The 57,671-nt window shown below is 69.4% G+C and carries 50 protein-coding genes, 1 tRNA gene and 1 pseudogene (1 of these 52 only partly in view); 34 read left to right on the top strand and 18 right to left on the bottom strand.

Annotated elements, in window-relative coordinates; translation table 11 throughout:
* Positions 1-3,741 carry the 3' portion of a PAS domain-containing protein gene (locus NW895_RS31040; protein WP_289939776.1) on the top strand. 867 nt of this gene lie to the left of the window's left edge, so the window shows 3,741 of its 4,608 coding nt (coding positions 868-4,608); the start codon falls outside the window, past its left edge; its stop codon occupies positions 3,739-3,741.
* 39 nt (positions 3,742-3,780) lie between these two features.
* On the opposite strand, the gene NW895_RS31035 is transcribed toward NW895_RS31040, so the two are convergent.
* From NW895_RS31035 to NW895_RS31015, 5 genes are all read right to left on the bottom strand, one after another.
* The gene (locus NW895_RS31035; protein ID WP_289939775.1) at positions 3,781-5,457 is read right to left on the bottom strand and encodes a long-chain fatty acid--CoA ligase; all 1,677 of its coding nucleotides are present in this window, start codon (positions 5,455-5,457) and stop codon (positions 3,781-3,783) included.
* 125 nt (positions 5,458-5,582) lie between these two features.
* Entirely contained in the window at positions 5,583-6,143 is a 561-nt protein-coding gene (locus NW895_RS31030; protein ID WP_289939774.1) for a SigE family RNA polymerase sigma factor, read from the bottom strand.
* A 164-nt stretch (positions 6,144-6,307) separates the two neighbouring features.
* Positions 6,308-7,477 carry a lipid-transfer protein gene (locus tag NW895_RS31025; protein WP_289939773.1) on the bottom strand — a complete coding sequence of 390 codons (1,170 nt, stop codon included), beginning with the start codon at positions 7,475-7,477 and terminating at the stop codon, positions 6,308-6,310.
* Positions 7,474-7,869, bottom strand: coding sequence for a MaoC family dehydratase (locus NW895_RS31020; protein ID WP_289939771.1), 396 nt, complete (start codon positions 7,867-7,869; stop codon positions 7,474-7,476). Before NW895_RS31020 ends, NW895_RS31025 begins: the two co-directional genes overlap by 4 nt.
* A complete protein-coding gene (locus NW895_RS31015) occupies positions 7,869-8,765 on the bottom strand; it encodes an OB-fold domain-containing protein (protein ID WP_289939769.1) in 897 nt (298 codons plus the stop codon). The genes NW895_RS31020 and NW895_RS31015 overlap by 1 nt, the downstream gene beginning before the upstream one ends.
* A gap of 635 nt (positions 8,766-9,400) precedes the next feature.
* On the opposite strand from NW895_RS31015, the gene NW895_RS31010 reads away from it, so the two are divergent.
* From NW895_RS31010 to NW895_RS31000, 3 genes are all read left to right on the top strand, one after another.
* Positions 9,401-10,267 (top strand): bifunctional DNA primase/polymerase, encoded by an 867-nt coding sequence (locus NW895_RS31010; RefSeq protein ID WP_289939767.1) that lies wholly within the window; start codon positions 9,401-9,403, stop codon positions 10,265-10,267.
* A 155-nt stretch (positions 10,268-10,422) separates the two neighbouring features.
* Positions 10,423-10,854: a hypothetical protein gene (locus NW895_RS31005; RefSeq protein ID WP_289939765.1), complete on the top strand. Its 432-nt coding sequence runs from the start codon at positions 10,423-10,425 to the stop codon at positions 10,852-10,854.
* Between the two features lie 53 nt (positions 10,855-10,907).
* Positions 10,908-11,435, top strand: coding sequence for a DinB family protein (locus tag NW895_RS31000; RefSeq protein WP_289939763.1), 528 nt, complete (start codon positions 10,908-10,910; stop codon positions 11,433-11,435).
* 4 nt (positions 11,436-11,439) lie between these two features.
* Here NW895_RS31000 and NW895_RS30995 read toward each other — a convergent pair whose 3' ends face one another.
* Complete coding sequence (locus NW895_RS30995) at positions 11,440-12,264, bottom strand: DUF817 domain-containing protein (RefSeq protein WP_289939760.1); 825 nt, start codon at positions 12,262-12,264, stop codon at positions 11,440-11,442.
* A gap of 152 nt (positions 12,265-12,416) precedes the next feature.
* Between NW895_RS30995 and NW895_RS30990 the strand changes: the two genes are divergently transcribed.
* Together NW895_RS30990 and NW895_RS30985 are read left to right on the top strand one after the other, a co-directional pair.
* Positions 12,417-13,682 (top strand): glycosyltransferase family 4 protein, encoded by a 1,266-nt coding sequence (locus NW895_RS30990; RefSeq protein ID WP_289939759.1) that lies wholly within the window; start codon positions 12,417-12,419, stop codon positions 13,680-13,682.
* Positions 13,679-14,506, top strand: coding sequence for a hypothetical protein (locus NW895_RS30985; RefSeq protein ID WP_289939758.1), 828 nt, complete (start codon positions 13,679-13,681; stop codon positions 14,504-14,506). Before NW895_RS30990 ends, NW895_RS30985 begins: the two co-directional genes overlap by 4 nt.
* 352 nt (positions 14,507-14,858) lie before the next feature.
* On the opposite strand, the gene NW895_RS30980 is transcribed toward NW895_RS30985, so the two are convergent.
* A complete protein-coding gene (locus NW895_RS30980) occupies positions 14,859-15,698 on the bottom strand; it encodes a class I SAM-dependent methyltransferase (protein WP_289939757.1) in 840 nt (279 codons plus the stop codon).
* Between the two features lie 184 nt (positions 15,699-15,882).
* Here NW895_RS30980 and NW895_RS30975 point away from each other — a divergent pair, with 184 nt between their 5' ends.
* Complete coding sequence (locus tag NW895_RS30975; RefSeq protein ID WP_289939755.1) at positions 15,883-17,070, top strand: hypothetical protein; 1,188 nt, start codon at positions 15,883-15,885, stop codon at positions 17,068-17,070.
* Between the two features lie 31 nt (positions 17,071-17,101).
* On the opposite strand, the pseudogene NW895_RS41305 reads toward NW895_RS30975, so the two are convergent.
* Positions 17,102-17,515 (bottom strand): annotated as a pseudogene (locus NW895_RS41305) (hypothetical protein); the annotation flags it as partial.
* 689 nt (positions 17,516-18,204) lie between these two features.
* Here NW895_RS41305 and NW895_RS30970 point away from each other — a divergent pair.
* From NW895_RS30970 to NW895_RS30960, 3 genes are all read left to right on the top strand, one after another.
* On the top strand, positions 18,205-20,493 hold the full coding sequence (locus tag NW895_RS30970) for a hypothetical protein (RefSeq protein ID WP_289939753.1): 2,289 nt from the start codon (positions 18,205-18,207) through the stop codon (positions 20,491-20,493).
* A 428-nt stretch (positions 20,494-20,921) separates the two neighbouring features.
* Entirely contained in the window at positions 20,922-21,551 is a 630-nt protein-coding gene (locus NW895_RS30965; RefSeq protein WP_289939751.1) for a hypothetical protein, read from the top strand.
* 457 nt (positions 21,552-22,008) lie between these two features.
* Positions 22,009-22,542, top strand: a complete 534-nt coding sequence (locus NW895_RS30960) for an NUDIX hydrolase (RefSeq protein WP_289939749.1) — start codon at positions 22,009-22,011, stop codon at positions 22,540-22,542.
* Here NW895_RS30960 and NW895_RS30955 read toward each other — a convergent pair.
* On the bottom strand, positions 22,520-23,860 hold the full coding sequence (locus NW895_RS30955) for a hypothetical protein (protein WP_289939748.1): 1,341 nt from the start codon (positions 23,858-23,860) through the stop codon (positions 22,520-22,522). The genes NW895_RS30960 and NW895_RS30955 overlap by 23 nt on opposite strands.
* Positions 23,861-23,973: 113 nt before the next feature.
* Here NW895_RS30955 and NW895_RS30950 point away from each other — a divergent pair, with 113 nt between their 5' ends.
* From NW895_RS30950 to NW895_RS30940, 3 genes are all read left to right on the top strand, one after another.
* Positions 23,974-24,216, top strand: a complete 243-nt coding sequence (locus NW895_RS30950) for a hypothetical protein (protein ID WP_289939746.1) — start codon at positions 23,974-23,976, stop codon at positions 24,214-24,216.
* A 204-nt stretch (positions 24,217-24,420) separates the two neighbouring features.
* The gene (locus tag NW895_RS30945; protein ID WP_289939744.1) at positions 24,421-24,864 is read left to right on the top strand and encodes a hypothetical protein; all 444 of its coding nucleotides are present in this window, start codon (positions 24,421-24,423) and stop codon (positions 24,862-24,864) included.
* Positions 24,865-24,934: 70 nt separating this feature from the next.
* The gene (locus tag NW895_RS30940; protein WP_289939736.1) at positions 24,935-25,777 is read left to right on the top strand and encodes a protein kinase; all 843 of its coding nucleotides are present in this window, start codon (positions 24,935-24,937) and stop codon (positions 25,775-25,777) included.
* A gap of 892 nt (positions 25,778-26,669) precedes the next feature.
* Here NW895_RS30940 and NW895_RS30935 read toward each other — a convergent pair.
* Positions 26,670-27,155 carry a GntR family transcriptional regulator gene (locus tag NW895_RS30935; RefSeq protein WP_289939735.1) on the bottom strand — a complete coding sequence of 162 codons (486 nt, stop codon included), beginning with the start codon at positions 27,153-27,155 and terminating at the stop codon, positions 26,670-26,672.
* A gap of 170 nt (positions 27,156-27,325) precedes the next feature.
* Here NW895_RS30935 and NW895_RS30930 point away from each other — a divergent pair, with 170 nt between their 5' ends.
* From NW895_RS30930 to NW895_RS30890, 9 genes are all read left to right on the top strand, one after another.
* Positions 27,326-27,676, top strand: coding sequence for a hypothetical protein (locus NW895_RS30930; RefSeq protein ID WP_031104037.1), 351 nt, complete (start codon positions 27,326-27,328; stop codon positions 27,674-27,676).
* Positions 27,677-27,759: 83 nt separating this feature from the next.
* The gene (locus tag NW895_RS30925) at positions 27,760-27,885 is read left to right on the top strand and encodes a hypothetical protein (protein WP_289939734.1); all 126 of its coding nucleotides are present in this window, start codon (positions 27,760-27,762) and stop codon (positions 27,883-27,885) included.
* A 56-nt stretch (positions 27,886-27,941) separates the two neighbouring features.
* On the top strand, positions 27,942-29,303 hold the full coding sequence (locus NW895_RS30920; protein ID WP_289939918.1) for an FtsK/SpoIIIE domain-containing protein: 1,362 nt from the start codon (positions 27,942-27,944) through the stop codon (positions 29,301-29,303).
* A 45-nt stretch (positions 29,304-29,348) separates the two neighbouring features.
* A complete protein-coding gene (locus NW895_RS30915) occupies positions 29,349-30,071 on the top strand; it encodes a DUF2637 domain-containing protein (RefSeq protein WP_289939733.1) in 723 nt (240 codons plus the stop codon).
* Between the two features lie 147 nt (positions 30,072-30,218).
* A complete protein-coding gene (locus NW895_RS30910) occupies positions 30,219-31,676 on the top strand; it encodes a replication initiator (RefSeq protein ID WP_289939732.1) in 1,458 nt (485 codons plus the stop codon).
* On the top strand, positions 31,673-31,879 hold the full coding sequence (locus NW895_RS30905; RefSeq protein WP_289939731.1) for a helix-turn-helix domain-containing protein: 207 nt from the start codon (positions 31,673-31,675) through the stop codon (positions 31,877-31,879). Before NW895_RS30910 ends, NW895_RS30905 begins: the two co-directional genes overlap by 4 nt.
* Before the next feature lie 199 nt (positions 31,880-32,078).
* Entirely contained in the window at positions 32,079-33,266 is a 1,188-nt protein-coding gene (locus NW895_RS30900; protein ID WP_354670130.1) for a site-specific integrase, read from the top strand.
* Between the two features lie 440 nt (positions 33,267-33,706).
* Entirely contained in the window at positions 33,707-34,474 is a 768-nt protein-coding gene (locus tag NW895_RS30895) for a DnaB-like helicase N-terminal domain-containing protein (RefSeq protein WP_289939729.1), read from the top strand.
* Positions 34,475-35,252: 778 nt separating this feature from the next.
* Positions 35,253-35,507 carry a hypothetical protein gene (locus NW895_RS30890; protein WP_289939727.1) on the top strand — a complete coding sequence of 85 codons (255 nt, stop codon included), beginning with the start codon at positions 35,253-35,255 and terminating at the stop codon, positions 35,505-35,507.
* A gap of 332 nt (positions 35,508-35,839) precedes the next feature.
* Here the strand turns inward: NW895_RS30890 and NW895_RS30885 are convergent, their stop codons facing one another.
* The 3 genes from NW895_RS30885 to NW895_RS30875 all read right to left on the bottom strand — a co-directional run bounded on the left by NW895_RS30885 (position 35,840) and on the right by NW895_RS30875 (position 38,652).
* Positions 35,840-35,995, bottom strand: a complete 156-nt coding sequence (locus NW895_RS30885) for a hypothetical protein (RefSeq protein ID WP_289939725.1) — start codon at positions 35,993-35,995, stop codon at positions 35,840-35,842.
* Positions 35,996-37,023: 1,028 nt separating this feature from the next.
* Positions 37,024-37,110: transfer RNA gene (locus tag NW895_RS30880), tRNA-Ser, on the bottom strand.
* A gap of 63 nt (positions 37,111-37,173) precedes the next feature.
* Positions 37,174-38,652 carry a trypsin-like peptidase domain-containing protein gene (locus NW895_RS30875; protein WP_289939723.1) on the bottom strand — a complete coding sequence of 493 codons (1,479 nt, stop codon included), beginning with the start codon at positions 38,650-38,652 and terminating at the stop codon, positions 37,174-37,176.
* 275 nt (positions 38,653-38,927) lie between these two features.
* Between NW895_RS30875 and NW895_RS30870 the strand changes: the two genes are divergently transcribed.
* The 3 genes from NW895_RS30870 to NW895_RS30860 all read left to right on the top strand — a co-directional run bounded on the left by NW895_RS30870 (position 38,928) and on the right by NW895_RS30860 (position 41,674).
* Complete coding sequence (locus tag NW895_RS30870) at positions 38,928-39,755, top strand: glycerophosphodiester phosphodiesterase (protein WP_289939721.1); 828 nt, start codon at positions 38,928-38,930, stop codon at positions 39,753-39,755.
* Positions 39,756-39,919: 164 nt separating this feature from the next.
* Positions 39,920-40,558 (top strand): ATP-binding protein, encoded by a 639-nt coding sequence (locus NW895_RS30865; protein WP_289939719.1) that lies wholly within the window; start codon positions 39,920-39,922, stop codon positions 40,556-40,558.
* Positions 40,559-40,708: 150 nt separating this feature from the next.
* Positions 40,709-41,674: a DUF5926 family protein gene (locus tag NW895_RS30860; RefSeq protein WP_289939718.1), complete on the top strand. Its 966-nt coding sequence runs from the start codon at positions 40,709-40,711 to the stop codon at positions 41,672-41,674.
* 241 nt (positions 41,675-41,915) lie between these two features.
* On the opposite strand, the gene NW895_RS30855 is transcribed toward NW895_RS30860, so the two are convergent.
* Both NW895_RS30855 and NW895_RS30850 read right to left on the bottom strand, forming a co-directional pair.
* Positions 41,916-42,425 carry a hypothetical protein gene (locus tag NW895_RS30855; RefSeq protein ID WP_289939716.1) on the bottom strand — a complete coding sequence of 170 codons (510 nt, stop codon included), beginning with the start codon at positions 42,423-42,425 and terminating at the stop codon, positions 41,916-41,918.
* 874 nt (positions 42,426-43,299) lie between these two features.
* Positions 43,300-43,965 carry a bifunctional DNA primase/polymerase gene (locus NW895_RS30850; RefSeq protein ID WP_289939715.1) on the bottom strand — a complete coding sequence of 222 codons (666 nt, stop codon included), beginning with the start codon at positions 43,963-43,965 and terminating at the stop codon, positions 43,300-43,302.
* A gap of 491 nt (positions 43,966-44,456) precedes the next feature.
* On the opposite strand from NW895_RS30850, the gene NW895_RS30845 reads away from it, so the two are divergent.
* Together NW895_RS30845 and NW895_RS30840 are read left to right on the top strand one after the other, a co-directional pair.
* On the top strand, positions 44,457-45,971 hold the full coding sequence (locus NW895_RS30845; protein ID WP_289939713.1) for a PP2C family protein-serine/threonine phosphatase: 1,515 nt from the start codon (positions 44,457-44,459) through the stop codon (positions 45,969-45,971).
* A gap of 77 nt (positions 45,972-46,048) precedes the next feature.
* Positions 46,049-47,512 (top strand): aminopeptidase P family protein, encoded by a 1,464-nt coding sequence (locus NW895_RS30840; RefSeq protein ID WP_289939712.1) that lies wholly within the window; start codon positions 46,049-46,051, stop codon positions 47,510-47,512.
* A 69-nt stretch (positions 47,513-47,581) separates the two neighbouring features.
* Here NW895_RS30840 and NW895_RS30835 read toward each other — a convergent pair whose 3' ends face one another.
* The 3 genes from NW895_RS30835 to NW895_RS30825 all read right to left on the bottom strand — a co-directional run bounded on the left by NW895_RS30835 (position 47,582) and on the right by NW895_RS30825 (position 49,882).
* On the bottom strand, positions 47,582-48,415 hold the full coding sequence (locus NW895_RS30835; protein ID WP_289939914.1) for a triphosphoribosyl-dephospho-CoA synthase: 834 nt from the start codon (positions 48,413-48,415) through the stop codon (positions 47,582-47,584).
* A gap of 8 nt (positions 48,416-48,423) precedes the next feature.
* Complete coding sequence (locus NW895_RS30830; RefSeq protein ID WP_289939711.1) at positions 48,424-49,344, bottom strand: intradiol ring-cleavage dioxygenase; 921 nt, start codon at positions 49,342-49,344, stop codon at positions 48,424-48,426.
* Between the two features lie 67 nt (positions 49,345-49,411).
* On the bottom strand, positions 49,412-49,882 hold the full coding sequence (locus NW895_RS30825) for an ATP-binding protein (RefSeq protein WP_289939710.1): 471 nt from the start codon (positions 49,880-49,882) through the stop codon (positions 49,412-49,414).
* 311 nt (positions 49,883-50,193) lie between these two features.
* Here NW895_RS30825 and NW895_RS30820 point away from each other — a divergent pair, with 311 nt between their 5' ends.
* The 7 genes from NW895_RS30820 (at position 50,194) to pheA (ending at position 57,565) form a co-directional block, all read left to right on the top strand.
* Positions 50,194-51,015 (top strand): hypothetical protein, encoded by an 822-nt coding sequence (locus NW895_RS30820; RefSeq protein WP_289939709.1) that lies wholly within the window; start codon positions 50,194-50,196, stop codon positions 51,013-51,015.
* 226 nt (positions 51,016-51,241) lie between these two features.
* Complete coding sequence (locus NW895_RS30815; RefSeq protein ID WP_289939911.1) at positions 51,242-51,982, top strand: YcnI family protein; 741 nt, start codon at positions 51,242-51,244, stop codon at positions 51,980-51,982.
* Positions 51,983-52,083: 101 nt separating this feature from the next.
* A complete protein-coding gene (locus tag NW895_RS30810; RefSeq protein WP_289939708.1) occupies positions 52,084-52,734 on the top strand; it encodes an SCO family protein in 651 nt (216 codons plus the stop codon).
* Positions 52,731-53,186 carry a copper chaperone PCu(A)C gene (locus tag NW895_RS30805; protein WP_289939706.1) on the top strand — a complete coding sequence of 152 codons (456 nt, stop codon included), beginning with the start codon at positions 52,731-52,733 and terminating at the stop codon, positions 53,184-53,186. Before NW895_RS30810 ends, NW895_RS30805 begins: the two co-directional genes overlap by 4 nt.
* A gap of 13 nt (positions 53,187-53,199) precedes the next feature.
* On the top strand, positions 53,200-55,233 hold the full coding sequence (locus NW895_RS30800; RefSeq protein WP_289939704.1) for a copper resistance protein CopC: 2,034 nt from the start codon (positions 53,200-53,202) through the stop codon (positions 55,231-55,233).
* A gap of 8 nt (positions 55,234-55,241) precedes the next feature.
* A complete protein-coding gene (efeB, locus tag NW895_RS30795; RefSeq protein WP_289939703.1) occupies positions 55,242-56,570 on the top strand; it encodes an iron uptake transporter deferrochelatase/peroxidase subunit in 1,329 nt (442 codons plus the stop codon).
* A gap of 62 nt (positions 56,571-56,632) precedes the next feature.
* Entirely contained in the window at positions 56,633-57,565 is a 933-nt protein-coding gene (pheA, locus tag NW895_RS30790; RefSeq protein WP_289939702.1) for a prephenate dehydratase, read from the top strand.
* The last annotated feature ends 106 nt before the right edge of the window (positions 57,566-57,671 follow it).

The following is a 57,671-nucleotide window of genomic DNA, read 5'->3' as shown; positions in this document are numbered from 1 at the left end:
GAGCACGCCTCCGAGCTCACCGCCCTGCGCCAGCAGCACGTCACCGAGCTGGAGGAGCTGCGCGAGCGGCACGCGGAGGAGCTCGCCGCCGGCGAGGAGCGGTACGCCGCCCTCGGGGAGCGCGAGAAGGACCGCTACGAGGCCCTGGCCGGGCGGCACGAGCAGCTGCTCACGCTGCTCGGGACCTCGCTGCGCGGACCGCTGGAGGAGCTGCGCCGCGAGCTGTCCGCGCTGGCCGCGGACGACGCCGGGCAGCTGTGGCCCGAGGCCAACCAGGTGCTGCATCACCTGTCGGCGGGCTACTCGCGGATCACGACCCTGATCGACAACGTCCTCGGCTACCAGCGGCTCGACACCGGCAGCGAGGAGATCTCCCGTACGAAGGTGATGCTCGACGCCGTCGTCGCCTCCGGTGTCGACGGGGCCGTGGAGCTGATCGGGCCGGGGCGGGTGCAGTTCGCCGTGCACGCGCCGCCCATCGAGGCCGAGGTCGACCCCAAGCTGCTCGCCACCGCCCTCGCGCATCTCGTCGCGGACGTGGCCGGTGTCGACGCGACGGGCAACACGCCCGTCTCGGCGGGCGGGTACATGGACAACACCGTCGTGGTCGCGGCGGCGCAGCGCGGCGAGGTCGTACGGATCGAGGTGCGCGGACCGTACGCCGGGGGCAACCCGGTGCACGAGCCGATCGTGCGCGGGATCGTGCGGGCCCACGGCGGCGTGCTGCAGACGCACGAGGTGCCGGGCATGAGCGGCAGTGCGTACGTGCTGGAGGTTCCGCTCGGAGGTGGGGCGGGGGCCGTTCCGGGTCAGGCCCTGGCCCTGGCCCAGGCCCCGGTTCCGGATGCCGACGAGGCCGCCGCGGGCGAGCAGACCTCCGGTGGCGGCCGGCGCCGGGGGCGGCGGGCGTCCACCGACGCGTTTTTCCTGGAGAGCGAGGTTCCGGTTGCCGGTGACACCGGGGGACCCGGTGGCGCCGAGGTGGAGGGCGCGGCGCCGACCGGGCGGCGCCGGAGGCGTGCCGTCGAGGCGCCCGAGCCCGTTCCGGCGCAGGCGGCGGCCGAGGCATCCGGCGGGACCGGGCGGCGGCGCGGACGTCCCGCCGAGGACGCGGCGGTGGCCGAGGGTGCCGTCGTCACGGCCGACGAACATGCCGCGGGGACCGCGGCCTCGGGTACGGGCCTGGGCGGCACCGTGCCGCCGCAGGGTGTGCCCGCGCCCAGCGGACGGCGTGCCCGGCGCGCCGCGGGCGAGCAGCACGCGCTGCCGCCGGCGCTGCCCGCATCGTCCGGCTCGGGCGAGGCCGGTCCTGCTGAGGCCGGTCCCGGTGAGGCCGCTCCGCCTCAGCCGACGGGCCGTCGGCGGCGTGCCCTCGCCGCCGCGACCGAGCGTGCCGCCGCGCAGGAGGCGGCGCCCCGTACGGTGTTCGCGCTGCCGCCCGCGGAGGCGGACCGGGGCGTCGAGGGCGCTGACGGGGCCAATGGAGCCGGTGGAACCGCTGAGTCCGCCGGTGGGCCGGCGGGACCGAGCCCGGTGCCTGAACAGGGCCGGGCGCAGGTTCCCGCTCCCGCGGCGGCCAGTGACGCCCTGATCGACGACGACGGTCGGCACGACGCCGTTCCGCACGGCCAGGCCGACGACCACACCCCGCCGCAGCCGCACCCCACGAGCGCGCCGACCGGGCGCCGTCGACGGGCCGTGGCCCCGCCCGCGGAGACTCCCGCCGGGACGCCTCCGCAGGGCGTGCAGGCTCAGGTTCCGGCCCAGGTGGCTCCCGCGCAGGGCGTTCCCGCTCCGGAGGCCGCCGCGCAGGGGATGCCGGTCCAGGCGGGCGTGGCCCAGGCGGTGCCCCCGCAGGGGACCGCTGTTCCCCAGCAGGGCGTGACCGTTCCGGCCCAGGGGACCGTGGGGCAGAGCGTGCAGGCGGTGGCTCCTGGGCAGGCTGCCGTCGCACAGCCGGCCGCCGGGCAGCCGGCCACTGCACAGCAGGTTCCCGCGCAGCCCGCTCCCGCGCAGGCCACTCCGATGCAGCCCGCTCCTGGACAGCCGGTGCCCGCACAGCCGGTGCCCGCACAGCCGACCCCGCCCCCGGCTCAAGCCCAGGCCCAGCCGCAGCCGCAGCCACAGCCACACCCCCAGGCCGTCCCCGCCGGTCAGCCGCTGCCGCAGCAGGGCGCACCGGCGCAGGCGGCCGCCGGCCAGGGCGCCGGTGCGCCCGCGCCGCACCCCACGGCACCGGAGCAGCCCGCCCCCAGCGGGCCGCTCCCCGCGGAAGCGGCCCCCGGCCAGGGCACACCCGCCCAGGGCACCCCGGCCCCGCAGCAGTGGCCCGCCGCGGCAGACCCCACCGGCGTCGGCGTGCCCGTACCGCCCGACACCGCCGTGAACGGCGCCGCGAACGCCGTACCGCCGAACGCCGCCGCCCCCGTACCGACCGACGGGGCCGCGAGCGCCGTGCCCCCGCACAGCACTCCGCCCCCGGCACCGGCGGCCGGTGCCGCCACCCCCGTACCGCCGCAGTCCACGCCCGCACCGGGTACGCCGCTGCCGCCGGAGGGCGCGGCGCGGGCGGCGCAGCCCCTGCCCGCCGAGGGTGCGGCGCCGGTGGATCCGAACTCCACGCAGGGGCGGGCGATCAGCGTGCGGACCCTGGGGCAGGGGGTGCCGTTCAACCGGCAGGCCGCCCAGGTGCAGCAGCCGACGGCCACGCCGCCTCCGCATCAGACGAGCGGATCCGGTCGCCGGCGCAAGCTGGGTACGCCGCCCGAGCCGGCCGCCGCGCGCGCCGAGCAGACGGCCCGGCCGCATCCGGGGACCGAGCAGCCCGCCGGGCAGCCGCAGCCGCAGGCGTCCCTGGCCGGTCAGTCCCGGCTCGCGCAGGCGACCGAGGGCGCCGGACGGTCGTACGCCATAGGCGCGCCGGACGAGAACGCCGCCGAGGGTCCCGAGCCGCTGGACGGGCCCGGCGGGGCGGTGGAGGTCGCGGATCCGCCGCGACCGCAGCCGATGGACGACGAGCTGCCGCCGGAGCCGCTGGACAACCCGCGCCGGTTGCTGGTGTGGCCGGCGCCGGACGTCAGCACGCAGCAGGCGCTGAGCGATCGCGGCTACCGGCCCGTCATCGTGCACTCGCGCGAGGAGGTCGACGCACAGATCGCGGCCTTCCCCGCCGCGCTGTTCGTGGACCCGCTGACCGGGCCGATCACACGGACCGCGCTGCAGTCGCTGCGGCAGGCGGCGGTGGCGGCGGAGGTGCCGGTGCTGGTCACGGCCGGGCTCGGGCAGGCCTCACGCGACGCGGCGTACGGCGCTGATCCCGCCGTCCTGCTGAAGGCGCTCGCGCCGCGCGACAGCGAGCAGCACCCGCCGCGTGTGCTGCTGATCGAGGAGCACGCGGAGATAGCGCTGGCGCTGACGGCGACGCTGGAGCGGCGCGGGATGCAGGTGGCGCGGGCCGCGAGCGACAACGACGCGGTGACGCTGGCGGGGCAGTTCCGGCCGAACCTGGTCGTGATGGACCTGATGCAGGTGCACCGGCGCCGGGCCGGGATCATCGACTGGCTGCGGGCGAACGGCCAGCTCAACCGCACCCCGCTGGTCGTCTACACCGCCGCCGTCGACCAGGCCGACCTGCCGCGGCTGGCCTCGGGCGAGACGGTGCTGTTCCTGGCGGAGCGGTCCACCAGCAGCGAGGTGCAGAGCCGCATCGTGGACCTGCTCGCGCGGATCGGCACCAACTGACCCCTGCGCGGGGTCAGTCGGTGCCGGTGATCCGCGGGGTCAGAGCCGGGTGACGTCCAGCTCCCCCTCGGCGTACTGCCTGCGCAGCACCTTCTTGTCGAACTTGCCCACGCTCGTCTTCGGCACGGCCTCGATCACCGTCCAGCGCTCCGGGAGCTGCCACTTGGCGATCCCGCCCTCGTCGGCGAGGAAGGCGCGCAGGGTCTCGAAGTCGGCGGTGGCGCCCTCCTTGAGGACGACCGTGGCCAGCGGGCGCTCGCCCCACTTGTCGTCGGGGACGGCGACCACGGCGGCCTCGGCGACCTCGGGATGGGACATCAGCGCGTTCTCGAGTTCGACGGACGAGATCCACTCGCCGCCGGACTTGATGACGTCCTTGGCGCGGTCGGTCAGGGTGAGGAAGCCGTCGGGGGAGATCGTGCCGACGTCGCCCGTCTTCAGCCAGCCGTCCTCGCTGAACTTGTCGGCGGGGTGGAGGGGGTCCGCGTCGGGGCCGTTGTAGTAGGCGCCCGCGATCCAGGGTCCGCGCACCTCCAGCTCGCCGGCCGACTCGCCGTCCCAGGGGAGGCGCTCGCCGCCGGGGCCGGTGAGGCGGGCCTCGACACCGGCCGGGAAGCGGCCCTGGGTGAGGCGGTAGGCGAACTCCTCGTCCGTGCCGACCACATGGGCCGGCGGGCGGGCGACGGTGCCGAGCGGGGAGGTCTCCGTCATGCCCCAGGCGTGGCAGACCCGCATGCCCAGCTTGTCGAACGCCTCCATCAGGGAGGGCGGGCAGGCGGAGCCGCCGATGGTGACCTGGGTGAGGGACGTGACGTCGCGGGGCTTCGCGGTCAGCTCGGCGAGCAGGCCCTGCCAGATGGTGGGGACGGCGGCGGCGTGCGTCGGCCGCTCCCGCTCGATCATCTCGGCGAGCGGGGCGGGCTGCAGGAAGCGGTCCGGCATCAGCAGGTTCACGCCGGTCATGAAGGTCGCGTGCGGCAGGCCCCAGGCGTTGACGTGGAACTGGGGAACGACGACCAGCGAGGTGTCCTGGTCGGTCAGGCCCATGGACTGGGCCATGTTGACCTGCATGGAGTGCAGGTAGATCGAGCGGTGGCTGTAGACCACGCCCTTGGGGTCGCCGGTGGTGCCGGACGTGTAGCACATGGCGGCGGCCGACCGCTCGTCCAGCTGCGGCCAGTCGTACGTCGTCGGCTTCCCGGCGATCAGTTCCTCGTACTCGTGCACCTGCGCGGGCGCGTCCGCGAGCAGGGAGCGGTCTCCGGGGCCGGTGACCACGACGTGCTCGACCGTCTTCAGATGCGGCAGGAGCGGGGCGAGCAGGGGCAGCAGCGAACCGTTGGCGATGATCACCCGGTCGGCGGCGTGGTGCACGATCCAGGCCAGTTGCTCGGCCGGGAGGCGGAGGTTGAGGGTGTGCAGGACCGCGCCCATCGAGGGGATCGCGAAGTAGGCCTCCACATGCTCCGCGTTGTTCCAGGCCAAGGTGGCCACACGGTCGTCGGTGGTGATGCCCAGGTCCGCGCGCAGAGCGTGGGCCAGCTGGGCCGCGCGTGCGCCGATCTCGGCGAAGGAGCGGCGGTGCGGCTCGTCCTCACCGGTCCAGGTGGTCACCTGCGACGTCCCGTGGATCGTCGACCCGTGGGTCAGGATCCTCGAAATCAGCAGCGGTACGTCCTGCATGGTGCTCAGCACGGCGTCCTCCCGGGGCGACATTGCCTACGCGGCGGTAAGGGTTGGCCTGATTCTGCGCACATACCGCGCGGTATGTCACTAGGAGCGGGTGATCGATCAGTTCACGTTGCCCGACACGGTCGCCCGACGCCATCCGACACAGGGGCTCACGATCGAACAAGCACCAGCTCAAGGTCCTCGCGCAGCTTCCCCAGCGCCCGCGACACCGCCGACTTCACCGTGCCGACCGAGACTCCGAGCACTTCGGCCGTCTGGGCCTCGCTGAGGTCCTCGTAGTACCTGAGGACGACCATGGCCCGCTGCCGGGCCGGCAGCTTCATGATCGCCCGCCACATCGCGTCGTGCAGCGCCTGCCGCTCCGCCGGGTCGTCCGCGCCGGGCAGGGGCTCCGGCTCGGGCAGTTCGTCGCAGGTGAACTCGTCGACCCGGCGCTTGCGCCACTGCGACGTCCGCGTGTTCACCAGCGCCCGGCGCACATAGCCGTCGAGCGCACGGTGGTCCTCGATGCGCTCCCAGGCGACGTACGTCTTGGTGAGCGCGGTCTGCAGCAGGTCCTCCGCGTCGCACGGGTTCGCGGTCAGCGACCGGGCGGTACGCAGCAGCACCGGCCGGCGGGCTCGCACGTACGAGGTGAACGACGGATACGGGAGGGTCTGCGTCGCTGGAGCAGCGGCGTTCGAAGCGCTGGTGCAGACGGGTGTGGTCATGGCTCCACGCTAGGAGCGAGGGGGCCTCGACCGGATCGGCCGCAGGTCCCGAAGCCGCGTCCCCCTCAGGTTGTAGTGGTGGGGCCAACCCCACCTCCCAGAGGTGGAGCGGCGGGGGACCGCTCCTGCGGGTTTACCCCTGGGGGTGGCCGCAGGTACTGCGCTCATACGCCGTCCGCCGTCAGCACCAGCCCCGAGGTCGGCACCCCGGTCCCCGCCGTCACCAGCACGCGCCCGGCCCCGGGGATCTGGTTCACGGCCGTGCCCCGCACCTGACGGACACCCTCCGCTACGCCGTTCATGCCGTGCAGATACGCCTCCCCGAGCTGCCCGCCATGGGTGTTCAGCGGTAGCCGCTCCTCGGCGACGAAGTCCGCCGCCTCCCCCCGGCCGCAGAAGCCGAACTCCTCCAGCTGCATCAGCACGAACGGCGTGAAGTGGTCGTACAGGATCCCCACGTCGATGTCCGCCGGCGCGAGCCCGGAGGTCCGCCACAGCTGCCGGGCCACCACGGCCGTCTCGGGCAGGCCGGTCAGGTCGTCGCGGTAGAAGCTGGTCATCTGCTCCTGCGCCCGCCCCGCGCCCTGGGCCGCCGCCGTGATGACGACGGGCGGCCGCGGCAGGTCGCGGGCCCGCTCGACGGACGTGACGACGAGTGCCTGCCCGCCGTCCGTCTCCTGGCAGCAGTCCAGCAGCCGCAGCGGTTCGACGATCCAGCGGGACGCGGCATGGTCCCGAAGGGTGATGGGTCTGCCGTGGAAGTACGCCGCCGGGTTCGTCGCCGCGTATCTGCGGCCGGCCACGGCCACCTGCCCGAACGCCTCCGGCGAGAGCCCGTACTCGTGCAGGTACCGCTGGGCCGCCATCGCCACCCATGAGGCCGGCGTGAGCAGCCCGAACGGCAGGGACCAGCCGAGTGCGGCGCCCTCCGCCGACGGCTCCCGGTGCTGTACGCCGGAGCCGAAGCGGCGGCCCGACCGCTCGTTGAAGGCCCGGTAGCAGACCACCACCTCAGCCGTGCCGGACGCCACCGCGAGCGCGGCCTGCTGGACGGTCGCGCAGGCGGCGCCTCCGCCGTAGTGCACGCGGGAGAAGAAGGACAGCTCGCCCATCCCCGCCGCCTGCGCCACGGTGATCTCGGGACTGGTGTCCATCGTGAACGTGACCATGCCGTCCACGTCGGCCGGTGTCAGCCCCGCGTCCTCCAGGGCGGCCCGCACCGCCTCCACGGCCAGCCGCAGCTCGCTGCGCCCGGAGTCCTTGGAGAACTCCGTGGCGCCGATGCCCACGATCGCCGCGCGCCCGCCGAGCGCGTCCCGCGCGCGCACGCTCATCGCGCGCCTCCCGGCGGGACGGTGACCGTGACCGTGCCGGTGACGTGCCGGCCGATGCCGTTGGTGCCGACGACCCGTACCGTCGCCGTGTCGCCGTCCACCGCCTCGACCGTGCCGGTCAGCACCATCGTGTCGCCGGGGTGGTTGGGCGCCCCCAGCCGTATGGCCACCCGGCGCAGCACCGCCCGGGGGCCGAGGTGGTCCGTGATGTAGCGGCCGACCAGGCCGTTCGTCGTCAGGATGTTCATGAAGATGTCGGGGGAGCCCTTCTGCCGGGCCAGTTCCGGGTCGTGGTGCACGTCCTGGTAGTCGCGGGAGGCGATGGCTCCGGCGACGATGAGCGTGCGGGTGACCGGGATCTCCAGCGGCGGAAGTTCGTCTCCGGCCCTCATCAGGCCTCCTCCCGGGCCCGGAAGACCGGCAGCACGAGTTCCCGGTCGCACTCCTGGAACTCCAGCCGCACCGGAAGCCCGATCCGCACCTTGTCGTACGGCACCCCGACCACGTTGCTGATCATCCGTACGCCCTCCGTCAGCTCGATCAGCCCCACCGCGTAGGGAGGGTCGAAGGCGGGGAAGGGCGGGTGGTGCATCACGACGTACGAGTAGACGGTGCCGTCGCCGCTCGCCTCCACCGTGTCCCAGTCCGGTGAGCCGCAGGCGTTGCACCCCGGCAGCCAGGGAAAGCGCAGGGCCGCGCAGCCGGCGCACCGCTGGATGAGCAGCCGGCGCCGCTCGACGCCCTCCCAGAAGCCGGCGTTGTCGCGGTTGACGACGGGGCGGGGGCGGGGGGCACGGCTCCGTCCCGGTGCCGCGGGGGCGTACTTGAGGATGCGGAAGCGGTGCGTGCCGACCAGTTCGGCGCCCACTCGGACGTCCATGCGGGTCGTGACGAAGTGGCCCGCCCCCAGCTTCGTCGTCTTGCGCTGGGACACCGACTCGATCACCGCGTCGAAGGTGACCTCGTCCCCGGGCCGCAGGGGGCGCAGGTACTCCTGCTCGCAGTCGGTGGCGACGACCGAGGTGCAGCCCGCCTCGTCGAGGAGGGCGAGGAGTTCGTCGTACGGCTCCGTGCGTCCCGTGTGGCCCGAGAGGCCGCCCATGGTCCACACCTGGAGCATGGTGGGCGGGGCCACGGCGTCCGGCCCTGTGTACGCCGGGTTGGTGTCGCCCATCGCCTCGCACCAGTGCCGGATCATCGGTGTGTTGACAAGGTCCTTGCCCACACCGGCGACGGCGGCCGGCCGCCCCTCGTAGGCCTTCAGCCGGGTCCCCAGGTCGTCGCTCACCGTCGCCCCCTTCCCGTGCACTGCGCCAAACCTGGTTTCTGACTGTCCGTCAGATTCCGGGTACTGTCAAGGAGAACGCCGAACGCCTGCGCGGCGGTACCGAAGTACCGCCGCGCAGGCGTGTGATGACCCTTGAAGCACACCCCTTGTGAGGGGCCGGCGCGCACGGAGAAACACGCGCCGGGCCCCTCAGCTCCTCACCAGAGCGGAGAAAGGCTGACGGCCGCGCTGTCGCGGGCGGTACGGATGCTTGCCATGTGGTGTTCCTCCAGAACAGGCGCGCACCGGCCCGGTCGCCGGAAGCGCGTGATGTGCGTGGTTGAGGATGTGTGAACTACGGCCTCCACCCGGGCGGTTGGCCGATCGCCCCGGTGCTGTGCACGACGTCGCAAGAGCAGCATTGCCCACCGAACCCCGCGAATCACCCCGGAAGCCGCGATTCGCACGCAAGCGTGACGACATGCCGATAAACCCCTTTGCGTCCGTTGCGCAGCGGCCGGGAGCGGCAGAAACAACCACACCTCAAGCGCCGCAAGGGGCGAAGCGTTCCAGCGCCTACCCGGCCGACCTCGCCGCCCGGGCGTGTCACACCTGAGCCCCTTCCCTTTTTCGAACGTACGTACGAACATGGAGGCATGGCCACCACCGACCGGCAGGCCACGACGCTGGCCCTCGCACACGCCCTGTCAGCCGCCGAGCGCGGACTGGCCGTCATCCCCCTGTCCCGGACGAAACTCCCGGCCCTGCGCTCCCCGCACCGCGACGACCCGGGCCCCAGCCGCTGCCACGGCGAGTGCGGCCGCTTCGGCCACGGGGTCTACGACGCCTCCACCGACCCGGCACGCATCCGCGACCTGTTCGCCGCGGCCCCCTGGGCGACCGGCTACGGCATCGCCTGCGGGCTGCCCCCGCACCACCTGATCGGCATCGACCTGGACACCAAGTCGGGCACGGACTCCTCGGCCGCCCTGCGGGAACTGGCCCTGCGCCACCTGTTCACGCTTCCGCCCACGGTGGTCGTCCTGACCCCGTCCGGCGGCCGCCACCTGTGGCTGAGCGGCCCGTCCGGCGTCGTCGTCCCCAACTCGGCCGGCCGCCTCGCCCCCGGCATCGACATCCGGGGCGCCGGCGGCTATCTCGTGGGCCCCGGCTCCCGTACCGAACACGGCGTGTACGCCACCGCCCCGGGCACCGCCCACCTGGCCCCCGCGCCCTGCCCGCGCTCCCTGCTGCGTCTGCTGCTCCCGCCGCCCCGCACACACCGGTCGGCCCCCGCGTCGGCCGGCGGGCACGGCCAGGGCCTCGTCCAGTTCGTCCTCGCCGCCCATGAGGGCCAGCGCAACACCCGCCTGTTCTGGGCGGCCTGCCGGGCCTACGAGGACGGCATCGGCCCCGCCCTGGTCGGTCCCCTGGTGGAGGCCGCCGTCACCACGGGGCTGACCGACCGCGAGGCCCGCGCGACGGTCGCGTCGGCGGCCCGGATGACCGGCCACCAGCCGTAACGCCACCGGACACCACTGACCCACTCCTGGTCAGTCCCTGACCAGTCCCTGGTCAGTCCCCTGTCACTCCCCTGTCACTCCCCGAACCGCCACGACGCGGCACCACCCGCGAAAACCGAAAGACCTCCATGCAGCACCGCCCTAGAGTGCCGACCATGTCGCTGACCCGCGTCGTCCTGTCCTCCGGCCGTTCGATCGACCTCGCCGAGCTGCGGCTGGCGTCGACGTACGGCGGCATGCTGGAGGGCTACCCGTGCAGGCCCGTCAACGACATGAAGATCAAGGCTCTCCTGCACACAGCCGAGCGTGCCTTCCCCACCACCCCGGTCCACCTCGTACCGCCCCCGCGCGAGTACCCCGACCAGTACGCGGGCGCCTTCGGCCCCGTGGAGGTGCTGCCGGCCGTGTCCTGCGTCGGGACCTTCCATTCCAGGGCCGTCGACCGGGCCCACGACCCGGTCCTGTACCGCTCCCGTCTCACCGTCATCTGGTTCCAGCCCACCCCGCGGGTGCCGTCGGGCTGCGACGCGGAGGCGGCACTGCGGGACGTGCCGTGGGAGCGGCTCGCTGAGGATCACGAACTGTAGGCACACCGGTGGGCGGAACACGGCTGTGCACGCCGTCGTGCGAGTCTCTACCGGTGACCGTTTCCCGAAGTGAGTTACTGCGCTGGCAGTTCGAGCTGACCTGGTCGTTGTTCGAGTACCACCTGGAGCGGCTGGAACCCGAGGACTTCCTGTGGGAGCCCGCGCCCCTGTGCTGGACACTGCGCCGCGCCGCCGACGGCACATGGGTGCCGGACTGGGCCGAGACGGAGCCCGACCCCGTGCCGGTCCCCACCGTCGGCTGGGTGAGCTGGCACATCGGCTGGTGGTGGAGCGTGACCCTCGACCATATGGAGGGACGTCCTCCACGGGAGCGGACCGAGATCGCCTGGCCCGGCCCCGGTGAACCGACCGTCACCTGGCTGCGCGCCCTGCGTACGGACTGGCTCGCCGCCCTGGACGGCCTCACCGACACCGGCCTGGACGCCACCGCCCCGTTCCCGTGGCCGAACGACCCGGCGCACACCGTCGCGCACATGATCGCCTGGGTGAACGCCGAGCTGATGAAGAACGCCACCGAGATCGGCCAGCTGCGCCTGCTGCGGGCCGCGTCGGCGGGGTGAGGAGTCAAGCAGAAGCAGGGGCTCCGGCGGTCGCCGGCGGCACCGGACCCCGCCCCTGTCTCCGCCACGCTCCGCAGATGACGAACGTGACGCTGATCAGCAGGGCCCAGGAGGCCCATTTGGACACCGAGACCGGTTCCCAGCCATTGACCTGATCGGGGTAGGTCCAGGCCCCCAGATAGGTGGCGATGTTCTCGGCGAGCCACAGGAAGAAGCCGATCAGGGCGAAGGACAGCGCCAGCGGCATGCGGTACCGCCGTTCTCCGATCGTGAAGTGCACCCAGGTCCCGGTGGTCACCGCCAGCAGCAGCCCGCCGAGCGGCAGCCGCAGGTCCGGCAGCCAGTGATGGGACAGGAAGTTGACGTACAGGGCGACGGCCAGCGCGGCGGTGCCGCGGGCTCGGTAGCCGGTCAGCGACAGGTCGAACAACCGCCAGGACCGGCAGACATAGCTGCCGACAGCGGCGTACATGAACCCCCCGTACAGCGGCACCCCGGCGATCTTGGCCAGCCCCGGCTCGGGGTAGCTCCACGAACCGACGTGCACCTTCACCAGTTCGAAGACGAGCCCCAGAACATGGCAGACGGCCACGACCGCCACCTCCCGCCTGGCCTCCCACCCCAGCAGGTAGCCCACGCCGGTGAGCAGCACCCCGTACACCAGGAGCAGGTCGTAACGCGCCACCGGCAGCGGCGGGAGCAGCTTGGAGACGGCCATACCGCCGAAAAGCGCCACGGCGAACGCGCAGGAACGTGCCTGCAACCACGTGAACCGTGCCAGTTGCCGGGCGGACGTTCCGGCGCGGTACATGACCTCGTGCATGGACATGGAGAGCGGCCCGCAGGCGCCGGAGGTTGCGGCCTTTACCTCTTCTACACCCGGCGTCCGCCGCGGCGTCGCTCCCGGCCGGCGGCGCCGATGAGCACTACGAAGTGGTAACAAGCCACAACTGAGCGAGATTCACGGACGTCTACTCCGCCATGAAGATCTCTTTCCTGCTCCACAACGCGTACGGGATCGGAGGCACGATCACCACGACGTTCAACCTGGCCCAGGCGCTGGCCGAGCGGCACGACGTGGAGATCGTCTCCGTGCTGCGGCACCGGGAGCACCCGAACTTCACCCTGGACCCGAGGGTGTCCTTACGGCCGCTGGTGGACCTCAGGAAGGAGAAGGAGCATGCCTCGCATCTCAGACCGGCGAAGGTGTTTCCCCGCGCCGAGTACCGGTACGGCCAGTACAGCGAACTGACCGACCAGCGGATCGGCGAGTGCCTCGCCGGCACCGACGCCGATGTGGTGATCGGCACCCGGCCCGGGCTCAACGTGCACCTCGCGTTGCAGGCACCGCCGCACGTCGTCCGCATAGGGCAGGAGCACCTCACGCTGGACAACCATCCGCCGCGCCTGCGCACCGCGCTGCGCCGGGCCTACCGCCGGCTCGACGCGCTGACCACGGTGACCGAGGCGGACGCCGCCGCCTACCGGCGCAAGATGAGGCTGCCCGGGGTCCGGGTGGAGGCGCTCCCGAACAGCGTGCCGGATCCCGCGCTCCCCGCCGCGGACGGCACCGCGAAGGTGATCGTCGCGGCCGGCCGGCTGGTCCCGGTGAAACGTTACGACCTGCTCATCGAGGCCTTCGCCATGGTCGCCGCCGAACACCCGGACTGGCAGCTGCGCATCTACGGCAAGGGTGAGCAGCACGATCGGCTGCGGCAGCTCATAACGGACCTCCGCCTGTGGAACAACGTCTTCCTCATGGGCGCGGCGGCCCCCATGGAGGCGGAGTGGGTCAAGGGCTCGATCGGCGCGGCCGCCTCCAACTTCGAGCCGTTCGGCATGACGATCGTCGAGGCGATGCGCTGCGGTCTGCCGGTGGTGAGCACCGACTGCCCCTACGGCCCCGGGGAGATCATCCAGGACGGGGTCGACGGCCGGCTGGTGCCGGTCGGGGACCGTGACGCGCTGGGAGCCGCCCTGCTGGAACTGGTCCGCGACGACGAACTGCGCCGCCGTACGGGCCGTGCGGCCCTGGAGAACGCGCGGCGGTTCGCTCCCGGGCCGGTGGTCGAGCAGGCCGAACGCCTGTTCGCGGAGGCGGTCTCGGCGAGAAGAGAGGGGCGTCCGGTCGCCCGCGGGCGCACGGGCGTGGGCCGCGTCCTGATCAGCCAGGGCTTCGCCGCCCGCGACGCCGCGTACTCCGCGGCCAGCGGCGCGCTGCGCATGGTGCGGAAGGGGCAGAGGTGAGCACGGAACACGGTACGCAGCCACGCGTCGGCTGCATGGTCGACGCGGAGGGACGGATCACCTTCGACCTGCCGATGCCGGCCGATGAAGAGCAGGAAGGCCGGCAGGTGCTGCTGCGGCTGCGCCCGAAGAAGGGACAGCCGGAGAAGACCCTGCACGTCCTCGACCTGGAGCCCACCGGGGACGGCCGCCGACGTGCGGTCCTGGACGGGCAACCGGTGCTCCAGGAGGGCCGCTGGGACGTGTACCTGCTCGGCGGCGCGGCATCCGAACGCCGGCGTCTCCGCCCGGGCCCGCGCGACCTCCGGGCCCTCGTCGCCGGGCACCTCCGTGACCGGCCCACGCCGCTGGCCGTCCGGATCCCCTACGTCACCAAGGACGGATACCTCGCGATACGGGCCTGGCTGCGCCCCGCCCACGCGGAGGCCGCCGGCATCGACGTCACGGACCGGTCGATGACGGTCGGCGCCCGCCTGCACGGCACATCGCTCCGCGAGGGAGCCGCCGTACGCCTGCGCCTGCGGGGCGGCAACGGCACGGTACGCACCCTTGCGCCACGGGCCGGAGAGGACGGCCGAAGCTTCTCCTTCACGGTCGACTACGCGGATCTGGCCGCCGAGACGGCCACCGGAAGCGGCGTATGGGACGCCTTCGTCCAGCCCGCCCCGGACGCACCGCTCATCCGCCTCGCCCGCCTCCTCGACGACGTGGCGGACCGCAAGGCGGTGTACGTCTACCCGACGACCACGATCGCCGACGCCGTCCTGCGCCCCTACTACACGGTCGACAACGACCTCTCCGTGGAGGTGACGAGGGCCGGGTGAGGGGGCGCGACGGTGCGGAACACCGTTATTTGTGTGATTTATTTTCACTCCCCGGCTCTCCTCGCCCACACTTCCACCGGCCACTGGAATACCGGTTTTCGTGAGCGGTCCAGGGAATACAGAAAGTAATTCTCGCACGCCCGGAAATCCTCGAACGACGAGCAACCAGGAAAGCGACTGGTACGACGACAAGTACTCCTCGCTGAAGTTCGTCTCCGGACGCGGCAACCGCAGTACCGGCCTCAGCTCCGACAGCTGAAAGCACCAGCGCCCTGTGCGGTGGCCCGGCTGTCCGCGCAAAGGCGCCGTCCTCACCCCACGCCGACGGAGAGGACGGCGCCTTTGCGCGGCATCACTGCTTGTATGAGACTCCCACCTCGATGAGATAACGCTTGGTCACCTGGCCGCCGTACCGCCCATCGATCAGGTCCGCGATGGACCCCAGCAGTCCGCTCCTGGCCGCGTCCGGCAGAGCTCGATGACCGGAGTAGGTCCGCAACAGCTCCAGATACTCCGCCGTGGTGTAGGTCAGATCCCGCTCGTGGCGACGGAAGACCGTGGGTCCGAACCGACCGCTTCGCGCCACCTCCTCCGCATGGTCCGAGCCGTCGACGCCGGCGGCCGCGGGAAGCCGCAGACCGGGTGGGGTCTCCGGATCGAAGCGCTCGTAGCAGCGCTGGACCTCGACGAAGAACTCCTCGGTCCCGCCCCTCACATGCTGGGTGCGCACCACGGCGAGCGCCCCGCCCGGACGCAGCGCGTCGGCGGCCTTGGCCATCCGCACCGCCGGGTCGATCCAGTGGAACGCCGTTGCCGAGACGACCGCGTCGAACGGCTCCTCCGGCAGCGGCCAGCTCTCGAACTCCGCCGTCACCACCTCCACCGCCGTGGCCCCGGCCAGATTGCACCGCGCGACCGCGGCCATGTGCGGTCCCGCCTCGACGGCCGTGATCCGGCAGCCCCGTCCGGCCAGCGGAACCGTCGCCTGGCCGGTCCCGCAGCCCACCTCCAGCAAGCGGCAGCCGGGGCCCACACCCGCGAGTTCCGCGAGGTCGTCGTACAGCTCCGCCGGATATCCGGGCCTGGCCCGGTCGTACAGCTCCGCGTCCTCGTCGAACGTCCGGCTCAACCGCACCCGCCGGGACGCCTCGGGCCTGTCGTCGCGTTTCGCTTGCGTGGGGTTGTCGGGCATACGGAGCAGGCTAGACACGGCGAGCAGGGCCGGCGAGGGAATTTCGATCGACGACGGGACAGAGCCGGGTCAAGCTACGGTCAGCTGCTCCACGGCTTTAGGCGTCCGACGTAAAAGAGCTGCAGTAAGCCGTTCGGAGGAGATAAAGTCGCGAAGACCGAAATCACAGTCGATACTCAAGCTCATGAGTGAGGACAGGCCGGTCTATGGGTATGGGCGACGCATTCGTGAGTGGTGGGGAGAGCGCCGCACTTGGGAACTCAACGAAGACATTCGGGCGAACATTCGCAAGTACAGAGCCCTTATAGAGGCCAGGCAGGAATCGACGGATTCCCCCACGGACCGCAGAATGCTTGATGCTGCGACTGAGGAACTTGATGCGGCGGGGAGAATCATCAACTTCGCTGACCATCGTCGCGCACCCCTCGGATCCCATGCGACTTCCGCGCAAATTCATGTGAATGCAGCCAAATTGCTCTGGCTGCGGTCCTTCTTGTCGAACGCCCAGGCACCTCGTGAGATCGCTCCGTACTTTGATGGCTTGCAGGCTGTTGTAAGAGAGCACCTTGAGCCGGACGACCCCCGTAGAGTCGCCATCGAGGAGCTCCGCCCAGATGCGTTGGCCACGGGGCGACCTGACTCTCAAGAGGCTCTGGCCAAGCTCATCAACGCAGTGGAGGTCGCTTACGCCGCGGAACTGCGTGAAAAGCTGCGGGCCGGTAGTTTCGTGCACATTGTCTGGTGGGTGGCGGGCTTTCTCTTCATCCTCGTGCTGGCTGTCGTCTTCCTCACTGCATTCTGGTCCAAGGCGGTACCGTTGTGCTTCAACCCGCCGCGCCCTATGGGTGTATCTGGCCGCGGCTCGCCGGTGGATTACATAGTTGTGTGTCCTGCGGGAACTGATGACACACCATTCACTACTGAGCTGGATGACAATTTTGGGGCGGTGGCCTCGTGGGGTGACTACTTCATTGTCGCGACTGTGGGGCTGGTAGCCGCAGGTCTTGCAGCAGCATCTGCATTGCGAAAGATCCGAGGCACATCAACGGCGTATCAAATCCCAGTGGCCCTGGCAGCGTTGAAATTGCCAGCCGGTGCTCTCACGGCAATCCTCGGGCTGCTTCTCATGCGTGGCGGCTTCGTTCCAGGGCTGAGCGCACTTGACAGCTCAGCGCAAATCATTGCCTGGGCCATCATTTTCGGTTACTCGCAAGAGTTGTTCACAAAATTTGTCGACAGGCGGGGACAGATGGTCTTGGACGCTGTGCGCGGACCCACCAGTCCGCCTCTCGGCGGCGTTTCATCAAAGGCTCCAAGCCCACCAGGACCCACAGCGACCACCGCAACCGCAGCCGACCGTCAGCAGACCTGAGCTGTGGGACCGTCTGTCCGGGACGAGCGGCGGCCCAGGTGTCGACTAAAACACCGGTCAGGGCCCGGAATTCGGGTGTGCCAGGGCGCGAGTGAGGTCGGCGGCGAGGATGACGGGCAGTGGACCGTTGAGAGCGGGATCCTTCCCGTCGGTACTCCAGGATGGGCCAGCGGCCAAGGATCGCGAGGCCGAGCTCCACGGCGTCGGGGGCCGGTGTCGGCTCCGGCATGCGACTTCTGCTGAAGACCGCCTGCATACCGAGCTGCGCGGCCAGATCGTCGGCCTGACCGGTGTCGTGCGTTGACCATGTCTCCTGCAGGCACACGATGTCTGGCCGTAGCCCGGCCAGAGTATCCAGGATCCGTGGCGCAGGTTCCGCCGCGGGCCGAAACGTCCCCAGACGAGGGCCCGACGGGGTGAGTGGTGGAGGTAGGACTTCACCCACCTGTCACGGTGGGAACGATCACCGCTGCGACAGCCGAGCGGGAACCCACGGGGAACACCGGGCAGCCACGGTCCCCCGGACACGAAAACGGCCCCCGACCAACCACCCGGGTCAGGGGCCGTTCTCACTGCTCTCAACGCGGAGGCGGTGGGATTTGAACCCACGGTGACATCGCTGCCACGACGGTTTTCAAGACCGTTCCCTTCGGCTGCTCGGGGAACCGGCGTCGGCACCGTCCCACCTGGTGCGGTGTTACTTCGGCCCTCCGGCCTCACGCGGAGTGCGGGGCCCGTGGTCCACACGAGGTCCACCACCTCCGTGTGCGCCCCTGAGTTACGACCTTTGCTGATTCCAGGCGGCTCGTTCCGCTCACCGCGCGCGACCCGGCCCGGCCGGGCCTGCGCTCCAATCTCTGCCCGGGCTCCAACCCGGTCGGCGCCCGTGCCGCGCGGGGCTTTAGCCACCTCCCCGGTCCGGGTCCCGCGTCGAGCAAGACCAGGGAGCCACTCGTGCACAACTCGGGCCAGGTCCGAAACCTGCCCGAGTTGCCAACTAGCTTACGGCCCCTTGATCACGCTCGACCCCGGACCGTGCAGGCCACCGGCCAAACCCGCTCCATCGACCTCGTAGCCGACACGACCCTGCATACCAGCGATAAGCTGAACGCTCCTGACCATAAGGAGCACGGAATGGCGAAAGCAGCGTCGAGAGTCGAAGGCGTAAGCGAGATCCGTCCTGTCAGGATCGGGATCGCGTTTTCCCCGAGTCTCGCAAATATACAAGCCGCCATTCAGGGCGCAACAAAGTGCTGGGGAGGAATACACTTCCTCTTCCTGGACGCCCAAAACAGTGAACGCTCTCTCAAAATTGCTGACGCGTTGAACGTGGACGCGATTTGGCCACTGGATAGAGACCCGGGCTCCATTGCACTTTCGCGGGAGCCTGGCTTTTTCTGGCGCAGACTCGGAGAGCAAGGGCCGTTCGATATCCCTGTGAGCTCAATCCCCTCCGCGCCAGTCAGCCCAGAATGGGCAATAAGCGAAGGAGATTCCGGCCCCTTCTCTCTACCCGAATGGGAACCCGACGATCCTCTTGCTTCCATCTTCGCTGCATGGTTCGGAGAATATGGGTCGAGTGAGACGCTCTCGACCATATTTCGCAACAGGGCAAGCATTGCCCGCCTAACGGCATCAGAGCCGATCCCGTCCGGAGTCGTTAACTTTCACACACCGATTTCAACCACTGCGCTAGGAATTACATATCGCGGCGTGGATGATCGCGTCGGAATTATGAGTATGGATCCAGGCAACCCATCGGATCTAATCACTTTCTGGAACCTTCGCGCCTCAGGAGCCGAAGTATTCCCATGGGTCAATGGTGAATCCTCCAGGCTGACGAGGCCGTTCGAAAGCTGGATAGGCCGAATGGCTCCGTCAGTTCCCAAATGGCAGTCGGGCGACGGCAGCAAGGAGGGGAGCATACTTTCCCTCTGGAATATGCACGAGCCTCCTGAGAGCCTTCAGCAAGTCTTGCAGCACTATCGCTTCCACGCCGAAGGGGACCTTCTATACGGAGGATGGATGGGAAGCAACGCCCTGTCTACGCCCTTCAATCGCACTTTCTCTTCACAGGTCGCGCCGTCAGATGGCATCTTCTCTATTCCCTTGCCACCCGGGCCGCCCTCTACATATGCCACAAAAGGACGGGCCGGTATCGTAGCTGCGCAAGTTACGATCTACAGTGAACATAATTTCCCCCCAGGCGTCGTCGCTGCAGTTCCTTATATGCGCGCTTACTCCAATGTCGTAGACACTATGAGGAACTTCCCTGGCAACTTCGAGAGAATCACACATGACGGTCGCGCCATTGCAACCTCATCCGATTCACACCAGGTGGAGATTGGGGTAGTGCATTCACTGCCTCTGCTTCAGAAGATATTCGAGGGTACCGCATGGAAGAGTAAACATTCAGAAGGTGGAAAGCTAGTATCGCGAATCATTGAGATGCTGGGAGGACCACAGAATTACCCAGGGAACCAGCCCGCGATTCGCCGGGTCCTAGATGAGGCAGCGAAATCTACACACGGACGACCCCTGCCTGCGCTTATTCAATCAGCCACGAACTACAAGGGAGAGTGGCCAGGGAAGCTTACCTTCAATGCCGCCGACTACCCAAAAAACGTTGTCTACTACCTCCTTAATCGGAAACTTCTCCAACCCTTCCTGGAGATACGGTGCCCCCACTGCGCCATGAAATACCTCCTTCGCCCTGGAGATCTGGCATACGACATGGAATGCGAGATCTGCACTGAGCGGTTCCCGCTGGGCCTCGCTCTCGGCTTGGCGCCAGGCGGAAGAAATGACTGGGCTTACAAGCTGACGGGGAATATATCTGCGGACAGGATCGCCGAGATAATGCCAGTAGCCGGCGTTCTATCAATTATGACCGATACCCTAAACTCAGGAAAGGGCGGCCTGCCCTACGCCTTTGGCCTCGTAGTCGAACAAGGGAAATGGAAATGTGAGATCGACATCATGACGATGGCAGATTGGGACGAAAAGCCGATTCTCATAATTGGCGAAGTGAAAAGCTATCGTGACTCAATTGACCGCAACGACCTAAGCAACCTCGTTCGGGTGCAGGAATTTATGCGTTCACAGGGTTTCGAATGCTTGATCTTGGCAGCGACGTTGCGTGAAAAGCTCACCGAGTCAGAGGTTGCCGATCTCAGGGATATATGCCAAGAGATAGCAACTGCCCGTAGAGGAAATAGGCTATACCCTCTTCTTCCAATTATCCTCACTGGGGTTGAACTATCAGTCCCGCGTGACAATGACGCCTACCCTGCCAGATGGGGTAGTCATTTCGATCTGTTGGAGTTTGCGGAAGACTCGTGTCGTAGAAATATCGGCTTGGTGGACGTGCGTTCCGCCCCCTCAGAAAGCGGGCCGAGTGAATGGGAAGCTTCGTGGCAGTAGAATTAGACTGTGTTACTCCTGCATGGGACCGCACGGGCCGTCTAGGGCGTGCATCGGCTGACCGACCTGATAACACAGCCCCGATCCAACGTGTTGACAATCGGAGCTTTTCCCGGCTCTGGAGGCTTGGCCGCCACCCGGACTACCGGGTGCGAGAATTCCTAGTGCACGTTGGGTCCGCCCTCGCCACCCCGTCAGCTGCCCTAGGTCGACTGGGCCGGTCGGCTGGCTCCAAGCGCCTGGACCAGCCACGTACGAGGGGGCCCGAGTATTCACCAATTCAACAACGGCGACCTTCCCGACCAGATGCAGTGAGACCCGCCCGTCCAAAATCCCTAGGCGGCACCCCTGAGTTGCAAGACCCCTAGGTGCGAGTAGCGTGAGGGATTGAGCATCCCACCCCTTACTGTCAGCGAGCGGTGGTGATCATGGGAGAAAACGACGAGCCTTCCCAGGCGAGCCCGGCACCCCGTAGTCGCCCTTTCCATGACTTTGTTCAGCGGCATCACGCAACCATCAGGGTCGTAGAAATTGGTGGTAGCGTTATGTTGGTTCTTGCGACGCTAATCACCCTCATCTTCGTCTATTGGCAGACTGACGCTACTCGCCAACAAACGAAAGAGGCTGCCAATCAGGTTGCAGCCGCAAGGCTGGATGGGCTGTATGAGCAACTGCTCCGGTGGGATGAGTTCCGCAGCTCCGACGAGAACAAGCACCTGAACTGGCTCATGGTGCAAGGTTTCGACAGCTTCGACGACATCAAGGAGCCTCTAGAGCGAGAGCAGTACTACTCTGCACTCGTCTGGTTCCTTGATTACTTCAGCTATATGTACTCAACCCTTCCCGGACTCCTAAAATGTGCCCCAGGTGATGGTCAACTCATTACCCGGAATTCCTCCGAGGACACCGGCGATTGCGAATCGTGGGTAGCGTGGAGCCAGACGATTTACCAGGCCTTCAAGGACCCATTGCTATGCCAGGTCCTCAACGATTACGAAGAGCTCTACGAAAAGAATTTCGTAAGGGCCGTTCGCGAAACCCGAGCATGCCTAGCATAAGAGGATCTCATTTGGTGACGTGGTGATCTGCCGCATCATTGCCGCTTGGGGGTGTCGTTTTTGGGTCGCCGACAATCCCGGGGTGGCAGAGCAACCTCAGAACCGCGGCCCGCTCGTTGAACGCCACACGTCTTCGTGCAATACCCGTGCCGGATACTGCAGGGCACCACGGGGAACAGCAGTCACCTCGCCTCGCCCAGCGCAACCACAGGCCATAACGCCGCTCCGCAGCAGGTCAATAAGCCTAGCGACGTCGTAGAACCCGAGCTTCCCAAGCAGAGTTCTCCGTGAGCTCCACCTGCCACCGCTCTTGGGGGAGTTCGCCTGACGCTCGTCCTTCAGCGGGAGGGCGGGGCCATCGCAGCCCATCTCGTCAAGATGACGCAAACGAGGGGAACATGCACCCGGCCCCGGACCGGTCTGCGATCCTGGAGACCGATCGAGAGGGGCCGCAGGTATGGAGTGGAAGACCCACGGTGAGCGACAGGTCTACACCAACCCTTGGGTGAATCTGTGTCTGGTCGACGTCCAGCAACCAGACGGACGCAGGTGGGAGTACCACGTCGTTCGTCTGCGGCACTTGGCCGTTGCCACCGTGGTCAACGAGCGCCAAGAGGTCCTGATGATGTGGCGGCACCGCTTCATCACGGACTCATGGGCCTGGGAGCTGCCCATGGGCCTGGTCGAGGACGGCGAGACCCCGGAGGAAGCGGCGGCCCGCGAAGTCCTGGAAGAGACCGGATGGCGTCCCGGCCCCATCAAGCCCCTGATCTATGCCGAGCCGGCGAACGGCATCACCGACTCGCAGCACCACGTGTTCCGCATCGACGGCGCCACCTACGCCGGGCCGCCGACGGAGAAGAACGAGTCCGACCGCATCGAGTGGATCCCTCTCTCAGAGGTGCGCGGGATGATAGACCGCCGCGAGGTCGTGAGCAGTGGGTCGCTCGTCGGTCTGCTCTATCTACTCATGGACGAGGCGCTCCGCTGACTGGCGGGAGGAGTTCCCGTAGCCGTGCCTCGAAAGCCAGGGCTACGGGCTCCTGCCTGTGTGGGGCCAACTGTTCGTAGAACTCCCTGAGATGCCCAGACACTCGCTCTGAAGCCACCGCCGACGCGGGCTCAAGGGCTTGCGTGGCGGTGTGGCACGCCTCGTCAAGCTTGCCCTGGTCCAGCTGCGTACGAGCCAGCCAGAACGAGTGGAACGCGCGGCCTCGCTGGTTGGTGTGGTGCTCCCGCCGCAGAGCATCGGCGATCAAGGGTTCGGCGGTCGCCGCTTCGCCCAGACGGCCATGGGCGATGCCCGTGTCCACGATGAGCTTCGGCTCGTCGAAGTAGGTCACCCACGAGGGGTCCGGATCGCTCGCCCCGACCTGCTCGAATTGGCTGTGCGCTTCCCCGATGGCCCGGTGCGTGTCATCTCGATTGCCGAGGGTGGCGTGGGCGAATGCTTCCCGCATGGCCAGCATCGACATCACGCGCGGCGTGCTGCCGAGTGCTGAGCGAGCCTGATCCTGGGCTGCGGTCACGAGTGCCAACGAGTCCGCGGGCTTGTCCTGGTAGGTCGCCTGCAAGCTCATGCAGGCGAGGACGTTGGCCATGAACTGCCGGTCGTCGATCTCCTTGGCCAGTTGCAGGGCCTCGGTGAAGTAGGCGCGGGCCTGGTTGTACTGGCGGGCGTCGAAGTAGGTCCAGCCCGTGAGGCGTGCCAGCTCGGCCGCGATGCCGTACAGACCATTCTGGATGGACGGTGGTCGGCTCTCCTTCAAGAGCCCAACGACATGACGGAGCTGGCCGACAATGGCGGGCCGCAGTGCCTCGCCGCCGTGCTGGTCGTCTCGTCGCCAGTAGTCCTCAATGGAAGAGCGGAAGGCCTCAAGCGTGGCTTTGTTCAGACTGGTTTGCGTGGCCAGGGCCAAGATGCCGTCCACGTCGGGACCTGGCAGAGACGCGGGGGCCTGCTGCTCCGGCTCCGGTCCCTGGGGTGTCTCGCGCTCGTCGACCGCCAGGGCCTGAGGCGTCTCCCACGCTCGGCGGGCAAGCCCGAGCATGCCTCCCGGGATGCGCAAACCGTCCGAGATTCGTTCGATGACATCCATGTGCAGCAAGTGCCTGCGGCCTGCGATGACTTCGCCCACGCGGCTGGGCGTCAGATCACAACGTCGGGCGATCATCGACGGGTAGATCCCCGCCCTGACCTTCACCAGCCGGAAGACTCTGGCGAAGTCCCGGACCCGACACGCATCGATCATCTCGGGATCGGTGAGCAGCCTGGCCGGCAGTTCCTGCGGCCGGTCCGGGTCGGGCATCGGCAAGCTCCCAAACTGCGAGGGCTACGCAACGTCGCTGGTTCTCTACTTCCGGCGATGTTACCCAAGTTGGGTAATCAGCCTGACCTTTTGGCGGCGGCCCTCCGATCGCGATGCTCCCTTGCATGGCGAGCAACCAGCAGACCAGACCAGGCATCGGTGAACTGGCGAAGGACACCGTCAGGGGACGTATCGGCGTCGTCATGGGTGAGCTCGGCGGCCGAGTGCAGATACGGCCGGTCGGAGGCGGCCGGGAGTGGGATGCCATGCCGGACAAGGTGGTGCAGCCGAGTGCTCGGGAGGAACTGAGCGCCCGCCTGGCCATCAAGAACGGCAACAGCAGGGACGGCCTGTGATGCGTGCCATCGGCCGATACGCGGGAGTCCTCTTCATCGTCATGATCAGCGGGTCATGCGGCCTGGTGATCGGAATGGCTCTCGCTGTCGGCCAGTAGACCGGCCGCCCCGGACGGGTGCTCATTCCCGGTTCCCTCACCCCCGTCCGGGGCGGCCTTCCACACCCGTAAGTGCCACGCTCCACTATCCAGAAGGAGTACTCGCATGACGGCAACGGCGAACGACCAGAGGACCGGCCGCGCGGTGGCTGGCGAGGAACTGTTCCAGAGCCTCGCCCACTTCGTGGTCGTCCACAGCGGGCAGTCACCCGAGCGTGCCGAGCGGATCGCGGACCAGGCGGTCGCCTTCGTGGTCACCGCAGCCACCGCGATCGTCCCCATGGTTCCGTCAGATGACGTGGACCTGGGTCTCCACGCGCTCATCCTGCACACGAAGGAGTACGCCGAGCTGTGCGAGCGGTACGCGGGCCGCTTCCTGCACCACAACCCGAAGCCCGGTGGCGGGGCCCGCGACCCGAAGCAGGTCGCCGCTTCGGCACGCGCCATGAAGACGGCGGGCTTCATGGTCTTCGATGCCCTGTGGACCGTGAACGGCACGAACCTTGCCCAGTGCGACTCCGACTGCGGCCGCCCGTACGGCCAGGCGTAGCACAAGAGACCAGCGGCGCGGCCGGCCTCGACTCGTGGTCGGCCGCGTTCGCCCGGAAGGAGAAGAGACGTTGTCCGGCTCACCCTCTGAACTGCCGATCGTGGTCCTCGACGCCCTGATGCCCACGTCTCAGCGCCTGGTCCTGAACCGCCGGGGCTCCATGGTCTGGGAGGTGCAGAGCCATCGAGGCCACTACGCCGTCAAGGTCGGCTATCCGATCGAGGCTACGGCCGACTGGCCCGCCCAGCCCTGGACCGCCCTCGCGCCCGCACGCGAGGGTGCCGTGCTGCATCGTCTCGGATTCGACGACTTCGCGTACGGAGAATGGGAGCGCGGGACGTGGAACTTCCAGCCGTGGCATGAAGGGCCGGACCTGCACCAGCTGTGGGAGCCCTGCCGTAGGAAAGACCCGTCCATCGCACCGGACGCCCGTATGGCGCTGGGTTGTGTCGAGGCCCTCGCCGAACTGCACGCCAAGGGCTGGGCCCACGGCGACGTACAACCCGCCCACTTCATCGTCGGGTCGGAGCGGACGCACCTCATCGACCTGGCTCTAGCCCGAGGCGGGCACGTCCCAGAGGGTTACGACTTCCCGTTCCGCGGCTGCCTCGTCCACTACGAGGCACCGGAGATCGCGCGCAGCGTGCTCGCCACTGGGGAAGCCGAGCCCACGCCGGAAGCCGACGTCTACGCCCTCGGCGCCTCGCTGCTCATCTCGGCCACTGGTTGGCGGGCTATCGAGTACCCGGACGACGCTCCACGCCCCGTCCAGAGAAAGGCCGTGGCCGACGGCAGACGTCGCCCCGTCAAGGCTTCCGGTGAGCTGGGCGAGTTGATCGAGGCGATGCTCAGCCATGCTCCCGAAGACCGGCCGACCATCTACGAGGTGGGTAAGGCCCTGAGCCGCCTCTAGATCCGGTTCGCCCGGCGGCGCTCGCACAACGAAGACCAACAACGAAAGACCGGACCACCCCTCAGCCTGGACAGCATTCCGGGTGGTCCGGTCGCGGAAGCCCTGATCAGGACCCCGGTGCCGATGGTAGCCGGGGCAGTTGGCGTGCTCGGATGCGGGTGCGGGCCCTCGGCTTCATGTTGTCCAACGAGGAAGGGGCTTGACCTGAGCCACCGAAAGTCAGCCATGACGGCGGGCGAGACGAACGAGCACCCGCCACGTGTGCTTCCAGCAACCACTCACCGGCCTCAGCCACGCTTCTTCCGTACGTCACGGCCGAGTCCTCGATCTTGCATGAGCGTTGCCGAAGTGCCCTGCGACTCCACCGGCCGTGCGGATCGGAACTGTGGGCGGTCCAGTGGCGCGGTCACGCCTGGTTCGTCCCGACCTGGTCCTGGTGCTCGGCGGCGGGCGGGTTGCTCCCTGGTCTGGTTGTCCGCCCTGGCGGTTGTGCGCGCTGAGCGGCGGGGGGCCGCCGGAGCGGTGGCGGAGACAAGGAGCGGCGGCGGCCCCGGGCCGCCAGCGCGCGCGGCCCGCCGCAGGCGGGCCGCCTTGATCCAGTAAAGAAACTCTGAACAGCTCCGCAGGGCAGGGCGATGGCGGAGCAGCGAAGGAGCCGCTCAACGTCGTGGAGGCGCTCAGCGGCTGGGAGGCAGCGCGGCAGCGCGAAACGCATCGACGGCACGGCGGCAAGCGGGAGACATGGCCGAGCACATGGCGGACTACGAGATGGGGTTGAACAGCATTCACGTCGAAGACGCGGATCAAGTGGCCGCGCTGATCCAAGAGATGCGGGCCATGGTCGGTCGCCTCAGCAAGGAGACCAGAGCGCTGCGTGAGGAAGTAGCTCAGCTCAGGACTGCGACTTCGATTGCTGAGACTTCAGCTCCTCGACCTCACGCCGCAGTTCCTGATGATCAGCGCTGAGGGAACGGAGCTCGTCACGTAGAGCAGTGAGCATCTCAGTGAGGGTGGCCCCGGTGACTTCGGAACCGTCGGGGCTTCCCTCCATCTGCTCAGCCTGAGGGGACGTCTTGTCCCTGTTGGCGAGGTACCAGGCTGGCGGGGTGTAGCCCGCCGACAACTCGCCGGCGGCGTCATGGTCAGCTACGAAGCTGCCTCGCCCGTGGATCGTGTAGATCAAGCCTTCGTCGCGCAGCACGTTGAGCGCGCCCCTCGCGGTCATGTTGGCCACGCCGAAGCGTTCCTGTAGCTCGCGAATGGACGGCATCTGCTCGCCCGGCTTGATCCGTCCCTGCAAGATGTCGCGCCGAAGCTCGTCGGCAGCGTGCTGATACGGCGGCCGACGGTCTTGCTTGCTCTCTGGCGCGGGGCTCATGGCCCAAGAGTAGCGATCCTTAGCACCCCTAGCACACCCCACTGACATAGGTGGCCTATGTCAGTTGACACCTAGCTCACCACACACACTTGATAGTGCTAGGTCAGCTATGTTCAATGGTGATCACGCCCCGCCGCCTGGCTGAGCGCAACCGAAAGGAAGCAACTCCCATGGCACGCATCCGTGTTGGCCTGCTCCCCACCTCGTCGTTCATGGTCGGAACCCTGCCGGTGCCGAAGTACGCGGACCAGGAGAAGACGCAGTTCGCCACCGACCGTGAGACCGGCGCGAAGCTCTACACGATCACCCTCTTCTTCATGGAGGAGGGCCGCGCCGAGGCTCTGAAGATCACCGTCCCGGAGACCGGTCTCCCTGACGGTCTCAAGCCCGGTGTCCCGGTCATGCCGGTGGAGCTGTTCGCCACCCCGTGGGCGCGAATCTTCAACGGCTCGCTCTCGGACGGCATCGCCTACCGCGCGGACCGGCTGGACCTGATGGCCCCGGCTGCTGAAGCGGCGTGAGCGGCGCGGCTCCCCGGTCCGGCGCTGAGCGCAACTACCCGTTGCCTCACGCCGGGCCGGATGCCCGGTTCACCGAATCCCTCGTGACCTCGGTGGCGGGCGTGCTCGTCGGCTACGGCTATCCCCGCCTCGACGCCTCGGCCGACCGGGCCGCCCTCGAATCGGCCCTCGCGGCCTTCCTGTTCAACCCTCTGGAGCGCAGCAAATGAACAGTCCGAACAGCCCGACAGAAGGGACCTTGTCTTACGGCTCCCTGGTGGTCGACATGACGCTGGTGCTCATCGTCGGTTGGGCGGTGTGGTGGATAGTCCGCTACCTGCACGCCGACGCCATGACCCGGCAGTCCATCCGGCAAGCCGTTCGGGTGCGGTGGGGCTGGAAGCGGCTCGCGCCGATGCTCAAGCTGGCGGCCACGGACAAAACTCCGACTGCACTCGCGTCGCTGGCGAACACCGACGGCAAGCCGATCAAGCCTCGCGTCCTCATCCCGGCTCTCAAGGTCACTCACGACGCATACGGCGTGATTGCGCGGGCGAGTTGCCTACCCGGCGTGGGCCTGGCGCAGTTCCAGAAGGCGGCCCCGCATCTGGCCGACGCCTGGAGGTGCACGCGGGTCGCGATCACGCAGGACAAGCCCGGGCAGGTCGTCATCCGAGGCGTGCGACTCGATCCGCTAAAGCTCCCCACTGAGCACCGGCCCACGGGGGACATGCCGGACGAGACGGCCCAGTGGGACTTGGGCCTGGACGAGTACGCACAGCCGGTCTCGGTAGACCTCACACAGGTGCCCGGAGTGACCGTGGCCGGCCTCCCAGGCTTCGGCAAGACGAGCCTGATCAACCGGCTTCTCTCGGACTGGGCGCCTTCCCCCTGCGTGCAATTCGCCTGCGCGGACGGCAAGGTGTCCGCCGCACACGAAGGTGACTATGCCGACTGGGTACAGCGCATGTTCGCCTTCGTCGGGGACGACCTGGAAGAGGCCAACAAGCTGTTCCGGGACCTGGTGGAACTGCGGCGCCTCCGGTCGGCCTGGGTACGCAAGGCGCTCGGCGTGAAGTCCATATGGGATGAGGGCCCGTCGGAGAACTGGCCGCTGGTCGTGCTGGTTATCGACGAAGCACACACGTACTTCCGCGACCACAAGGGCAGCGACCCGAAGACCAAGAAGCTCGCCGCTCTCGCTGCGGAGAACGCCCGGCTCGTCGAGGACCTGGTGAAGAAGGGCCGTTCGGTGGGGATGCTCGTCATCCTCGCCACTCAGAAGTCCACCGGCGATGCGATCCCGACCTTCATCCGTGACGTGTGCCCCGTGGGCCTGAGCTTCGCCCAGAAGACCGCTGAGGCCGCTGTCGCCGCTCTGGGCGAGGAGATCCGGGAGTGGCCCGATGCCAACCCGGTCAACCTCCAGGACCCGACCTATGTCGGCGTCGCCTCGATGAACCACCAGTCCCAACCCGGCTTCACCCGCATCCGCACCCCGTACGTCTCCGACGCCGACGCAGCCCGCATCGCCGACAGCACCGCCCACCTGACCGCCGACCCCTCCGCGCTCCTGGAAGCCCTCCTGGGTCCGCGCATGTGGGACAAGGAAGTCGACCTGGAGAAGCCCGCCGCCGACGCCGCATGACCCTCGCCCCGCCCCGTCGCACAGCACTGAAGGGAGGTGAATTCCTTGACAGAGGACCGGATCACTCAGCGCACCATCACCGCCGTGATGATCATCATTGCGGTGCTCGCGTTCGTCTTCTCCTTCGGCAACGTCTGGTCTCTCGCCCTTCGCTTGGGCATCCCCGCACCGATCGCACCGCTCATCGCCCCGATGGTGGACCTTTCCGTGGTCGGCCTGCTGGTTGCCCTGCGCTACCTGTCCTTGCGCGGTCTGCCCGCCGAACAGATGACGGCCGCCACCCGGCTGATGCACTTCTCTGGGCTGCTGACGCTGGGCCTGAACGTCGCCGAGCCCATCGCCGCCGGACACTACGGCCGGGCTGCCGTGGACGCCGTGGCTCCTCTGCTCTTGCTCGGGTGGGGCACGGTCGGCCCGCAGCTCCTGCGCGCCTTCCACACCGTCTCGCGCTCCGCTGACTCGTCCTCCAAAGCGACGGTGTCCGAAGCAGAGCCCGTAACGGCCGCCGCTGAGGCCCCGGCTGCCACACCGCCCGCCGACCTGGTTCCGCCCGTCGCTCCGGGCCTCGTCCCGACCTCGGTGACTCCACGCACCGCCCCGGTTCCCGCCCCGCCTGCACCCAAGGTGCCTGAGCCGCTGCTGACCGAAGCGCGCTCCATCGCCGCGTCCCATCACGCCGAGCACGGAGAAACGATCACTCCGTCCCAGCTGAAGACGCGACTCGGCATCGGCCTGCCCATGGCCACTGCCCTGCACGCCGCCCTGTAGGGCAGCACCCTCCGCCGGCCTCTCCGGCTCCACGATCCCCGCCCCTCCCCTGGGCGCCCCGCCATGCCTGCGGGCAGCAGCCCGATGGCACTGAATCGCTGCTGCCCGCGGGCCCACCTTGACGCCAGAAAGGACACCCCGCCACTCATGCGCCGCCCCCTCGACCTGCGGCACGTCGTCAGCCCTGGCCTGCGGGACCTGATCGAGCTGGCCAACACCAACGACTTCAACCGCGTCACCGAACAGGTTCGCAACCTGCGCGGCTGTACAAGCCCCGTCAACCTCCACGGCTGGACGATCACCACCGACTCGGCGACCAAGGAAGTAGTCCGCTCCTACCGCTCCGAAGACGAGCCCTCCGGGCGCCTCCTGACCACCTGCGGCAACCGCCGTGCCTCCCGCTGCCCCGCCTGCTCCCGCGTCTACGCCGCCGACACCTACCACCTGATCAAGGCCGGACTGTCCGGCGGCAAGAACGTCGCTGAAACCGTCCGCGACCACCCTCGCGCCTTCGTCACCCTCACTGCCCCGTCCTTCGGTCCCGTCCACAACCGCAAGACCGACAGCACGGGCAAGACCCGCCCCTGCGGCTGCGGCAGCCATCACACCGAGGACGACCCCGCCTTGGGCACCCCGCTGGACCCGGCCACATACGACTACACCGGGGCCGTGCTCTGGAACGCCCACGCCGGGCAGCTGTGGGGGCGCTTCACCACCTACCTGCGCCGCGCCCTGGCCGAGCACCTCGGCATGACGCAGAAGGCACTGAACGCCGCTCTCCGCGTCTCCTTCGCCAAAGTCGCCGAGTACCAGAAGCGCGGCCTGGTCCACTTCCACGCCGTGATCCGCTTCGACGGACCCGACGGCCACACCACCTCGCCCCCGCCCTGGGCCACCTTCGACGCCCTCCAGGTCGCCGTGGGCCTAGCGGCCGAGCGGGCCCGACTCACCGTCGAGTCCGACGCCATCGGTGAGCGCGTGATCAAGTGGGGCGACCGGTTCAAGATCGACCAGATCTCCGCCCTGGGCGACGGCGAACTCATCGACGCCAAGGTCGCCGGATACGTCGCCAAGTACGCCACCAAGAACGCGGAAGGCGCGGGCACCGTAGACCGCACCCTCATGTGCCGTCCTTGCCAGGGACGCGGCTACGTACGAGGTCCCGACGGCTTCTGCGACATGTGCGAAGACTGCGAAGGCACCGGGCAGGCCGAACCCATTAAGGCCCTGCCAGTGCAACGGCACGTACGGCAGATGATCCGCACCGCTTGGGACCTCGGGAACCTGCCGGAGTTCGCCGAACTCAAGCTCTGGAAGTGGGCCCACATGCTCGGCTTCCGCGGCCACTTCTCCAGCAAGTCCCGCGCCTACTCCACCACCCTCGGCGCACTCCGCGACGTACGCCGCGCCTGGCGCCTCGCCCAGGCCGAAGCCGCACGGGCTCGCGCCGGCCTTCCCACCAACGAGACCAGCCTCGTCACCGCCTCCTCGTGGACCTACCTCGCCAGCGGCTACCGCCCCGGCGAAGAACTCCTCGCCGCCCAGGTCCGCCACGACATCACCCACGCCCAAGGCCTCAAGTCCGAAGGAGACCCCTGGCTGTGACCACTCCGACCAAGGCCGACAGGCGGACACTGAAGCTGGGGGAAGCGCTGGCTGAGATCGGGGTGTCCCGTGCCGCCTTCTACCGCATGCGTGCCCGGGGCCAGGCCCCCAAGCACCTGAAGCTCCCCAACGGTCAGATCCGCATACGCCGGGCCGACCTCGACGCCTGGTTCGACTCCTGCGAGGTGCAGGAAGCGTGCTGACCTACGACGTTCAGGTCTGGGGCATCCGCAAGCGACCGAATCGTGCGGCGGCCTACCAGCTCCGCTGGCGGGTCGGCCTTCGGCCCTTCTCCAAGAGTACAAGATCAAGGCTCAGGCTGATGGTCGGCGCTCAGAGCTGCTGGCCGCTCTGCGTAACCGCGAGCAGTTCGACACGGAAACCGGCCTGCCTGCCTCGGAAGTGCAAGCGCTCAACTCCACCACCTGGTACGCCCACACACGCGCCTACGCGGAGATGAAGTGGCCCGCTGCTTCGGCCAAGCACCGCGCGAGCATCGCTGACACGCTGGCCACCATCACGCCGAAGCTGGTCAAGGACAACCGCGGGGCTCCTGCTCCCAAGGTGCTCCGGATCGCCCTCTACTCGTGGGTCTACCGCTTCGTCGTCGGCGGCGACGGGACGCTGAAGCCCCGCATCAATGTCGAGGAACCTCCCGCCGACATCGTGGCGGCGCTGGACTGGATCAGCCGAAAGTCCGTCGACATCACCGCGCTCAACACGCCGTCGGTGGTGCGTACGGCGCTCGACGCTCTGAAGCTGAAGCAGGACGGCACGCCCGCTGCCGAGAACACGGTTAATCGCAAGCGAACGGTCTTTAGCAACTGCCTCCGGTACGCGGTGGAACGGGAGTTGCTGGCAACCCTTCCTCTCGACAAGGTCGACTGGACCCCGCCCGATACTGACGACGAGATCGACTTCCGGTTCGTGCCCGGCCCGAAGCTGGCGAAGGCGCTGATCGACGCTGTAGGCGAGCAGGGGGCACGTGGACGGCACCTGATGGCGTTCTTCGGGTGCCTCTACTACGCGGCCAACCGCCCTGGGGAGGCAGCCAACCTTCGAGAAGAAGACTTCACCTTGCCCGAAGAGGGCTGGGGAGAAGTGCTGCTGTCCACGAGCACGCCCCGAGTCGGCTCCGGGTGGACCGACACAGGCAAGTCGTTCGATACGCGTGGCCTGAAGAAGCGGGCTCGCAAGGCCACCCGGTCCGTGCCGATTCCCCCCGTCCTCGTGCGCCTGCTCCGCGAGCACATCAAGCAGTTCGGTACTGCTGAAGACGGTCGGCTGTTCCGCGCAGCTCAAGGCGGCGGCCTGCTGTCCAAGGAGTACGGGGAGGCTTGGAAGGCTGCTCGACTCGCAGTGCTGACCGAGTCTGAAGCGGCTTCCCGCCTGGCTGACGTGCCGTACTCCCTGCGCCATGCGGGCGTGTCGCTCTGGCTGGAGTCCGGCGTCTCGCCGGCAGAGGTTGCACGCCGAGCTGGCCATAGCATCGCCGTCCTGTTCCGCTTCTATGCAAAGGCCATTCACCGTAGCCATCAGCACTCGAACGAACATATCGAGCGGGCGCTTGACGCTGCCAGCGATAAGTAAGCCAGTTCGAAGCACAGACCGCGCCACCTCCGCCCGCATCGGGCAAGGTGGCGCCTTCATGTCGTGCAGTGGCATGCCTCCGCGTTGAGCGGGGCTCACCCGAGCTTCGAGGGACAAGCCGCCCCGGAAGACGGACTACTTCCGTAGAAGCTCGTGCAGAAGAGTCACCACCGCGACGGCTGTTCCGAGCGCCGCCCCTACGGCCGGGTGCTCCAAGACCAAGTAGACCGTGAAGACCCCAACGAACAGGAGTAGAAGGGTGCGCGTGCTGATCTGATCCATTTACCTCTCCAAGTAGGTGTCCTGGGATCAGCGTCAGCAGTGGTCAGCGTCAGTTGACGGCTTCTGACAGTCACTCATGATCTCTTACAGTCCCTGACAGTTCATGACGCTAGGTGACATCATGGGCAAGCCATGGGGGCGAGGGCAGGGGGTAACACATGCCACAGTGGCTTAGGCCAAAGCTTCCTGAAGGACCCCTCCGGGTCTTCAATCGCGAACTGCATGCGCTGCACGGCAAGGCGGGATACCCCTCGGCCCGAAAGCTCTACTTAGCCGTAGGGAAGGTCATCAGCCACACGAACATCCACCACGCCTTTGTGAAGCCCGCTCTGCCGACGTGGGGCGTGGTTGAACTGGTCGTGGAGCAGCTTGCTCAGCTAGCCAGACCCCGGCTTGCAGCTGAAGCCGAGGTCAATCGATTCAAGGCTCTTTGGGATCAAGCCCATGCCTCTGTCCCGCTCTCGTCCCCGCCGACCAGAGATCACGAGCCACAGTCAGCCAGCGAACATAGGACTTCGCCTGACGCGGCTCGTCCGGTCCTGACGGCCGGTGCTTTCTTCAGCAACCGAAACGCGCTGATCTTCCAGGCGATCGTTGATCTCCATCGAGCGGGTGGGCCAGTAGGGGTGCCCCAGGTCGCTGCAGAGCTCAAGCGACGCGGCCAACTCGAACTTTGCGGCGGTGAGGACTATCTGTTCGAGTGCGTGAAGGCCGTCATCAAGGGCGCCTACGAGGCCGGCGTGAGCGTTCACGAGTTCGGTGTCCTGAGCGCGCGGAAGGTCCGTGCAACCGCAGACGCTCGCGAACGACTGGGGGCCTCGCTGGTCGAACCAGTGCCGGATGCCAGCCACATGCAGAGGGCAGTGGACCAGGCAGCCAAGTCGCATCCGCACCGGGCGGGCCAGCAGACAGGAAAGGCCACGTGAGCCTGGCTCCCTGCTTGTGAAGCGCCCGATCAGGAGGCACGCTTCGACACGGCGGTCGAGGCCCTTGTACCCGCACGCACGTGGGCCGGCGCCCACACCCGCGTCTTCCACAAGCAGAAGGTGGCCCGGGAACCACGGGTGTGAGTAGTTGCGGTACAGAAAGTGCCGTTGAGATTGATCATGGTCGGGCTAGCACAGGGGATACGGCTGGCGCTGGAGTTCACGGAAAGATCGCCGGGCAGGCAAGGGCGCTGGCTACGGTCCGCCTCGTGCCGGTGGAGTTGCAGGTGGACGGCAAGCCCCTGCGGGCAGGTGTGACGTCCCGGCGCCCCTGTGCCCGACCGAGTGATCAGCGACGCAATCTGGCGCGCGGCCGGCGCTCCCCGGCGAAGAGTCGCAGCCCGGTCGGCGAGACCTTCGCCCGGACCCGGTGCTGGCATTCGGCACATACCAAGGGCGCGGCCGGCCTCACCCGCCAGACATCCGTCCACGCTCGCTCACAGCCGAGATCCGGTAGATGAGCGAACACCGTCCCCCGCTGCTCGTGTATGACGCGGAACGCCATCGGACGCCCCTCTCCTGTGCGGCTGGTGTCTGAGCTAGGACTCCTACGTCACGCGAGCGACGCCACATCCGCAATAGGGCCTCTGGGAGCCACGGGGCTGGCGGTCGAGGTGTGTTGCCGGGACGACACCCCGGAGGCGGTCGTGGTGGTGATGGATCCGGAGGTTTTCCACAGGCCCTCACAGACAGGTCGCCTGGCCGTACGGTGCTCGTGTTGATCACGAGCACAGGGGTGTGCGAAGCCGTACGAGTGGACCTGGCGGTCCGGGTCGAGGATGCGCTGGACGAGCTGCCTGATGCCGGCCGTCGAGAGGTCCTGGGGACCATCGCGACGGTACTGGTCCGTCGCGACGTGTGGCCGACGTTGGGAAGCTGGGAGGCGGCTGTGTGGTTCGGGCGCCGGTGCTGGGTGGTCTTCGCTGCGTACCCGGACGGCATCGATGTGCTCGACCTGGGCTGGGCGGGGTGACGACGTCGTGACGACGACGCGGCCGTCCAAATGCCCGTCCACATTGCCGTCGACCAATGTTGCGGGCGGCAACTTTGGTCTGTGCTTTGGCGGCTGCAACTTTGGTCAGTCCGTAAAATCACGTCCGCCAATTAGTGCGCTAGGTGTTTCACTAAAGCTGAATCGCGATACGCTTCAAGCGCGAGCGGTGTTTCACGCGAAACATCGCTGGTCAGAGCGACCAGACGCCTCACCCTTCCGTCGGTTGCGCCCGACGGAACCGCAAGGGCGAGGCACTGGCCTACCGGTGCGTGGCCTCCGGCTGAGTCACCTCAGCTGGGGGTTCACGCGCTTCAGCTCCACGGGCCCTGCTCCAGGAACGTGACGGCGGTGCGAACGAGTTCGCTGGCCGTGCGCATGCGTTCCGGGGTGAGCTGGGGCCGTACGTGAGCTGTGTACCGGTCCTTGATGCTGCTGATGATCGATTTCAGCTTCCTGATCACCTTCAAGGACCACTCCCTCCCGGCTCGAAGGCCAGGCGAGGCGGGGATGCGCCCCGCAACGCGGGACGCTCTCCGCGCCCCCAGCTGGTGGGGCGCGGCCGATGTCCCGAGGGAATGACCAGACTCTACAGGCGTGATAGGGCCAACTTGGCCGTGATCAACGCTATTTCACGTTTCTGGTGGTCAACGCCGTTCGGTGTGCTGAAATATGCGCCTCAAGTCCCAGCTCGTATCCGTGATCGGCTGCGCAGGTCTCGTGGGCTCCGCCCAGCAGGCCCACGCCCCCCTTGTGTTTTACGACGCGGGCGGGGGGACTTGGCCGGGCTCGGGACGGCGAGAAGGACTCTCATGGCGCTGGGGCCGGCGGCGCCGCCCAGTGCGCCCGCTGCGTGGCACTTCAGCCAGTGACTGGCGCAGGCCCCGACAGGGGCTGTCCGGGTAGCCACCACCTCGGCGGCTGCGGAGTGGTGTCCTTCCAGTGGTGCAGCGTCTGGTCGTCCCGTGCTCGTCGTCGTGGCCGCGCCACCGCGTGCAGTACTGGCGTCCTTCGGACGGGACGACACACATGGACGGACACTGGTTCCGGCCCTGATAGCGCACACGCAGCTCGTCTGGGTAGGTCGTGGCCGGCTCCACGGTCCAGTCCGCAGCCTCCAGCGTGGCGACGAAGATGCGCACCGCCTCCAGGGCGGGCTGCCCCTCCAGCCGCACAAATCCGCCGCGGCTGACGTCCTGCCCGACCGACGTGGCCGAGAGGGTGTACGGATATCGGCGCAGGGCCCGGTCAGTGAGCTCCCAACGTAGAACGACGAGGGCACCGAACAAGCAGCACCAGGGGACTACAGGGAGCCACCTGCCGCCGCATAGTCCGCTGTGAGGTGTCGCTTCGGGCGGGGGGAACCTTGGTCCACCCCTGGTCCACGCGTAGTGATCCACAACGCGACAGAGCTGGGTCAAGGTGAGACAGACCCCACGTCAGAAGGGGTGTCCCTCAAGAGGGACACCCCTTCTGACCTGCATACTTACGACCTCTGCGGAGGCGGTGGGATTTGAACCCACGGTGACATCGCTGCCACGACGGTTTTCAAGACCGTTCCCTTCGGCCGCTCGGGCACACCTCCCCGCGCCGGCCGTGATCGGCGGCGCGGGGACAAGAGTAACGGGTCGGCACGCGCGTGTGCGGGTCAGTTGTCGCCGATGCGGGAGCCGAGGGTGAGTTCGGTGGTGTGTTCCTTGCCGCCGCGCTCGTAGGTGATCGTGACCTTGTCGCCGGGCTTGTGGGTCCAGATCTCGCCGATCAGGGTCGGGCCACTGTCGATGACGTGGTCGTCGAGCTTGGTGATCACGTCGCCGGGCTTGAGGCCGGCCTTGTCGGCGGGGCCGCCGGACTCGACCGGGTCGGCGCCGCCACCGCCCTGGTCGGTGATCTGGGCGCCGTCCGTCGTGTCCTCCAGGGAGACGGAGGCGCCGATCTTCGCGTACACCGGCTTGCCGGTCTTGATCAGCTCCTGGGCGACGTACTTGGCCTGGTTGATCGGGATGGCGAAGCCCAGTCCGATCGAACCGGCCTGGCCGGTGCCGCCCAGGCCGCCGCTGCCGGCGGACTGGATCGCGGAGTTGATGCCGATGACGTTGCCCTGGGCGTCCAGCAGGGGGCCGCCGGAGTTGCCCGGGTTGATCGAGGCGTCGGTCTGCAGGGCGCTCATGTAGGAGGCCTTGCTGTCGGCGCTGCCGTCGCTGGAGGCCACCGGGCGGTTCTTGGCGCTGATGACGCCCGTGGTCACCGTGTTGGACAGGCCGAAGGGGGCGCCGATGGCGATCGTGGAGTCGCCGACGGCCACCTTGTCGGAGTTGCCCAGGGGGAGCGGGTTCAGGTCCCCCGGCGCGTCCTTCAGCTTGATGACCGCGACGTCGTAGCCCTGCGCGTGGCCGACCACCTCGGCGTCGTACTTCTTGCCGTTGGGGAACGTCGCTGTGAGCTTGCCGCCGTCGACCGCGCCCGCCACCACGTGGTTGTTGGTGACGATGTGGCCCTGCTTGTCGAAGACGAAGCCGGTGCCGGTGCCGCCCTCACCGCTGGTGCTCTCGGCCTCGATGGTGACCGTGCTGGGCAGCGCCCTGGCGGCCACGCCCGCGACCGTGCCCGCGTCGCGCTTGACGGAGCCGCCGGTGTCGGAGGCGGCGACCGTGGTGGAGCCGGTCTCGTCGTTGTTCTTGGCCAGCGTGTAGCCGAGGCCGCCGCCCAGACCGCCCGCGACCAGCGCGGCGACCAGGACCGCGGCGAGCAGCCCGCCCCGCCCGCGGCCGGACTTCGGCGCGGGCGGCTGGTACGAGGAGCCCCAGCCGCCGTACCCGCCGTCACCCCCGCCGTACGACGGGTTGGCAGGCGGCGGGGGCGGCCAGGAGGCGTCGGGGGCCGAGCCCTGGGAGACGTGCCCCTGGGAGGCGCCGTCCGGTCCCGTCCCCGCCGAGGCGTAGGCCGGCGCCTGACCGGCGTACCCGTCCTGCCCCGGAGCGCCGGGAGCGCTCGCGGGCGGCGTCGGAGTCGTCGGCGCGCCGCTGCCGGGCGCCGCTGCCTGCGGGGAGGCTGCGGGAGATGCCACCGGCACGGGGGGTGCAGACGGGGCCGGGGGTACCGGGGTGCCCTCGTTCTCGGTGCTCACAGCTTCTCTCCTCGATCAACGGCTGTATGGGGTCGCACTCGGTCACGCTCGTGCGCGCTGGTCGACGGTCCGGCGCGATTCAGCTGTCCATGTCTGGGTGCATGTCGTGCATGTCTATTTGTATGCCGTCAGCTTTTCCCACGGGCTGTCAGAGCACCATAAGCGGTGGCTGTGGGTCCCGGGTTCCTCTTTATATAGGTCATGTGGAACTAAATGGACGTGATGACGACGACTCCGACCGGACGACTACCCACGCTCGGTGGCACCATGACGCGGTGACCCACGCACGACAGCCCCGGACTCAGGTCGTCGCCCACCGCGGAGCGTCCGAAGAGGCCCCCGAGCACACCCTGGCCGCGTACAGGAAGGCGATCGAGGACGGTGCGGACGCCCTTGAGTGCGATGTCCGCCTGACCGCCGACGGCCACCTCGTCTGCGTCCACGACCGCCGCGTCAACCGCACGTCCAACGGCCGCGGCGCGGTCTCGGCCCTGGAGCTCGCCGACCTGGCCGCCCTGGACTTCGGTTCCTGGAAGACCCGCGACGCCTGGAAGAACCGGGACGAGGAGCCCGACTGGGAGCACCGGCCCGAGGACCGGGAGGAGACCTCCGTCCTCACCCTTGAGCGGCTGCTCGAACTGGTCGCCGACGCGGGGCGCCGGGTGGAGCTGGCCATCGAGACCAAGCACCCCACGCGTTGGGCCGGACAGGTGGAGGAGCGGCTGCTCATGCTGCTGAAGCGGTTCGGCCTCGCCGAGCCGGCCAGTGCCGAGGAGTCCCCGGTACGCGTCATGAGCTTCTCGGCCCGCTCGCTGCACCGGGTGCGGGCGGCCTCTCCGACACTGCCGACGGTCTACCTGATGCAGTTCGTCTCGCCCAGGCTGCGCGACGGGCGGCTGCCCGCGGGGGTCCGGATCGCGGGCCCGTCGATACGGATCGTGCGCAACCACCCCACGTACATCGAGCGACTGAAGGCGGTCGGCCACCAGGTGCACGTCTGGACGGTGAACGAGCCCGAGGACGTGGAGCTGTGCGTCAGCCTCGGCGTCGACGCCATCATCACCAACCGCCCGCGCGCGGTGTTGCACCAGCTCGACCGCTGATTCGCCACACTGTTCCCTCAGCCCACTTTTATCTACTTCCGTCACACCTCTTGACCCGGCTGGAGGGGCTGCCGCATCCTCCGATCTCGGACACACCGTCGAAATCCAGCCACACGACTACAGGGAGTGCTCCGGCGCGTTCGGTTCGTATTCGATCGTTGCGAGTGCGTCACCGGACTGGGATCGGCCGGTTTCCGGTACAGGCCAATGGGGCATCCACACCGTGGCGTGGGGCAAAGGAGGTCTCGGGGGTGGCGTTGGTGGTGGCACAGGAGGTGCCCACGTCGTCGAGCATGGCCGTACCCCATGGCCCTGCGGGCGTGGGGGAAGCACGACACCGCATGCGTGATCAGTTGCGCAGAGGCGGCGTGGCGGAATCGGTCATCGACGACGCCGTACTGATCCTTTCGGAACTCTTGAGCAACGCGTGCAAACACGGCCGCCCCCTGGGCGACGCCCTGGCCGGGGACGGTGACGTCCGGGCCGCGTGGCGCGTGGACCCGAGCGGCCGGCTGATCGTCGAGGTCACGGACGGGGGTGGTCCGACCCGCCCGGCTCCGGCCACGCCCTCGGTCACCGCACACGGCGGCCGTGGGCTGAACATCATCACCGCGCTGGCCGACGACTGGGGCGTAAGGGACGACGCCCGCGGCGAGGTCACGGTGTGGGTCGTCGTCCACGACGACGTGCACGACCCGGACGCGGGGCACCGCCGCGACGACTTCGCCACGCGTGTCGCGGCACCCGCCGTGTCCCAGATACCCGACCTGGGCTTCGCGGACGCCTTCGACGAGCTGGGCTGACCCGGCACTCCGCCCGACGTGCCCGGAGCCGGCCAGGCGCCGCCGGGCACGGCACACGGCGTCGCGTTGTCCACAGGATCCCGTCGGCCAGGGCACGAACGGCTAGGCTCGCGCCCGTACGAGACGAGCCGTAACCGGGAGACACCCACGATGGCCAAGAAGCGCCCCCAGACGAAGGCCAAGCGCCCGCAGATCACGGACGGAGAGATCCCGGTCGTCGGCGCCCGCGAGCCCTGCCCCTGCGGCAGCGGCCGCCGCTACAAGGCCTGCCACGGCCGGGCCGCCGCCCAGGCCGTGACCGAGCTGGTGCAGCGCCCCTTCGAGGGGCTGCGGGGCGAGTGCGACTGGGTGGCGCTGCGCGAGCTGGTGCCCGCCGCCACCGTCGAGCTGACCCTCAAGGACGGCCTCCCCGAGGGCGTCCCGTCGGTGACGCTGGCCACCGTCCTGCCGATGGCCTGGCCGGCCCTGCGCCGCGAGGACGGCTCGGTGCTGATCGGCCTGCAGAACGACACCGCGTCGGGCGACATCAGCCGCGACCTCGCCGACACCCTCCAGCGCGCCCTGTCCGCCGAGCCGGGCACACCCGTGCAGGGCCGCCGGGCGTCGGCCGACGGTCCGCGGCTGCAGGAGCTGCTCGACCCCGAAGGCGCCTTCGAGCCAGTTGTGCACTCGGGCTTCGAGTTCTGGGTCCCGGACCCGGAGAAGGCCACGCCGGAGGTGACCGCCTCCCTGGAGCGGGCCAACGCCGCGGCCATCCCCACCGTCCGGCTCCAGAGCGTGGACGCCGCGTACTGGTGCGAGACGCCGGAGAAGAACCACCTGCGCTGGGTCATGCCGCACCCGGAGGAGCGGCTTCTGGACGCCCTCGCGCGACTGCAGGCGGCGGGCCGGTCCAGCCTCGGCGAGGGCACCCGCCTCGTCGGGTCCTTCCGTGCTCACGGGCTCACCGTCCCGGTCTGGGACCTGCCGAGCGGGGTCGGAGCACAGGATGTGGAGAAGCCCGCCGCGGAGTTCGCCGAGCGCCTCGCCGAGGCCCTGGCCTCGGACGCACCGCTCACGGCCGACGAGCGCCGGGCGCGCGGCGGCCTCACCAACCGGCAGGTCACGCTCAGCTGACACGGCGGTCCCGGGGGTGGTTCGGCTGACTGACCGGTGAGCCGAACCAGGCCCTGGAACAGGTGACTCCGGTCACAACTCCCGGTGCAGACAAGCCAGTCGGTGACCGGAAAGCAGAGATCGAATTTGCGAACCGCAGATCTCTTGTTACCGTTCCAGTAGCCCGGTTGCTGGTGCATCCCCCGTCGCCAGCAACCGGGTCTTTCTGTGTCCGTCACTCTTTACGGCATGCGGTCGCGCGTCAACTGCCCGTTCGTGGCGGGGAGTTGCTCCCGGAGCGCAACAACAGGGCTTGGCGCCCGGTCCGTTCCGCGAACTCGGCGACCGCCGTGTACGCCGCCAGTTCCCCCCGGGTGCGCTCCCTCGGCGTCTCGCACATCGCCGGTTCGTCCTCGGCGTCGACCTGGCAGTGGATCTGTACGGTGCGGCCGCGCGGGCCCATGAGGCTCAGTACGGAGTCCAGCGCCGCGCCGGTCGGATTGCGGTAGTAGGTCCGGCCCCAGGTCTCTCCGCCCTGCGCCAGGACACAGGTCTGTGCTTCGACGCCGTCGGAGGAGGCGAGTTCGGGACCGCAGCGCACGGCGTCGGCCGAGGGCGCCTCGGCGGCGGTGCGGGACGCCCCGTCGGCCGCTGGACGCGCCTTGCCGGCACGGTCGTCGGCCGGCGGGAGGGAACGTACGAGCGAGCGGCCCTCGTCCCCCACGGGTCCGGCGGACGCCACGGCGAACGGCAGCGCGACCGCGCACACCACGACGCCCAGGAGGGCGAGCAGACGGACTCGGCGGGCACCGGGTCCGCCGCGAAACGCGGACGGGGCGCGATGCCTGCCGGGCCTCGTGCTGGGCTTTCCGTGCCTTGCGCCGCGACGCTTTCCGGGACCTGCGCCGCGTTTTGCGGGACCTGCGCCGTGCTTTCCGGAACCCGTGCTGTACTTCCCGGGGCCTGCGCCGCCGTGTTCTCCGGGCGCCGCGTCGGGCCTTCGGACTCCCGCCCTGCGTGTCCCGATCCCTGAGCTGTGCTTCGCAGCCCTCGCGCTCTGCTCCCCGGGCCCTGAGCGGTGCTTCGCGGACTTTGCGTCCCGCTTCCCGAGCCTTGAGCTGTGCTTACCGGTCCGGGCGCCGCGCTTTCCGGCTCGCGAGCCACGTGCTCGGGCTCCGCCGCCACGCGCTGCGGCCTCAGCGGCTTCGGCGGCTCCGGAGGTGTGCACCTGGCCCTCGGCGCCATGGGCCGCGGCCTCTACGCCGTGCGCCGTGGCCTCCACGCCACGCGCCGTGGCCTCCACGCCACGCGCCGTGGCTTCTACGCCATGCACCCGGGCGGCGATGCTCCGCGCCCGAGCTTCAGCGCCCCGCCCCCGATCCTCCGCACCAAGCAGCCGGGGTTCAGCACCCCGCCCCCGGCCCTCCGCACCAAGCAGCCGGGCCTCAGCGCCCGACATCCCTCGGGCGTCGGCCCCGCGCACCCGCGCGTCGGCACCCCGCCCCCGAGCGTCAGCGTCGGCCCCCCGCACCCCCGCCTCGGCGCTCCGCGCCCGGGCGTCGGTGTTGTGCTCCCCAGAACCAAGCGGCATGAAGCGGACGATAACGACGACGGACGGGCGGGGAGTTCGGCGCGCGCCGACACCCTCACAACTCGGGTGCGCTCACACCCGTACGGGTGAGGACCTCGACCACGGCGTCCACGACGGCCTCCACGTCGGGCACCCACGGCGAGGCGGAGCCGGGCAGCGGTGCGCGCTCCCAGCCGATGGAGCCCCGGCCGGCCTCGGACGGGGGCAGCGCCAGATAGCCGCCTTCGCCGTGGAAGCGCAGGGAGCCGGGCACGAAGTCCTTGGCGTACAGCAGCTCGCCCAACTGCTCCATGGAGTACGGCTTGACGAGGATCGCCCAGCGGTCGGGCGAGGCGACGACCGGACCGAGGCGCATGCCGACGCGATCGAGGGCGTCCAGGGCGCGGGCGGCCGGCAGGGCGGGCAGGGAGACCGCGCAGGGGGCCTTGCCGCCGGTGGCGAGGACGATGGGTGCCGTGGGCCGGTTGGTCCACCACCAGCGCACCATGCGCTCGTCGGTGGTGGCCGCGAGGAGGCCGGGTTCGAACGGATGCGCTCCGGGCACCGTGCAGTCCGGGTCGGGGCAGCCGCAGCGGGACTGCGCCTGCGGGTCCGCCGCCACGCCCGGGAGTACGGGCCACTGCCATTCCGTCGCGTAGGTCAGGGCCGCGCTGATCAACTCAGGCCTCCCGTCGCTGCGCTGGGACAGGAGCCTGCGTCGCCTTCCGAGGATCTCGCGCATGAGCGCTCGTTCCTTTCCGTTGCACGCCTGGCAACACCGTGGTCCACATCACATCATGTGTCGATCACTTCACTGTGCGTACCTGTTGGCGCATCACACCCCTGCGGAGGCAGGGGAAACCCCTCTGGGCCGAGCGTTGGCTGCGTCCGAGGCAGCCTCGCCCATACTGCGTCTATCAAAAGCACGGGCGTGGCGTGGGGTGGCGAAGTCTGGCGTTTTGCCGTCGCGCGTATTTCTCTCCGCCTCCGCCACGGGAGGATGGGGCACGGTCGTCGGTGGCTAAGACGCCCGGGTCCGTCACCAGGTTCCGGGTGGCTACCAACCACCCCTGGCCTTTCACCGAGTACGTACCCATCACGACCGCTGTGACGCTCCGTGGAACGAACCCAGTCGACCGCAACAAGCCGTTCCTCGGGGCAGTTTTAAGCCAAGTTTGCGTTTTGACAAGGGGCCACACAAGACCCACGGACACCAGGAATCCCAGCAGGACAATGCTGGACATCTCCTCACGAGTGCGTGTACATGTGGAGACACTGCTAGCGGCGCAGAATGACATGGGGGTTTGCGATGCTTTTCAGCAGTACGTGCCGGTCGGAAAGCCGGACACCATGAACGCCCCGCACCCTCCGAAAGTGGCTGGAATCGATTCAACGGTTCCGTCTCCAGCACACACTGCCGCGCCTTCCGCCCCGGGTACCTCACCGGTCTCCCCGTCAAACCCGCCTGCCCCTCCCGGCGCACTGCTCCAGGACCGCCTCGCCGGCTGGGTGTCGGATCTCACGACCCTCCACGAACTCACCGAACGCCTGGCCCGCACGGACGCCCTCGCCGAAGGGCTCCTTGAGGTGCTGCGCGCGGGTGCCGCACTGCTGGGCGCACGGCGTGGTCTGGTCGTGCTGGAACCGGGCGACGGGCTCGGCCCGGCCAGCACCGTCGGACTGGGCCTCGGCCGGGCCGACCTGGGCCACATCGAGACCGTGCCGCGCGGCTCGACGTCGTACGGGCGGATCCTCGACGGGCTGCCCGGCTGCGAGGCCGGGGTCACCCAGCCCGACCTGTTCGCCGAGGAGGGGCTGGACCCCCGTCAGCGCGAGGTCGCCGCCCGCCTCGGCTACGCCGCCAGCTACGCGCTCCCCCTGTCCACCGAGACCGCGGGCCGCCTGGGCGCCGCCGTATGGCTCTACGACGAGCCCGCCGAGCCGGGCGAACGCAGGCGCCACCTCGTCGGCCTGTACGCCCGCTACGCAGCCGAACACCTCGCCCGGCTCCTGGAAATCGAGCGCACGCGCGCGTGCATGGCGACGATGACCGAGGAACTGCTGCCCTCCAGGCTGCCGCGAGTGCCCGGCGTCCAGCTCGCCGCCCGCCGCCGCACCGGCCCGCGCGGCGGCGGCGACTGGTACGACGCCCTGCCGCTGCCGGACGCCGCGCTCGGTCTCGCCGTCGGATCCGTCACCGGCTCCGGTCCCAGCGCGGTCGCGGCGATGGGCCGGCTGCGGGCGTCCCTGCGCGCGTACGCCGCGATGGAGGGCGAGGACCCGGTCGCCGTCCTGTCCGACCTGGAGCTGCTGCTGCGCCTGACCGAGCCCGCCCGCTCGGCCACCGCCCTGTTCGGCTACTGCGAGCCCGCCCTGCGCAAGATCACGCTCGCCGGTGCCGGGCACAGCCCGCCCCTGCTGATCGGCGAGCAGCGCACGGAGTTCGTGGAGACCTCCGTCTCCGCGCCGCTGGGCATGCTCGCCTGCTGGGAGGCGCCGAGCGTGGAGATCCACGCGGAGGCCGGCGAGACGGTTCTGCTCTACACCGACGGGCTGCTGCAGCGCACCGGCGACCCCACCGACCGCGCCTTCGCCCGGCTGCACGCGGCGGCGGCCGGAGTGCCCAGGGCGATGCGGCGCGATCCCGGTGCCGTCGCGGACCACGTCCTGCGGACGGTGCTGCCGGACGGGCTGGACGCGGCCGACAGCGAGGAGGACGTCGTACTCCTCGCGGCGCGGTTCGAGTAGGGCACCGGTTTCCGCAGCCCAGGGCCCTCTTCTGTACGACCGTACGATGGACAGGGTCCAGTGCCGTACCGAGGAGGATGACCGTGGCCGAGGAGCTCACTCCGGAGACCCCGGAAGAGACGGACGAGCCGATCAAGCAGCGCAAGAACGGCCTGTACCCGGGCGTGTCCGACGAGCTCGCCGAGAACATGAAGAGCGGCTGGGCCGACACCGAGCTGCGCGACCTGCGGCCGATCCCGCAGGCCGCCGAGACCGCCGCCCGCCGTGCCGCGCTGTCCGCGCGCTTCCCGGGCGAGCGCCTGGTCGTCCCCGCCGGCAACCTGAAGACCCGCTCCAACGACACCGAGTACCCCTTCCGGGCGTCGGTCGAGTACGCGTACCTCACCGGCAACCAGACGGAGGACGGCGTCCTGGTCATGGAGCCCACGGACACCGGCCACAAGGCGACGATCTACCTCCTTCCCCGCTCCAACCGCGAGAACGGCGAGTTCTGGCTGGACGGCCAGGGTGAGCTGTGGGTCGGCCGCCGCCACTCCCTCACCGAGGCCGAACAGCTGTACGGCATCCCCGCCTCCGACGTGCGCGAGCTGGCGGACGCGCTGCGCGGGGCCACCGGCCCGGTCCGCGTCGTACGCGGCCACGACGCCGGCATCGAGGCGGCACTGACCGACAAGGTCACCGCCGAGCGCGACGAGGAACTGCGCGTCTTCCTCTCCGAGATGCGGCTGGTCAAGGACGACTTCGAGATCGGTGAGCTGCAGAAGGCCGTCGACTCGACCGTGCGCGGCTTCGAGGACGTCGTGAAGGTCCTCGACAAGGCCGAGGCGACGAGCGAGCGCTACATCGAGGGCACGTTCTTCCTCCGCGCGCGCGTGGAGGGCAACGACGTCGGCTACGGCTCCATCTGCGCCGCCGGCCCGCACGCCTGCACCCTGCACTGGGTGCGCAACGACGGCCCGGTCCGTTCCGGCGACCTGCTCCTGCTGGACGCGGGCGTGGAGACGCACACCTACTACACCGCCGACGTCACGCGCACGCTGCCGGTCAACGGCCGCTACAGCGCGATCCAGAAGAAGATCTACGACGCCGTGTACGAGGCCCAGGAGGCCGGTATCGCGGCCGTGCAGCCGGGCGCCAAGTACCGGGACTTCCACGACGCGGCGCAGCGTGTGCTCGCCGAGCGGCTCGTCGAGTGGGGCCTGGTCGAGGGTCCGGTCGAGCGGGTGCTGGAGCTGGGCCTGCAGCGCCGCTGGACGCTGCACGGCACGGGCCACATGCTCGGCATGGACGTGCACGACTGCGCGGCCGCGCGGACGGAGACGTACGTCGACGGCACGCTGGAGCCCGGCATGGTGCTCACCGTCGAGCCGGGCCTGTACTTCCAGGCCGACGACCTGACGGTGCCCGAGGAGTACCGCGGCATCGGCGTCCGCATCGAGGACGACATCCTGGTCACCGAGGACGGCAACCGGAACCTGTCGGCGGCGCTGCCGCGCCGGTCGGACGAGGTCGAGGCGTGGATGGCGGGCCTCAAGGGCTGACGGTACGGCGTACGGCGGTCGCGGCCGGGCACCGGTGAGGTGCCCGGCCGTTGTCGTGCCCGGGGGATGTCAGGCCGCCGGCCCGCCGGCCACCACCGGCAGCGAGTCCAGGAACAGCGCCCCCGCGAGCAGTCCCGCGCTGCCCCGGGGGCTCCACGCGCGCGCGTGCAGGTCGGCGTCGAGGGCCGCGAGTGCCGTCGCGCCCGCCCGCGTGGCCGTACCGCCCGCCTCCAGCACCTCCCGGGCGCCCGCCTGGACGTGGCGGAGGCCCATCGGGCCCGCGGTGTACAGCAGTTCGGTGTCCTGGAGGGTGGACATCACGGTGAGCAGCGCGTCCAGGCGGGCCTGCGCCTCGGTGGCACCGGCCGCCCGCGCCGCGGTCAGCGCGTCCACCGCCCGGCGTACGTGCGGGAAGCCGGCGCGCGCTTCTCCTCGCGCACCGGCCGCCCCGTACTTCGCCGACACCGACGACCCACGGGAGGGCCGCCTCGGTGCCCGCCGGTCCTGGTGCGCGGCGATCTTCTTGGCCAGGGCCGCCACCTCGGCGGCACCGGCCCGCGGCTGCAGTGCCGCCGCCGCGACCAGCAGGCCCAGCGCCCACAGCGCGCCCCGGTGACCGCCGCCGGCGAGCGCCACCGAGTGCTCGGTGCACCGCCCGATCGCGCCCAGTTCCGCCCGGAGCCGGGGCGTGGGTTCGCCGGTGCGGCGGGCCGCCGCGGCCATCGCCGTGAGCCCGGGGGTGAGCGCCTTCGCCGACCAGCGCAGGGTGTGGTGGTCCCGTCGGGTGACGCGCGCGCCGAGGTCGCGCGGGTCGGGCAGTCCCGGCTTGGGGGTCAGGGCCAGCTGCCCGGTGAGCGCGGTCACCGCGGCCCGCGCCAGCGCCTCGTCCTCGCGGCTGCCCAGCGCCACGGCTACGAGGAGGCCGAGGGGGAGGGGCTGGGGGCGTCGCCGGGCGCACCGCTCGGGGGCGTGCCGCCTCCGCCGCTGCCCGCACCGGTGTTCTCGGCGTCCGGGTCGATGGCGACGGTCAGGAAGCCCTTGTAGCCCTTGGACGGATCGGCCTTCTTGACCGGCTTGAGGGTCAGCAGGCCGCTGGAGGCACCGCCGCCGTCGTACACCATGTCGTCGTCGAGCCTCGTGTAGGTGCCGGTGTGCCGGGAGTACGGCTCCAGCGTGAAGATCTCCTCGGCGACGTCGTCGGCGAAGAACAGCTGGCCGGTGTGGTTGACCTTGCCGCCCTCGTAGGTGCCGTCCTCCTTCTGGCCGCCGGTGTGCACCTTGAGGTGGATGTGGCAGGTACGCGGGGTGTACCAGCCGGGGAAGATCGTCTCGAACTTGACGACCCCGTTGGCATTGGCGATCTGGTAGCCGCGCAGGTAGGTGTTGTCGTCGGCCGTGGAGCCGTCCTCGCTCTCGGCGGGGGCCGAGCCGCCGGGGTTGGCGGTGGTGTAGCCGGAGTAGTAGCCCCAGGCGTCGCAGTGCCAGATCTCCACGGCCGCCCCGGAGACGGGGGTGCAGCCGTCGGTGGCGTCCACGACGGTGAGCCGCAGCGTCAGCGGGACGCCGTTCTTGCCCTCGGTGATGTCCTTCCGCACCAGCGCGCCGTCGAGGTAGTACGGCCCCTCGGTCACGCTCGACATCAGCTGCATGCAGGTGCCGGAGCTCTCCGAGGCCGACGCGGTGGCCGTCGCTTCGGTGGCGGTGGTCGTCGTCGTGTCGGCCAGGGCCGCCCGGGAGACGGCGACGGCGAGACCACCGGCCGCGACCGTGCCGCCGGTCACCGCGAGGGCGCGGCGCCGGGTGATGGAGGTGTCCTTGTGTTTTCCCGTCATGGACGGGAACCGTAGGGACGCCCGTTGTCAGGGACATGGGCCGTGCATAGGAGAGCGCTGTGAGTCGCTACGCCGTCAGCAGGGACGGGTCCTTGCGCCACTTGAGTATTTTGTCGAAGCTCACCACCGCACCGCCCGGGCCGGGCTTGTTGCGGATGTGGACGTGGTCGGCGAGTTCCCGGATGAGGCCGAGGCCGCGGCCGTGCTCGGCGTCGACGGGTACGGGGCGGGCCGGCGCGGCCGGTCGGCCGGAAGGACCTGAGCCGGAGGGGAAGCCGGGGCCGGCGTCGGTGACCTCGATGCGGCACATCTCACCGTCGAGATAGGCGGTGACCCGGTACGCCTCCGAGGAACCGCCGGGCCCGGTGCCCCCGCCGTGCTCGACGGCGTTCGCGCAGGCCTCGCTGAGGGCGACGGAGAGGTCGTAGGAGATGTCGGGGTCGACGCCGGCGGTCTCCATCGTGCCGAGCAGCAGGCGCCGGGCGAGCGGCACGCTCGCAGCCTCACGCCGCAGATGGAGTGACCACCAGATGCTCATGCTCCAGCCTCCCGGCCGCGGCTCGACATACCGTTACGTATTGCCCGGGGTGCTCGAACGTAAGCGCAGGGTTGACGTGATAACGCCCATACAGCGGATTTGCCCGGCGCGGAGAGCGCGGTATGGGGCGCATGGCTCGATATGAGGGCGCATGGCTCGGTATGGGAGCGCGTGGCTCGGTATGAGGGCTCGGGGGTCTGTGGAGCGGGCATGGGGGTGCGGTTCGTACCAGAGGGTGATCTTCCGGTCGTAGCGCATGTTGCGGACCTGCCGTACGCCGCGTACCGGGCCAGTGCGATGATGAGCCCGCCATGACTGCCCCCCACCAGCGCTCGGCGCGCTCCGGAAGGGATCTCCGGATACTGCGGGCCGCGGTGTTCGCCGCGGTCTGCGTCGTGCTGGCTGCCACGGGGCACGCGCTCGCCTCCTGCGCCACCGTTCCCCTGTGGACGGTGGGCGCGGGATTCCTCGGGACGATCGTGGTGGCGGCGCCGCTCACCGGACGTGAGCGCTCGCTGCCCGCGACAGCGGCCCTGCTCGCGGTCGGGCAGACGGTCCTGCACACACTCTTCGGACTGGGGCAGCACGGTACGGCCGCCGTGCAGTCCACGGGCGCCGTCAGCAAGGCCTCGCTGGTCGAACAGGCCGCCCGGCTCATGTGCGGGACCAGCGCGGCGGAGATCAGCCCCGCCCAGGCGCGGAAGATCCTCACCGACGCGCAGCTCTACCCGGCCCCCTCCGCAGGCGCGGCACACCACCCCGCGGACGCCATGTCCACCACCGCGGGATCGTCGGTGTCGCTGCTCCCGTCCCTGCCGATGCTGCTCGGCCACGTCCTCGCCGCGATCGCCGCCGGGTGGCTGCTGCGCCGCGGGGACCTGGCGCTGGCCCGGCTCGTCGAACTGTCGGCACAGTCCGCGCACACGGTCGCCGAGGGGGCGCTCGTACGGTCCCTGCGCGGGGCGCTCGCGTTGGTACGCGCCCTGCACACCGGGCTCCCGGCCGCCCTCGGGTCGGACCCGCATCTGCCGCGCACCGCTCTGCCCGCGCCGCCGCGGCCCCGCACCACCGCACTCCAGCACACGGTGATCAGGCGCGGGCCGCCCGCCTCCGCGCTCACCCTCGCCGCCTGACAGGACGCGTCCACCGCTCCGCCTCCGTACACCGGATCCGGGCAGGGGCCGCCGTCATGCGGCACACGCGCGTGCGCCCGTTTTTCGACAGGCCCTCGTCCACGACAGGCCCTCGTCCACGGCAGGCGTTCTCCCAGGGGACCCCTTCACTCAGGGCACCCCACGCGCACGTACCCCTCGTCAACACCGGAACTCACCAAGCGGAGTGCTCCTTTCCATGAAGTCCCTGAAGACTTCCCGTATCGCCGCCGCCGTCGCCGTCGCCGGCACCACCGTCCTCGTCCTGTCCTCTCCCGCCTTCGCGCACGTCTCCGTGCAGCCGGAGGGCACGGCCGCCAAGGGCGGCTACGCGGTGGTGGACTTCAAGGTCCCCAACGAGCGCGACGACTCCTCCACCACCAAGCTCGAAGTCGCCTTCCCCACCGACCACCCGCTGGCCTCGGTGATGCCGGAGCCGGTCGACGGCTGGAACATCAAGGTCACCAAGTCCAAGCTGGACAAGCCGGTCGACAACCACGGCGAGAAGATCAGCGAGGCCGTCACCAAGGTCACCTGGACCGCCGACGGCAAGGGCATCGAGCCCGGCTACTTCCAGAAGTTCCCGGTCTCCATCGGCGCCCTGCCCGAGGACACCGACCAGCTCGTCTTCAAGGCCCTCCAGACGTACTCCGACAAGGAGGTCGTCCGCTGGATCGAGGTGCCGCAGAAGGGCCAGGAGGAGCCTGACAACCCGGCTCCCGTGCTGGAGCTGTCCGCCGCCTCCGAGGACGGCCACTCCCACGGCGCGTCGGCGGAGGAGGCCTCCGACGACGCCGAGTCGACCGCCGCCAACGCCGCCGGCTCCACCTCCGACTCCTCCGGCGGCACCGACACCACCGCTCGCGTCCTCGGCATCGTCGGGATCGTCGTCGGCGCGGCGGGCGTGGCCTACGGCGTACTCGCCGGACGTCGGCGCGGCAACGCCTGACCCTCTCGCACGCGGCACGCGCCGGGGCCCCGCCTCGTACGGCCCCGGCGCGCGCCGGAACACTCACGACTGGGACATTTTCCATGCGCAACAAGACGTCCATGCGTCACAAGACCTTCGCCGCGGCCGCGCTGCTCGCCGCCGGCACACTGACCCTGACCGCCTGCGGCAGCGGCGACACGAGCAAGCCCGTCTCCGTGGTCTCCGAGGACGCCGGCTCCCAGCAGGCCGCCACCGTCCTCGACAAGCCGTTCGAGAAGCCGGATCTGGTCCTCACCGACACACAGGGCAAGAAGTACGACTTCCGCGAGGAGACCGCAGGGAAGCCCACGCTGATCTACTTCGGGTACACCCACTGCCCCGACGTCTGCCCGCTGACGATGAACAACATCGCCGTGGCCAAGAAGCAGTTGCCCAAGTCCGAGCAGGACGAGCTGCGGGTCGTGTTCGTCACCACCGACCCCGAACGGGACACCGCCTCCGCACTCGGCAAGTGGCTGAAGGGCATCGACCCCCAGTTCGTCGGCCTGACCGGCGACTTCGCCACCATCCAGGCCGGCGCCCGCACCCTCGGCATCTCCATCGAACCGCCGCACAAGGACAAGAACGGCAAGGTCGTCTCGACGCACGGCACCCAGGTCGTCGCCTTCTCACCGAAGACCGACGGGGGTTACCTGCTCTACGGCGAGGACGCCACCGTCGACGACTACACCAAGGACCTCCCCAAGATCGTCAAGGGTGAGAAGCCGTGAGGCGTCTCGGTCCGGCAGCCGCCGCGGCGATAGCCGCAGCGCTGGTCCTCGCAGGCTGCGGTTCCGACTCCGACTCCGCGGCCGAGCTGTCCGCCGGCTCCGCCTACATGCCGCAGCCGGTCACCGGCGACATGGCGGCCGGCTTCCTCACCATCACCAACAAGGGCGGTACGAAGGACGAGCTGACCTCGGTGACGAGCGACGCCGCCGCCGACGTCACCGTGCACAAGACCGCCGGCGGCACGATGCAGGAGGCCGGCCGCCTCACGATCCCCGCCCACGGCCGACTCGTCTTCCAGAGCGGCGGCAACCATCTGATGTTCGAGAAGCTGAAGCGCACGCCGAAGCAGGGTCAGACGGTCTCCGTCGAACTGCACTTCGCCCACTCCGACCCCCTCAAGGTCGCGATGCCGGTGAAGTCGGCCACGTACACCCCGACGACCGGACACTGAGGGAGGGACCACCTTGACGCAGACCATCGCCCCCCGCGTCCGGACCCTGGTGCTGCTGTTCCTGGCCGTCACCGGCGCGCTGCTCGCCGGTGCCGGCCCCGCCTCCGCGCACGCCGCGCTGACCGGCAGCGACCCCCAGCAGGGGGTGGTGGTCGACAAGGCCCCGACCCAGGTCTCGCTCACCTTCTCCGAACAGGTATCCACGGCCGACGACTCGCTGCGCGTGCTCGACCCGAAGGGCAAGCGCGTCGACAACGGCAAGCCGTCCAACGTCAGCGGAACGACGTACGCCGTGCGACTGCACTCGGGCCTGCCCGACGGTACCTACACGGTGTCCTGGCATGTGGTGTCCGCGGACAGCCACCCCGTGGCCGGCGCCTTCACCTTCTCCGTCGGCGCCCCCTCCAAGACGTCCGTCTCGGTCTCCGGCCAGGAGGCGGGCGGCGGGGTCGTCGGCCGGCTGTACGGCCTCGGCCGGTACGTGTCGTACGCCGGCTTCACCGTCCTGGTCGGCGGCGCCGCCTTCGTGCTGGCCTGCTGGCCGCGCGGCTCCGGCGTGCGGGCGGTACAGCGGCTCGTCGTCTCCGGATGGCTCGCGCTCACCGCGGCCACGCTGGCGCAGCTGCTCCTGCGCGGCTCCTACACCGGTTCGGGGAAGATCGGCGACATCTTCGATCTGACCCTGCTCGGACAGGTGCTCCAGACCAAGACGGGCGCGGCGCTGGTGTCCCGGCTGCTACTGCTCGCCGCGGCGGCGCTGTTCATCGCCGTGCTCTTCGGGACGTACGACAAGCGCGAGGACGAGGAGAAGCGCGACCTGACCTTCGGACTCGCGGTCGGCGGGACCGTCGTGGCCGCCGGGCTCGCCGCGAGCTGGGCGATGTCCGAGCACGCCTCGACAGGACTGCAGACCGGCATCGCCATGCCGGTCGACGTCGTCCACCTGCTCGCCGTCGCCGCCTGGCTGGGCGGACTCACCGCCCTGCTCGTCGCGCTGTACCGGGCGCCCGTGGACACGCCGCTCGATACAGCCGCCGTACGCCGGTTCTCGCGCGTCGCCTTCGGCAGTGTCGCCACGCTGGTCGCGACCGGGGCCTACCAGTCCTGGCGCCAGCTCGGCTCCTGGTCGGCGTTCACCGACACCCGCTACGGGCAGCTGCTGCTGGTCAAGATCGGCCTCGTGGTCGTCCTGGTCGGCATCGCGTTCGTGTCGCGGCGGTGGACGGCGCGATGGGCGGACGCGGTGCCCGTGGCCGAGCGGGGGCGGGAGAAGGAACGGGAGAGGGAGCATGTCGGCGCGGTTGCCGGCGGTGAGGCGACCGACGGTGACGTGGTAGACGGTGACGCGGTTGCCGGTGGCTCCGTCAGCGGCGGAGCGGCTGCCGGTGACGTCGCCGCCGATGAACCGCGTACGGATGGTTCCGGCGCCGATGCCCCGGGCTCGGACGACCCCGCCGCCCAGGACCCCGAGCGGGCCGCCCAGCTCGCCCGGCAGCGTGCCGCGGTGGATGCCGCGCGGCAGAAGCGACTGCGGGACGCCGACCCGAACCGGACCGGGCTGCGCCGCTCCGTACTCGCCGAGGCGGGCATCGCCGTCGTTCTGCTCGCCGTCACCACCGTGCTGACGCAGACCGAGCCGGGCCGTACGGAGACGGAGGCGAAGGCCGCCACCTCGTCCGCCGCGTCGTCGTCGACCGGGTCGTCCAGCGCACTGACCCTGAACATCCCGTTCGACACCGGCGGCGGGGACGGCAAGGGCGTCGTGACGGTCGACCTCGACCCCGCGCGCGTGGGCGGCAACGAGATGCACCTCTACGTCGAGCGGCCCAACGGCCGCGCCTTCGACATCCCCGAGGTGAAGGTCGCCTTCACCCTCACGGCCAAGGACATCGGGCCGCTGCCCGTCGTCCCCGACCACATCACCACCGGACACTGGTCGGCGAACGGGGTGCAGATCCCCATGGCCGGCGACTGGGAGGTCGCCGTGACCGTACGGACCTCCGACATCGACCAGGTGACCGTCTCCAAGAACGCGCAGATCGGCTGAACCGCACCATGGCAGACCAGTCCATCCCGGAAGCCCGCACCCCCGAGGCGACCCGGCAGAAGGCCGCCTCCGAAGCCGCCTCCCTCAAGGGGGCCGCTTCCGCAACCGCCCCCCTCCAGGGCGGCATGTCACGGCGGCGGCTGCTCGGCACCGCCGGCGCGACCGGCCTCGTGCTCGGTGCCGCCGGCGGTGCCGTGGGATACGCCGCCGCACCCTCCGAGGCCACACCGCTCGCCTCGGTGGGAGCCGACCGGGAGATGTTTCACGGGAAACATCAGCCCGGCATCACCACGGCGTTGCAGGCCCGCGGCCACCTCGCCGCCTTCGACCTGGCGGCGGGCGCCGGTCGCAAGGAGGCGGCCGCGCTGCTGCGCCGCTGGTCGGAGACGGCCCGACGGCTGATGGCGGGCGAGGCGGCGGCCCACGACGACACCGACGTGGCCCGTGACGCCGGCCCGTCGTCGCTGACCATCACCTTCGGCTTCGGCCACAGCTTCTTCACCCGGACCGGTCTGGAGAAGCAGCGCCCGGTTTCCCTTGACCCGCTGCCCGACTTCTCCTCGGACCACCTCGACAAGTCCCGCAGCAACGGCGACCTGTGGGTGCAGATCGGCGCCAACGACGCCCTCGTCGCCTTCCACGCCCTGCGCGCGATCCAGAAGGACGCCGGCTCGGCCGCCCGCATCCGCTGGCAGATGAACGGCTTCAACCGCTCGCCGGGCGCCACCGCCCACCCCATGACGGCCCGCAACCTGATGGGCCAGATGGACGGCACCCGCAATCCCAAGCCGACGGACGGCGATTTCGACAAGCGGATCTTCGTGCCGGAGTCCGGCGGGAACGACCCGTCGTGGATGGCGAACGGCTCCTACGCCGTCGTACGCCGTATCCGTATGCTCCTCGACCCCTGGGAGAAGCTCTCCCTCAAGGAGCAGGAGAACGTCATCGGGCGCCGCAAGTCCGACGGGGCGCCGCTGTCCGGGGGCACCGAGACGACCGAGATGGACCTGGAGAAGACCGACAAGGCCGGGAACCTGGTCGTCCCGATCAACGCGCACGCCCGCATCACACGGCCCGACCAGAACGGCGGTGCGGCCATGCTCCGCCGCCCGTTCTCGTACCACGACGGCTTCGACGGGGACGGGGTCCCGGACGCCGGTCTGCTGTTCATCTGCTGGCAGGCCGATCCCCTGCGCGGCTTCGTGCCGGTGCAGCGCAAGCTGGACCGGGGAGACGCGCTGTCGCCGTTCATCCGGCACGAGGCCAGCGGTCTGTTCGCCGTGCCGGGCGGGGCGGCGGAAGGGGAGTACGTGGGTCAGAAGTTGCTGGAGGGGTGAGAGTCGCGACGTGAATGCGCTTGTGGGGGATGCCGTTCCCGCGGGCCCATTAGGGTGAGGTCATGCCAGCGAGCTACGCCTATCTCGGCCCCGAGGGCACCTTCACGGAGGTCGCCCTGCGCACCCTTCCCGAGACAGCCACCCGGGAACTGGTGCCTTATGTGTCCGTGCAGTCCGCGCTCGACGCGGTCCGCGCGGGCGAGGCCGAGGCCGCGTTCGTACCGATCGAGAACTCCGTCGAGGGCGGTATCACCACCACCCTCGACGAGCTGGTCGCGGGCGAACCGCTGATGATCTACCGCGAAGTCCTGCTGTCGATCACCTTCGCGCTGCTGGTCCGTCCCGGCACCAAGCTGACGGACATCAAGACGGTCACCGCCCACCCGGCCGCGCAACCGCAGGTGCGCAACTGGCTGCGCACCCACCTCCCCGACGTCACCTGGGAGTCGGCCGCCTCGAACGCGGACGGCGCCCGCCTGGTGCAGGAGGGCCGGTACGACGCGGCCTTCGCCGGCGAGTTCGCCGCCGCCCGGTACGGCCTGGAGCCCCTGGAGACCGGGATCCACGACGCCGAGAACGCCCAGACGCGGTTCGTGCTGGTGGGACGGCCGGCCCGGCCCGCGGCGCCGACCGGCGCGGACAAGACCTCCGTCGTGCTGTGGCAGCGCGACGACCACCCCGGCGGGCTGCGCGACCTGCTCGGTGAGTTCGCCACCCGGGGCATCAACCTGATGCTGCTGCAGTCCCGGCCCACCGGCGCCGGCATCGGCAACTACTGCTTCTGCATCGACGCCGAGGGCCATATCTCCGACCGCCGGGTGGCGGAAGCGCTGATGGGGCTGAAGCGGATCTGCCTCCAGGTGCGGTTCCTCGGGTCGTACCCGCGAGCGGACGTCAAGCCGGGCGACGTGGGAGATCCGCTGCCGGGCACGTCGGACGAGGAATTCGTGGCGGCCGCGGACTGGGTGGCGCGGTGCCAGGACGGTCGGTTCTAGGCCCGGGTCTGGCCCGGCCTACCTTCCTACCTGCTGATTTTCGTTATCCACAGGAGTTATCCACAGTCCGCTTCTCGACCTGGGGACAAGTCGACAACGAAACGCC

The sequence above is a fragment of the Streptomyces sp. S.PNR 29 genome (assembly GCF_030386795.1).
Lineage (GTDB): Bacteria > Actinomycetota > Actinomycetes > Streptomycetales > Streptomycetaceae > Streptomyces.
This window is presented reverse-complemented; position numbering and strand designations above follow the sequence as displayed.

Excerpts from the sequence above, each read along its gene's own strand:
- NW895_RS31035 (WP_289939775.1), bottom strand. The coding sequence starts at position 5,457 with ATGTCGCCCCGGGAGGACGCCGTGCTGAGCACCATGCAGGACGTACCG.
- NW895_RS31030 (WP_289939774.1), bottom strand. The coding sequence starts at position 6,143 with ATGACCACACCCGTCTGCACCAGCGCTTCGAACGCCGCTGCTCCAGCG.
- NW895_RS31025 (WP_289939773.1), bottom strand. The coding sequence starts at position 7,477 with ATGAGCGTGCGCGCGCGGGACGCGCTCGGCGGGCGCGCGGCGATCGTG.
- NW895_RS31020 (WP_289939771.1), bottom strand. The coding sequence starts at position 7,869 with ATGAGGGCCGGAGACGAACTTCCGCCGCTGGAGATCCCGGTCACCCGC.
- NW895_RS31010 (WP_289939767.1), top strand. The coding sequence starts at position 9,401 with ATGGCCACCACCGACCGGCAGGCCACGACGCTGGCCCTCGCACACGCC.
- NW895_RS31005 (WP_289939765.1), top strand. The coding sequence starts at position 10,423 with ATGTCGCTGACCCGCGTCGTCCTGTCCTCCGGCCGTTCGATCGACCTC.
- NW895_RS30995 (WP_289939760.1), bottom strand. The coding sequence starts at position 12,264 with ATGTCCATGCACGAGGTCATGTACCGCGCCGGAACGTCCGCCCGGCAA.
- NW895_RS30990 (WP_289939759.1), top strand. The coding sequence starts at position 12,417 with ATGAAGATCTCTTTCCTGCTCCACAACGCGTACGGGATCGGAGGCACG.
- NW895_RS30980 (WP_289939757.1), bottom strand. The coding sequence starts at position 15,698 with ATGCCCGACAACCCCACGCAAGCGAAACGCGACGACAGGCCCGAGGCG.
- NW895_RS30975 (WP_289939755.1), top strand. The coding sequence starts at position 15,883 with ATGAGTGAGGACAGGCCGGTCTATGGGTATGGGCGACGCATTCGTGAG.
- NW895_RS30970 (WP_289939753.1), top strand. The coding sequence starts at position 18,205 with ATGGCGAAAGCAGCGTCGAGAGTCGAAGGCGTAAGCGAGATCCGTCCT.
- NW895_RS30965 (WP_289939751.1), top strand. The coding sequence starts at position 20,922 with ATGGGAGAAAACGACGAGCCTTCCCAGGCGAGCCCGGCACCCCGTAGT.
- NW895_RS30960 (WP_289939749.1), top strand. The coding sequence starts at position 22,009 with ATGGAGTGGAAGACCCACGGTGAGCGACAGGTCTACACCAACCCTTGG.
- NW895_RS30955 (WP_289939748.1), bottom strand. The coding sequence starts at position 23,860 with ATGCCCGACCCGGACCGGCCGCAGGAACTGCCGGCCAGGCTGCTCACC.
- NW895_RS30950 (WP_289939746.1), top strand. The coding sequence starts at position 23,974 with ATGCTCCCTTGCATGGCGAGCAACCAGCAGACCAGACCAGGCATCGGT.
- NW895_RS30945 (WP_289939744.1), top strand. The coding sequence starts at position 24,421 with ATGACGGCAACGGCGAACGACCAGAGGACCGGCCGCGCGGTGGCTGGC.
- NW895_RS30935 (WP_289939735.1), bottom strand. The coding sequence starts at position 27,155 with ATGAGCCCCGCGCCAGAGAGCAAGCAAGACCGTCGGCCGCCGTATCAG.
- NW895_RS30930 (WP_031104037.1), top strand. The coding sequence starts at position 27,326 with ATGGCACGCATCCGTGTTGGCCTGCTCCCCACCTCGTCGTTCATGGTC.
- NW895_RS30920 (WP_289939918.1), top strand. The coding sequence starts at position 27,942 with ATGACGCTGGTGCTCATCGTCGGTTGGGCGGTGTGGTGGATAGTCCGC.
- NW895_RS30910 (WP_289939732.1), top strand. The coding sequence starts at position 30,219 with ATGCGCCGCCCCCTCGACCTGCGGCACGTCGTCAGCCCTGGCCTGCGG.
- NW895_RS30895 (WP_289939729.1), top strand. The coding sequence starts at position 33,707 with ATGCCACAGTGGCTTAGGCCAAAGCTTCCTGAAGGACCCCTCCGGGTC.
- NW895_RS30860 (WP_289939718.1), top strand. The coding sequence starts at position 40,709 with ATGGCCAAGAAGCGCCCCCAGACGAAGGCCAAGCGCCCGCAGATCACG.
- NW895_RS30850 (WP_289939715.1), bottom strand. The coding sequence starts at position 43,965 with ATGCGCGAGATCCTCGGAAGGCGACGCAGGCTCCTGTCCCAGCGCAGC.
- NW895_RS30845 (WP_289939713.1), top strand. The coding sequence starts at position 44,457 with ATGCTGGACATCTCCTCACGAGTGCGTGTACATGTGGAGACACTGCTA.
- NW895_RS30840 (WP_289939712.1), top strand. The coding sequence starts at position 46,049 with ATGACCGTGGCCGAGGAGCTCACTCCGGAGACCCCGGAAGAGACGGAC.
- NW895_RS30830 (WP_289939711.1), bottom strand. The coding sequence starts at position 49,344 with ATGACGGGAAAACACAAGGACACCTCCATCACCCGGCGCCGCGCCCTC.
- NW895_RS30825 (WP_289939710.1), bottom strand. The coding sequence starts at position 49,882 with ATGAGCATCTGGTGGTCACTCCATCTGCGGCGTGAGGCTGCGAGCGTG.
- NW895_RS30820 (WP_289939709.1), top strand. The coding sequence starts at position 50,194 with ATGACTGCCCCCCACCAGCGCTCGGCGCGCTCCGGAAGGGATCTCCGG.
- NW895_RS30810 (WP_289939708.1), top strand. The coding sequence starts at position 52,084 with ATGCGTCACAAGACCTTCGCCGCGGCCGCGCTGCTCGCCGCCGGCACA.
- efeB (WP_289939703.1), top strand. The coding sequence starts at position 55,242 with ATGGCAGACCAGTCCATCCCGGAAGCCCGCACCCCCGAGGCGACCCGG.
- pheA (WP_289939702.1), top strand. The coding sequence starts at position 56,633 with ATGCCAGCGAGCTACGCCTATCTCGGCCCCGAGGGCACCTTCACGGAG.